Origin of the sequence: Dyella sp. RRB7 (assembly GCF_022761115.1) — a bacterium.
Lineage (GTDB): Bacteria > Pseudomonadota > Gammaproteobacteria > Xanthomonadales > Rhodanobacteraceae > Dyella.
In genome coordinates this window covers 57,672-112,760 of the sequence record NZ_JAKWJS010000001.1, presented here as the reverse complement: position 1 = coordinate 112,760, position 55,089 = coordinate 57,672, and the positions used below count along the sequence as shown (strand labels likewise).

Here is a 55,089-nt window from a genome sequence, read left to right as displayed (position 1 = left end):
CGCGATGCCGGCTATGGTCATGGCGATCGAGCCCACCAGGTGCATGAGCAGGTGTCCGCCGAACCACAGGTATTGCTGGCGCAGCAGCAGGGTGGTCGACTCGGCGGAAAACGTCGAGAAAGTGGTGAGGCCGCCGAGGAAGCCGGTGGCGGCGAATAGCCGCAGTTCCGGCGGCAGGGTCTGGAAGTGGTCGAACACGCCCAGCACCACGCCCATCAGCAGCCCGCCCAGCAGGTTGGCCGCCAGCGTACCCATCGGCAGGGTGGGGAAGATCGGGTTGAACAGCACGCCAAGGGTCCAGCGCAGCCAGCAGCCCAGCGCGCCTCCGATTCCCACGGCTACAAATCCGGTAAGCCCCACGTCGCGTCTCCTCAAGTCAGCTGGACTTCCCGGAAACAGGCACGCACCTGCGCCCCCGGAAGCTCCGGCAGTGCAGGCATCATCAACCCGAAGGTGGTTTGCCCCGTGCGTTTGGCCCGACGAAGGCGGCGTCGCAGGGGCGGGAGGCATGCCATCTCCCTGGCTCATGCTAGCCGATGGAAGGCCGATCGTCATGGCTCGGGGCCGTGCTTGGCCGCCGCTATACTCGGCCTCCTTTCCCGCCGTTCCCCTAGGTCATGAGCCCAATCCAGCGCCCCGTAAGGCGCAGCCTGCCATGGCTGCTGGCGGGTCTGTCGATGATCGGACCGTTCTCGATCGACGCCGTGTTCCCGGCGTTTCCGCTGATCGGTGCGCGCTTTGCCGTGGACAGTGCCGGACTGCAGCAGATGATCAGCGTGTACCTGATCACCTATGCGGCGATGAGCCTGTTTCATGGCGCCATCTCCGATGCGATCGGGCGCAAGCCAGTCATCGTGTCGGGCATGCTGGTGTATGCGCTAGCCTCGGCGGGGGCGGCCATGTCGACCTCCTACGCCATGCTGCTGACCTGTCGCGCGTTGCAGGGCACCTGCGCCGGCGCGGGCCTGGTGGTGGGGCGGGCGGTGGTGCGCGACAGCCTGGATGGCGCGGCGGCCCAGCAGCTGATGTCCCGCGTGATGATGATCTTCGGCGTGGCGCCGGTGATCGCGCCGATGGTGGGTGCGCAGCTGTTGTTCCTCAACGGCTGGCACGGCATCTTCTGGGTGTTGATGGGCTTCACCCTGATGCTGGCGGTGGCGTTGATCCTGTTCCTCGATGAGAGCCATCCCATCGCTGCCCGCACGCCGTTCCATCCCAACAGCTTGCTGCACAGCTATGTGAGCTTTGGCCAGGACCGGCATTTCTGGCCGTTGCTGATCGCCTGCTCGGTGAATTTCGCCGGCTTGTTTCTGTATATCTCCTCGGCACCGCACATCATCCGCGATCTGCTGCACCTCAGTGCGCAGGGCTTTCCCTGGCTGTTCCTGCCGGTGGTGACGGGACTGGTCGGCGGTGCATGGCTATCGGGTCGTCTGGCCAGCCGGCGCAGCGTGGCCTACACGGTGAACCTGGGCTATGCCTCCATGTTGCTGGCCTGCGGGCTGCATGTGCTGATCGCGCTGGTCACACCCGCGCCGGTGTTGCCGTGGTCGATGCTGCCGCTGGTGCTGCATGGCATCGGCGTGCAGCTGGCCTTTCCCACCTTGACCCTGTTGCTGCTCGATCGCTTCCCGCATCGTCGCGGCGGAGCATCGTCAGTGCAGGCCTTCGCCAGTTTGTTGCTGTGTGCCGTGGTGGCGGGCGTGATCTCGCCGCTGCTGTCGGGTCACATGCTGTATCTGGCGTTGGGGGCGAGTGTGCTCACCTTGATCGGCTGGTTCTCGTGGCGCTGGTATCGCCATGTGACGCGGCGGCCGCTGGGGGCGCAGCATTTGGGGCCGACGGTGGAGACGGAGTTGCAGACGGAGATCACGGAGCCGAGGTAGGTTTTTGCTTTCGCTTCGGTGCTTTTGCTGTCATCCCTGCGAAAGCGGGGGGCTGGGACTTTCGCTTTTCCTTGGGCGCTTCTGCGAGGTTGCCGCTTACGCAGCGGGCGCTTCGCCCTCCTGCCGGAGGCCGAGTCACTTCTCTTTGCTGGCCCACGCATGCGCAGGAGCGCATGCGAACGGCGAAGTCGGCCCGAAGGGCGAAGGGCAGGATGCCCGGAGTCAAGAGAAGTAACCCAGAGAAATGGCCTTCAAAGCCAAGGCTCGTAGCATTGCGTTGAATACAAGCCGGAACGGTCTCTGGGGCATCGTTGCGCAGCGTTATGGCCTAGCCGCTGTGTAGCGGCGGAGGTTGTCCCGCAGCGAAGTACCTCAAGCGCTCGGGCTTTTCCCAACGTTATGCTGCCAGCCCTTCAGGCCATTTTCTTTGGGTTACTTTTCTTTTGGGCCAGCAAAAGAAAAGTGACTCGAGCGTCGGCAGACGATCGAAACGCCCGCCGCGCAGGCGGCACCCTGGCGGAAGCGCCAAAGAAAAAGCAAAAGTCACCAGGTCCCTGCTTCCGCCGGGATGACGATCAAAAGCGACCCCATCCGCTCCAGGAAGAAAGACAAAAGCGCGGACGAATAATCAACGAAAAACCGCGCGCCCACCCTCATCCAACAGCCCCCGCGAGATCAACCACCGCCTCGCATTCCCCGCATCCTGCTCGAACCACGCCTGTGTCGACCCCAGCCGGAACGAATACCCCCAGGCATCCATGTCCGTCATCAGGCGTTGCCGACCCACCCCGGGCAACTCATCGGCAAGCACGATCTGCAGATAGCAGGTGGCGTCTTCCTCGTCGATGGAATCCGTGGCGTCTGTATGGACGGAGGCGCGGCGCTCATCCGGCAGCACGATCAGGTGGCCAGCCTCATGCAGCAGCGAGTGCACGGGCGTGTCGTCGCGCGCGTAAACCATGTGTCCGATGATGCCGGCCTCTTCGTCACCCCAGAAGCTGCCGGGAATGGCTTCGCCGGATGCGACGCGCGTCAGCTGCAGGCCATAGCGGGCCAGCAGTTTTGCCGGCGCGGCGAAGCCGAGCTCGCCCAGGCGCATGACGCCGGCTTCGGAAGGGGGAGTGAGATCGTCCACGTGTATGGCGTCGGTGGCCGCTGCATGCTGGCTGCAGCGAAACGGCGGAAGGCGGCGCGGGTGGGATGCCCGCGCCGCGCGGTCAGACGGTTTTGGCCGGCGTGTTTTCCGGCAGCGCTACCGAAAGCTCAAGGATTTCGTGTCCGCTGTCGCGCTCGACGTTGATGTTGATGGCGTCGAGGTCGACGTGGACGTATTTCTTGATCACTTCAAGCAGCTCGTTGCGCAGCAACGGCAGGTAGTCGGGAGCGCCGCGGGTGGAACGCTCCTGGGCCACGATGATGCGAAGACGCTCCTTGGCGACCGCAGCGGTGGGTTCCGGCTTGCGCTTCAGGAAATCAAGAATACCCATCGCGATCAACCTCCGAACACGCGCTGGAAGAAGCCCTTCTTCGGCACCTCGAGGAAGCGCAGGGCACGTTCCTCGCCGAGGATACGGGCGACGGTGTCGCCGTAGGCCTGGCCGGCGAGCGAGTTGTCGTCGAGGATCACCGGCACGCCCGCGTTGGACGCCGCCAGCACGTTCTCCGATTCGGGGATCACGCCGACCACGTTGATGCCGAGGATTTCCTCCACGTCCTTGACGCTGAGCATCTCGCCCACGGCCACGCGGGCCGGGTTGTAGCGGGTCAGCAGCAGGTGCTGCTTGATCGCGCCGTCACCGCGCTCGGCGCGGCGGGTCTTGCTGGCGAGCAGGCCGAGGATGCGATCCGAATCGCGCACCGAGGACACTTCCGGGTTGACCACCACTACGGCGTGATCGGCGAAGTACATGGCCAGGTGCGCGCCCTTCTCGATACCGGCGGGCGAGTCGCAGACGACGTAGTCGAAGCCTTCCTTGCCCAGCTCCTCGAGCACCTTTTCCACGCCTTCCTGGGTGAGGGCGTCCTTGTCGCGCGTCTGGCTGGCGGCCAGCACGTAGAGGTTCTCGTAGCGCTTGTCCTTGATCAGGGCCTGCTTGAGCGTGGCTTCGTTGTGCACGACGTTGACGAAGTCGTACACCACGCGCCGCTCGCAGCCCATGATCAGGTCGAGGTTGCGCAGGCCGACGTCGAAATCGATCACCGCGACTTTCTTGCCGGCCATGGCAAGGCCGGTGGCAAGCGAAGCACTGGTGGTGGTCTTGCCGACGCCGCCCTTGCCTGAGGTGACAACGATAATCTCAGCAGTCAAGGCTCATCTCCGCATGTATTTTTTTGATAGTAGTGTGAGCGATCGTCAAAGCTTGGCGATCAACAGTTTTTCACCTTCGAGCCAGCATCGCACAGACTGGCCTTCGAGGTCTTTGGGAATTTGTTCAAATACCCGGTAATGGCCGGCGATGGCTACCAGTTCGGCACGAAAATCGGAAACGAAGATGCGTGCTTTCTCATCGCCCTGTGCGCCGGCCATCGCGCGGCCGCGCAGCCCGCCATAGACGTGGATGCTGCCGTCGGCGATGACTTCGGCGCCATTGGCGATGGCGCCGGTGACTACCAGGTCGCGGTCGCGCGCATAGATCTGCTGGCCGGAGCGTACCGTGCCGTCGTAAAGCTGGGCGCCGAGCACGGGTCCGGCGGGTGGCGCCGGTTCGCTGCGCACCGGTTCTGCGCGGCGCACCGGCTCGGCCGGCGCAGCCGATGGTGCCGGCGGCGCGATGCTGCCGCCATCGGCGGGCTCATAGGCGGCGCGGAACTTGGCGATCAGCGGCAGGCCCATGCGTTGGGCCAGCGCTTCCACCTCGCTGGTGCCGTAGGCCAGGCCCACCGGCAGCATGCCGGCGCTGCGCACGGCTTCGAGCAGGGCATCGACGGTGCCGTCATCGGGCAGGTCGAGCAGATGGCTCAGGTCCAGCACCACGGCGGCGCGGGAGAACAGCTGGGGGGCGGAGCGCACGCGGCGTTCCAGTTCGTCGCAAAGTGCGGCGGCGTCGGCGCGGCGTACGCGCACATTGGCAATGCCGACCTGGCCGAAGCGCAGGTCGCAAGCGTCTTGAGTATCCATTCGTGCATTCATGGGCGCCGCTCTCCGGCGAGGCGGCGCTTAGGGGTATCGGGGTGGAAAGGGCGCTGGCGCTCGGCCAGCCAGGGCTCGTCGGGCAGGCCGTCGTGGTCCAGGTAGGTTTCGCGCACGAAGGCGTAGCTGGGTAGGTCCTTGGCCAGCAGGCTGACCTGCGGGCCGTCCGCGCCCATGCGTTGCTGGCCTACTTCCTGGAAGCCGTAGGTGCCGTGGAACAGCACCACCACGTCGTCGCGGGGTTCCAGGAACACTTCGCAGGTCAGCAGCGGCACGCGCACTTCCGCGTAACTGGTGACGTCGCAATAGAAGATGCGACCCAGGCCGTGGCGGCGGTAGGCGTTGGCAATGACGATGCGGTCGATATAGGCGAACTGCGGGTAGTGCTCGCCAAACCAGTGGTAGTTGGGGCTGTCGTAGCTGCTGCCTTCGCGCAGCGCGATCAGGAACCCGGCGAGGTGGCCGTCGATCTCGGCCACCCGGAAGTAGTCCGCGTGGTCGTAGAAGTAGCGCAGCTGTGCCGCATCGAGGGCGAGGATGGTGCGGCCGGCGGCGTTGTTGAGCGCCAGCACGGCATCCAGGTCGTGCTCTCGCACGTCGCGGATGGCAAGGGCCATTCGTTGCTCCGCAGTGTGTGGTTCGATGACAAGACCGACGATCGGCCCCGCGTGACAGCCGGCATTATGGCATGTGACCGCCGGTCACACATATCACGGCGCACCATGTAAAACCTTTGTAAAGCGGTGGAAGGCATGGCTTCCGGCAGGGGTGGGGCAGTGACTTCTCGCGCATTGCGCCACGCGGGCAGGTAGCGAATGATGAGCCCATGGCATGGTCCAACATCAATCACATACGGCTACTGCGGTATGCCGGTCTGTTCACGTACCTGTGCGTCGCGCTGCCGCTGCTGTCCGGCCCGGGCGGCCTGGCGCAGGTCAACGCCTGGTGGAGCAATCCCAATATTTCGGGCTGGATACTCTCCTACCTGATCTTCGGCGTGACCTATCTGCTGCTGACCCGGCGCTCGGGCATGACGCGGCAGACCGGCTACCCCTCCATCGGCCAGTTGCTGGGGCTGGTGGTGCTGACCGGTTCGGCCGTGGCCATGGGCTGGTTCAGCCAGAGCGGCCTGTCGGCCATGCTGATGCTGGTGATCGCCGTGGTGTTGCCATGGCAGTTGCCGGTGGGGGCTGGGCTGATGTGGATGCTGCTGCAGAACCTGATGCTGATCCCGATCATCGCCAGCTACATGGGCTGGACCATCGTGACGGCGTTCCTGCAGGTATGCATGTACCTGGGCATTTCCGCGCTGGTGTTCTTCACCTCGATGATCGCCAGCCTGCAGGCCGAGGAGCGCGAGAACCAGCGCCGGCTCAATTCGGAGCTGCGGGCGACCCGCGCGCTGCTTGCCGAATCGACCCGCATCGCCGAGCGCATGCGCATTGCGCGCGACCTGCACGACCTGGTGGGTCATCATCTCACCGCGCTCAGCCTCAACCTGGAGGTGGCCAGCCATCTGGTCAACCCGCAGGCGGCGGCACACGTGCAGAAGGCGCAGGTGACCGCCAAGCATCTGCTCTCGGATGTGCGCGAGGTGGTCAGCGAGTTGCGCCAGGACGACGCCATCGAGCTTACCCAGGCCTTGCGCAGCCTGATCGAGGGCGTGCCGGGCCTGCGCGTGCATGTGGAAACGCCGCCGCGCTTCGGCGTGGAAGACCCGCGCCGCGCCCAGGTGCTATTGCGCTGCGCGCAGGAGATCATCACCAATACGGCCCGCCATGCCGGCGCGCGCAACCTGTGGCTGCGCTTCGACTACGTCAATGCGAACCTGCTGGAACTGTTCGCCCGCGACGACGGCCGGGGCGCCTCGCATTTCCGGCCCGGCAACGGCCTGTCCGGCATGCGCGAGCGCCTGGCGGAGTTCGAGGGCAGTGTTACGGTAGACCAGGCGCAGGGCCAGGGGTTTGCGCTTACCGTGCGCCTGCCGCTGGGGGAGGTGCCCGAGTTGGCGCACACGCCGTCACGGTTCGAGCCGCCCGCGCTGGGCATGCTGAAGGAGCCGCTTGACCGTGAGCTGTAAGAATTCACGTCTGACCGATGGGTCGTGCCAAAATGTGTTGCTTGGATAGCCGCATCGTTCTTCCCCGTAGCCCATGGGCATCGCACATGGGCCACAACCGTTTCGAGGATCCGCGATGATTTCCGTCTGTCTCGTCGACGACCAGAACCTGGTGCGCCAGGGTGTCCGTTCACTGCTGGATCTGGCGGAGGATATCCGCGTGGTGGCCGAATGCGCCGATGGCGCCCAGGCCGTGCAGGACATCCCGAGAATCAAGCCCGACGTGGTGCTGCTGGACCTGCGCATGCCCAACATGAGCGGGCTGGAAGTGCTGCAGGCCTTGTCTGCGCGCAACGAGTTGCCGCCGACCATCATCCTCACCACCTTCGATGACGACCAGCTGGTATTGCAGGGCCTCAAGGCCGGTGCACGCGGCTACCTGCTCAAGGATGTCTCGCTGGAGCAATTGGTGGAAGCCGTGCGCACCGTGGCGGCCGGCGGCTCGCTGGTGGCGCCGATGGTCACCCAGCGCCTGCTGGCCGGCGTGGGCCGCATGCAGAACCAGTTCACCAGCCTGGAACAGCCCGATCCGCTGACCGAGCGCGAGACCGAGATCCTGCGCCTGCTATCGGGTGGCTACAGCAACAAGGAGATCGCCAACTCCCTGAAAGTGGCGGAGGGGACGGTGAAGAACCACGTCTCCAACATCCTCTCCAAGCTGGGCGTGCGCGACCGCACCCGGGCCGTGCTCAAGGCGCTGGAGCTGGGCATCGTCTGATCCCCCGCGGGGCCAGGCCGGACGCCATTCGCGGGCGTCTGGTCGGCCCCCGTCAGGCCGCCTTTACGGCCGGATAGCGTTCCTGCGCGCGAGCAAGTACCATCGGTGGCTTCGGCGCTGGCCGACCCCCTGTCACGATGCGATTCTTCGGGAATCTCCCGTGGCGGGCCGGTCTCCGGCGACTGTCTTGTGCCGTGTACAGAGAGACGTGCGGAGAACCCTGGAATGATGCGTGTTCTTGAATTCATTGTTGCCCTGATCATCGTCGCCGTGGTGGCGGTGGTGGTGGGCTTTGTTATGCCTGGCAGCGGCCATGTCGAACGGTCGCAGGTCGTCGGCAAGGACATGCGTCAGGTCTATGACGTGCTGAACAACTTCCGTCGCTTCCCGGAGTATTCCGTGCAGCGCGAGTACGACCGCAATGTGAAGTTCGACTTCTCCGGCAAGGACTATGGTCCGGGCGCCGAAGTGAGCTGGTCCAGTCAGGACGACAAGGTCGGCAGCGGCAAGCTGACCATCGCTTCGGCCGATCCGAGCTTCGACAAGATCGACTCGACCGCCAAGAAGGCTTCCATCGTCTGGAACCTGGACAACGACTGGCACGGCAACGACAAGCACTTCACGCTCGACCTCGAGCGTCAGGGCAGCCGTGGCCAGCTGACCAACATCACCTGGTCGTATGACGTCGACTACGGCTTCAACCTGATCAACCGCTATTCCAGCCTGTACATTCATGGCGACCCGGATGCCTTCATCCAGTTCACCCTGACCAACCTGCAGAACGTGCTGGCGGCGGTGCCGAACCTCGACTACACCAAGCTGATCCCGTACATCGAGCAGACCCAGCCGACGCCGGTGCTGCTGGTGTCCACCTCGATCGAGCGCAAGGGAGGCCTCGAGGCGCTGAACGATGCGACCGACAAGGCCGTGGCCCAGATCCAGGCTGCCGCGAAGAAGCTGGGCGTGACCACCACCGGTCCGCGCATCATCTACACCACCAACTACGGCGACCAGACCTACACCTTCGACGTGGCCCTGCCGATCAGCGCGACCAGCCTGAACGTGGGTGGCCAGTCGGTGGACCTGACTGCCGCCAAGGCGCCGGATCTGACGTCTGCGCCGGCTGATGCCAGCACCAGCGCAGGTGCCGCCGCCGGCAACGCCGACAGCAACACCCCGGGTGGTCATGACCGCTTCGGCCGCCTGATCATCGACAACGACGTGCGCGCCTTCCTGGCCTTCGGTGGCCCGGCCCTCAAGGCCGTGTGGAACGGTACCGCCGCCGGCGTGCCGCAGACCCGCGACCTGCTGAAGGCCTATGCACAGACCCACGGCTACAAGTTCGACGAAGTGGTCAACCGCTTCTACGACATCGAAGCCAAGCCGGAAGTGAAGCAGGGTGACGAGGTCAAGAGCTACGCCGAGTACGACGTGTACCTGCCGCTGAGCTGGGCCCCGGCGCAGACCCCGGAGCAGGAAGCCGGCATCAAGCCGCCGTCGCTCGACGACAACGGTGACCAGGCTCCGGCCTCGTCCGGCACCGCCGCCGCACCGGCCAGCGCTGCCACCACCGCGCAGTAAGCCCGACCAACGGCAAGCTCCTGAAAAGGCCCTTCCCCGCGAAGGGCCTTTTCATTTTCGCGTTGCCCATCGCCCGGTAAGGGCGAACTTTTCGGTTACATTGCGGGTCGACCTCGCTGGACCCACTGGCGGCGCGCCTGCGGCGACTGCCTGCCACCTGCCTCGACCGGACATGATCGAAACCGAACAGCTGACCCGACGCTACGGCACCCTGATCGCGGTGGATTCCCTGAGCATCCGGGCCGAGCCTGGACAGGTGCTGGGCCTGCTCGGTCCCAATGGCGCCGGCAAGACCACGGCGATGCGCATGATTGCCGGTTTCCTGGAGCCCAGCTCCGGCACGGCCCGTGTCTGCGGCTACGACGTGCGCAAGGAGCCGTTGAAGGCCAAGCGCGCGCTGGGCTACCTGCCGGAGGGCGCGCCGAGCTATGGCGAGCTGACCGTGCGCGAATTCCTCACCTTCATCATCCGCATGCGTGGCCTGCAGCGTGACGAAGGCTACCGCCGCTTCGAGCGGGTGGTGGGTGGCCTGCAACTGGAAGGCGTGCTCGACCAGTGCATCGACACGTTGTCGAAGGGCCTGCGCCGCCGCGTGGGGCTGGCCCAGGCGATCGTGCACAACCCGCAGGTGCTGATGCTGGACGAGCCGACCGACGGCCTCGATCCCAACCAGAAGCACACCGTGCGCCAGCTGATCGACGCCATGGCGCGCGATCGCACCATCCTGATCTCCACGCATCTGCTGGAAGAAGTCCATGCCCTGTGCAATCGCGTGGTGATCATCGCCAACGGCCGCCTGCTGGCGGATGCGACGCCGGCAGAGCTGGAGGCGCGCTCGCGCTATCACGGCGCGGTGTCGTTCAGCGCGCCGGGCAGCGGGGTATCACAGGAGATGCTCGGCCGCCTGCCGCAGGTGGCTTCGATCGAGGTGGACCCGCTGGACGGCCGCATCACCGTGTTCCCCCGGCCGGGCGAGCGCATCCTCGAACCGGTGGAAACCTTGCTGCGCCAGCAGGGCCTGGAAGTATCGGAGATCCAGCTGGAGCGCGGCCGCCTCGACGAGGTCTTCCGCCAGATCACCACTGGTGTGGAGGGCGGCGCATGAGTCCCATCGCGGCGGTGGTGCGGCGTGAGCTGCGCAGCTATTTCGTGACGCCGGTGGCTTATGTGTTCCTGGTGATCTTCCTGGTGCTGGCCGGCATCCTCACTTTCTACGCGGGCGATTTCTACGAGCGAGGCCAGGCCGATCTGCAGCCGTTCTTCGTGATGCATCCCTGGCTGTATCTGGTGCTGGTGCCGGCCGTATCCATGCGCATGTGGGCGGAGGAGGCCAAGGGCGGCACGCTGGAATTGCTGCTCAGCCTGCCGCTGACCTTGGCGCAGGCCATGCTGGGCAAGTTTCTCGCCGCCTGGCTGTTCATCGGGCTGGCGCTGCTGCTCACGTTCCCGATCTGGATCACGGTGAATTATCTCGGCTCGCCGGACAACGGCGTCATCATCGCAGGTTACCTCGGTAGCTGGCTGATGGCTGGCGCCTTCCTGGCCATTGGCGCGTGCCTGTCGGCGGTGACGCAGAGCCAGGTGGTGGCCTTCGTGCTGACCCTGGTGGTGTGTTTCCTGCTGATCCTGGTGGGACAGCCGCAGGTGATGGAGTTTTTCCAGGGTGCGTTGCCGCGCAAGCTGGTCAATGGCCTGGCGCACCTGAGCATGCTGCGGCACTTCGAAGCCATTTCGCGCGGCGTGCTGGATCTGCGCGACCTGCTGTATTTCCTGCTGAGCATGGCGGCGTGGTTGACCGCCGGCGTGCTGGTGCTTGACCTGAAGCGGACGCCCTGAACCATGACGCGCATCCATTTCAGCCGCCGCACCGTCCTGCTGGCCGCACTGGTCCTGCTGGCCATCGTCTTTGTCACCCTCGTGCTGGGCAGCAGCCGCTGGGTGCGGGTTGCCCGCGTGGACCTCACCGCGGACAAGCTGTACACGCTGACGCCGGGCACCATCCATATCGTCGATGGCATGCACGCGCCGCTCAAGCTGACGCTGTATTTCTCGGACCATGCCACGCGCGACCTGCCGCAGCTGCGCAGCTATGAGCAGCGCGTCAGCGAGATGCTGCAGGAGATGGTGGCCCGCGCGCATGGACGCCTGCGCCTGCAGATCGTCGACCCGGTGCCGTATTCCGATGACGAGGCCAGTGCCGAGGGCTACGGGCTGACGCCGATCAATGGCGGCACCAATGGCGAGCGTGTGTTCTTCGGCCTGGTGGGCAGCACCATGCCCGCCAACTCCGATGGCGACGATGGCGATGAGCGCGTGCCGGGCAAGACCCTCGCCATCCCGCTGTTCGACCCTTCGCGCGAAACGTTTCTTGAGTACGACATCGCCAAGTTGCTGTTCGAGCTGGACCAGCCGTCCAAACCGTCTATCGGGCTGATCAGCAGCCTGCCGGTGGAAGGCAATCCGGTGATCGGCGAGGAGCCGTGGACGGTGATGCGCCAGCTTGGCCAGCAGTTCGAGGTGAAGACGCTCGATGCGTCCAAGCTCAAGCGCATCGATGGCGACATCAAGGCGCTGCTGGTGATCCATCCCAAGCACCTGCCGGCCGATGCGCTCTATGCGATCGACCAGTACGTGCTGCGCGGCGGTCACCTGGTGGTGTTCGTCGATCCGGTGGCCGAGATGGACAACACGCCGTTCGTGGACAGCAACGGCATCACCGACGACCACAATTCGGACCTGTCGAAGTTGTTTGCCGCCTGGGGCGTGCTGTACGACCCGCAGAAGGTGGTGCTGGACCGCTCGCGCGGGTTGCGCATCGAACTGGCCGACAACAGCGCGATGAGCCATCCGGCCATGCTGGGGCTGGGGCAGCAGGAGCTCAATCGCGATGACGTGATCACCGCGAGCCTGCAGCGCATCAACGTCTCCAGCGCGGGCTACTTCGACCTGGCGCCCGGGACGTTGTCGCGGCTGCAGCCGCTGATGCAGACCACGCCCGATGCCGAGGTCGTGTCCAGCCAGCGCGTGCGCGAATCCATCAATAACCCTGGCGGTTTGCTCGACAACTATCGGCCGGACAACATTCGCTATGTCATTGCCGCGCGGCTGCGCGGGCAGTTCCCCAGCGCGTTCCCCGAGCGGGCGCAACAGCCGGGTTATGTCGCCAGGTCGGGCGATACCACCGAAGTGATCCTGGTGGCGGATACCGACCTGCTCAGCGACCGCCTGTGGGTGTCCTACACGCAAAGCCTGCTGGGACAGCCGCAGCTCAGCGCGATCGCCAACAACGGCGATCTCATGACCAATATCGCCGACAACCTTAGCGGTTCCTCGGCCCTGCTTTCCATCCATGGGCGGGTGAGTTCGCAGCGCCCGTTCACCCGCGTGCTGGCGTTGCAAAGCGCGGCCGACCAGAAGTACCTGGCCAAGAAACAGGAGCTGCAGCGCGAACTGGCCGTCACCCGCAATCGCCTCAGCGAACTGCAGCCGGCCAAGGCGGGTCGTGGCGACAGCGTCAGCGTGGAACAGCGCGCCGAGATCGAACAGTTCCTGCAGCGGCAGCTGGCCATCAACAAGGAGCTGCGCGACGTGCAGCATCAGTTCAATGCCGAGATCGATGCCTTGGGGCTGCGGCTGAAGTTCATCAATATCGTGCTGGTGCCGGCGCTGGTGGTGCTGGTCGGCCTGCTGTACGGCTGGCGACGCTCGCGTCGCAGCCGGCGTCAGTTCTGATCGGGGCGCAAGTTCCTGGGCGCCCGGCGCCACGCTGCATGCAGGCGGGGCGATCGCCTGGAGGGGCTATGATGGGCGGTCGCTGGTGAGTGGTTGCGGATCGGATCGATGATGGCAAGCGTGCTCAAGTGGATCGTGCCCTGGGAGTTTTCCTGGGTATTCCTGCTCATCTTCGTGACCTGCTGCGTGCTCTATGTGCGCGGCTGCCACCGCCAGCCGGTGAGCCTTGGCCGCCGGCTCGCGTTCTGGGTGGGCATGGTGATGATCTACGTATCGCTGCACACCTATCTGGATTATTTCTTCGAGCATGAGTTCTTCATGCACCGCATCCAGCAGGTGCTGCTGCATCACCTGGCGCCGCTGCTGATCATCGCTTCGTATCCCGGCCCGGTGTTGCGCAAGGGCTTGCCGTTGTCCTGGCGCGTGCATGGGCTCAAGCCGGTGTTGCGATCATGGCCATGGCGCATCGTTTATGCGGTGCTGTTGAATCCGGCGGTCGCGACGGTGCTGTTCGTCGTGTTCATCCTGGTCTGGCTGATACCGTCGATGCAGACGCTGGCCATGCTGGACTGGCGCATCTACCGCTTCATGAACTGGTCGATGCTGGTGAGCGGTTTCAGCTATTGGTGGCTGGTGCTCGATCATCGCCCGCGGCCGCCCGGCCGCATGACCCCGGGCGTGCGCGTGCTGTCGCCGGGCCTCACCATGACGCCGCAGATCCTGGCCGGCGCCATCGTCACCTTCTCCAAGACCGACCTCTATCCGATCTTCGAAATCTGCGGCCGGGCATTCACTTTCAACGTGCTCACCGCGCAGCTGGTGGGCGGCGTGATCATGTGGGTGCCGGCGGCGATCATCGAGTCGGTCGGCGGCCTGCTGGCCTTGCGCCAATGGCTGCGACTGTCGCGCAGCGGGCGTATCCGCCGCAAGCCGTGGCCGCGGCGCACGGTGCCGGCGCGGCCAGTGTCGGCCACCCAGGAATAAGCGGCGCGGTTCTTCGAGATGCGCTAGTGGCCGTGTTCCATGCCCGGCATCGCATCGCCGGCATCGGTGGCATTGGCCGGACGGGCCAGGAAATCGGTGTCCAGCGTGCTGCCATCGCCGAAGGTGAGGGTGAGCTTCACCTTGTCGCCGGGCTTCACTGGCGCGGCGGCCTTCATCAGCATCAGGTGATAGCCACCCGGTGTCAGCTCGGCCTTGCCGTGGGCGGGGATGGCCACGCTGTCGACCATCGCCATGCGGCTCGTGCCACCGTCGGCGCTGCTCTTGTGCAGGCCGATGCTGGCGTAGCTCGGGCTGTGCGCAGCACGCAGGCTGGTCGGCTGGTCGCCGGTGTTTTCCAGCGTGACATAGCCACCCGCCGGCAGATCGCCGGGCAGTATGCGGATCCATGCCTGGCTGGCGTGTACATGCTCGGCTTCACTGGCGTGCGCGCCGGCAGCCAGCAGGATGCCAGCCAGCAGCAAGGGCAGGGTGCGGGCGGTACGCAGGCTCATGCGGAGGCTCCCAGGCTGAGCAGCAGGTGCAGGTCGTGGACAAGATCGTCTTGTGAGCGATCCGGCGTCGACAGCAGGCGCGCCTTGCCGTCGCGATCGAAGATGTAGATGGCCGAGCTGTGGCTTACTTCGTACTGGCCGTTGCCCTGGTCCGGCTCGCGCGTGAAGGCCGAGCGGTAACGCTTGCTCAGCTCCTCGATATCGCGCGGCGCACCGGACAGGCCCACGGCACGAGGATCGAACGCATTGACGTAGGCATGCATCACTTCCGGCGTGTCGCGTGCCGGGTCCACGCTCACGAACAGGATGCGCGCGCCGTCAGCGAGCGGCCCCAGGCGCTGCATCACCACGTGCAATTGCGCCAGCGTCAGTGGACAGACGTCCGGGCAATGCGTGTAGCCGAAATACAGCAGCACCACCTTGCCGCGATAGTCCTGGCCGGTGACGGCCTTGCCGTGATCGTCGACCAGGCGGAAATCCAGGTCGGGCATGTGGCCGGTGACGTCGGTCAGTAGCCAGGGGATGGCGTCTTCCCGGTGGCAACCGGCTTGCAGCAGGGCAGCGAGGGCCAGCAGCGACAGCAGGGCGACGCGGCGGATGCGACAAAGCTTCATGCGAAAATCGATAGGAATCATTCCGCCAGCATACGACACTGATCCCCCGGCCGGCGTCCGGCGGCCCAAGGAGTGGAGCATCATGCGACAACCTGTCTCCGCCAGCGGCATGCTGGTTGGCCTGGCTGGCGCCAGTGCCGTTCTGCTCGGTGCATTCGGCGCGCATGCCTTGCGCGATGTACTGGATGCGCGCGGCAGCGAGCTGTGGCATACCGCCGTGAGCTATCACTTCTGGCATGCGCTGGCATTGGCGCTTGCCGTGGCCTTGGCACGGGGGCGCGCGCAAGGTGGCAGTGACGGCCTTTGCGGTGGGCATCGTGATTTTCTGCGGTAGCCTCTACGGGCTGGCGCTCGGCGCGCCGCGCTGGGCTGGTGCGATCACGCCAGTGGGTGGCGTGGCCTTCATCGTCGGCTGGCTCGCCCTGGGTATCGCCTTGGTGCCGATGGCGGCGCGCGACATCCGCTGAGCGCCCTCATGCACGATCCACGCGCGCCGCATAACAGCCGGGACGCGCCATGTGGATATGCAGGTAGGCGATGTCTTCATCGTTGAACAGCCGTTCGACCAGCGGTTCCAGCGCCGTGCCTGGTGCGACATCGGCATCGCGCAGCATGCCGTGTCGATCGAAGCCGCGCACCGAGAGCAGGCGCCGCCGCAGCTGGTCGGGTACGAGGTCGATTTCGTCGTATTGCTGCTCGCCTTCGCGGACATAGATCGCATGGCTGGCGCGGAAGGGTGAATCCGCCGGCTGATGCTCGTAGTTGAGCAGGATCACCGTCTGGCCGGGCTCGGCATCGGTGAGGCTGATGCGGCAGGGGTAGCCATGCTCGCGGTCCACCACCACACGCATGGCGCGTTGCGCGGCCAGCGCTTCGTCGGTGAGCGAAAACAGCTCCTTGAAGGGCTGCGCGGGCAGGCCGGTGATGCGGAAGCGCATGGCAAGACTCCATCGGAAGGAGTCTCCAGGTTGCCCGTCGCGCCCGCTTGCGGCCATCCGAATCTTGCGGCCAACGCGCGTCGATTCAGTCGACGCGGAATACCTCGATGCTTTCACACGAGGGGCAGCGGTAACTCTGCAGCTCGGTGTCTTCCTCCTTGGCCCACTCGACGGCTTCCATGGGAAGCTTGTCATGGGGCTGCATTTCCACCTTATGGCCGGTGCGGGCGCAGTTTTCGCATATCACCGGATCATCGGGCAGCGAGCGGTAGTCTTTGGCCATGGGGGTTCTCCGGATACACGATCGTGGACGGCGTCCAGTCCCGGCTGTGGCCGGGGCGCGCTGAGTGCAAACGCTAACGCCCGGGCCGTGCAGGCGATGTGGACACGGAATCCATGACCAGCTGCACGCGGCGTCGACTGCTATCCCCCACGCTTGGGCTAACGCCCTCCTTGGAGGAGCGGCATGAACACGTGCAGCACGATGTCCGCACTGAAGTGCGCAAGCATCGCGTGCTCCAGGCCCAGCTTCCAATAGAGGCCTCCGCATACGGCGCCCACGAGCGCATTGAGCAGTACGATGCAGCCCATGGCCAATACCGTATGCGACATGCCCATGGCGAACATCGCAGGGAGATGGCCCATGCCGAACAGCAGGGCTGCAAATGCAATCGCGACGATAAACATCCAAGGCTGGGCGCTACCGCGCCGCGGGTATGCCAGTAGCCACACGATCAGACTGACCAGGAATAGTCTGCAGTCGATTTCTTCCGCAATGCCTCCGTAGAACGAAGCCATGGCGCCGCGCCATGCCATGCCCCAGGCCCCAGTCGAGCCGAGGGAGGAACTGGGAAGAACGGTGGAATCGATAGCGCTGATCAGTGCAGCGGTAGCAATGCCCAGCATCACCGCAAACAGCCAGTGCGGACGCACTGTCGGGGCCGGCGTCTGGTATATCCATGCGTGCAGCCAGGGCGCGCCCAGGCCGTGCCGAGCGCCCAGATGCAGGCCGGCCCAGGCGAGCAACCCGCATATCACGCCGGTCTGCACGACCTGCATCAGGGCAACCGCCCACAGTGGCATGGGCAAGGCAACAAAGCGCTCAGGCATCGTGACCAGGATGTAGGGCAGCAGCGCGATTGCGGCGACCGCGGCGGCTGCACCCAGCCACAGGGCGAGTTTGAGCTGCGGGATTCGTGCGCCGGGCCGCACTGCGATGGGCATGATGGAGTCCTTCTGATGCATGGCGGCCAGGTCACCTGGGGAAAGATGCCTCAAGGCGTGTCGTCGTCGCTCACCGGCTCGCTTTGCGCAGGTTTGAGACGCCCGCTCTTGCGCAGTGCCTCGCGCAGGACGAACTCGATCTGCGCATTGACGCTGCGCAGATCGTCGTCGGCCCAGCGCTGCATGGCTTCGAGCACGGCAGCGCTGATGCGCAGGGGGTAGGCTTTTTTGTCAGCCGCCATAGAGCGTGCCGGCGTTGACCACCGGCTGGGTGGCGCGGTCGCCGCACAACACCACCAGCAGGTTGCTGACCATGGCGGCCTTGCGCTCCTCGTCCAGTTCCACCACGCCCTGCAGGCGCAGCTTGTCCAGCGCCATGGCGACCATGCCCACCGCGCCTTCGACGATGCGCTCGCGTGCCGCCACGATGGCGTTGGCCTGCTGGCGCTGCAGCATGGCCTGGGCGATTTCCTGGGCGTAGGCGAGGTGGCTGATGCGTGCCTCGATGACTTGTACGCCAGCCTTGTCCAGGCGGGCCTGGATTTCGTCGCGCAGATGGTTGTTGATCACCTCGCCATGACTGCGCAGCGAGGGCTTGCCATTGTCGTGCGCATCGTAAGGGTAGTTCTGCGCTATCTGGCGCAATGCCGACTCGCTCTGGATCTGCGCGAAGTTCTCGTAGTCGTCCACGCAGAACACCGCCTCGGCCGTATCGACCACCTGCCACACCACGATGGCGGCGATTTCGATGGGGTTGCCGTCGCTGTCGTTGACCTTGAGCTTGCTGCTCTCGAAATTGCGCACGCGCAGCGAGACGCGGCGGCGGGTATAGAACGGGTTGGTCCAGCGCAGGCCTTCCTGGCGCACGGTGCCGGCGTACTTGCCGAACAACTGCAACACCTGGCCCTCGTTCGGCGCGACCTGGAAAAAGCCCTTCAGCGTGAAAGCGACGATGACTTCCAGGCCGATGCCCAGCAGGCCATCCCGACCGAGCTGACCCGTGGCCACGCCCAGCAGCAGTGCCGCGCCGGCCAGCGCCAACAGCAGGCACACGACGATGGTGGGAATGCCGGCGACCGAAAAACCCTGACGTTCGTTCATGGTGGTTCCTCCCTAGATGAGAGGATTAGATATCAAAATGATATCTATCAACAAGTCCCGCCCTTACCTGCCCTCGCCGGCGGCGGCCGTAGGGCCGATGGCCGAGGTTGGGGGCAGGTTGCCCGCCAGCTCCCAGCTTGGGGTGATCTTCTCGATGTGGATCTGGCCGAGCAGGTTGGTGATGTTGAAGAAATGCCACGGATCGCCGTCACCCAGATCCAGCGCGATATGAGTGCTGTCGAACTGCCGCAATGCCGCGTCGAAGCTTTGCCAGCGGCCATTGATCCAGGACTGCACCCAGGCATGGGGTACGAACACGCGTGAACTGCTGCCGTAGCGATCTGCATAGACCATGCCGGTCACCACTCGCGTGGGAATCCCCTCCGCCCGGGCCAGGGCGGCCAGCAATACGGCGTATTCGGTGCAATCGCCCTGGCGGGTCTGCACCACCTCCAGCGCCGAGGCATACCCGACATCCAGCCCATGCTGGGTGATGTAGCCGCTGACGAAGCTGCGCAGACGGCGCATTTTCTGCAGGTCGCCGGCGGCATCACCGACGACCCTGGCGGCCAGCTCACGAATGACTGGCGCATCCGACTGCACCCAGGCATTGGGCTGCGTGTCCCCGGCATCCGGGGCAGCCTCGCCGCCCGGCTGGGGGTTGCCGATATCCACCAGCCAGTCACCGTGTCCCAGGCTGGAGATGTGTTGTTCGTCGGTGTCGATGGCGGGCGGTGGGCTGCCCTCGGGCATATGTATCCGGTAGCGCAGGAACGTGCTGCGCATGGCGGCGGGAAGCAGGCGCGGCGAATCCACCATGGCCGCCCGGAACATGTCGACATCCTGCACGGGCGCCATGGCACAACGCTGGCTGCAGGCGAGCATTTCCAGCTCATGTCCCAGCATGCCCAGGGTGCCTTTGCGCGCGTGGCCCTGGTCGTCCAGCCACAGGTCCATGGTCTGCACGCCACGGGGGGGCTGCAGCGTCTGGCGCTGGTGGTTGAGCACCATGCTGCCCTCTGGCAGCACCACCCGCTCATCGCCGATGACCTGCATGTCGACGTGGGCCACGGCCTGGCTGGCAGGGTCGAACATGCTCATGGCGTAGCTCTGGCCTGGATGCGCCGCGGCTTTAAGCATGGTCAGCCGCTGACCTTCGCTCAGCACCGCGCCCGGCGGCCAGCTCAGCGTGGCCTGGCGGGCGATGCCGCCCACCGTGGTGGTGACCGCGAAGTCGCCATCGGGCAGGCGCCTGCCATCGACCGTGCTGTCCGTAGTGGACAGGGTGCTGCGGGCATAGAAAGCCAGGGGTTGGCCCGTCGTGCTTTCGACGCTGCGTATCGTCACGCCAAGCGGGATGCTGCTGCCGTTGCGGTTGAGCTCGATCACCAGGGCTTGCGTGGTGGTGACGATGTCGCCGTCGCGCCGATGTTCGATCTGCAGGTGGCCGATCTTGCGGCCGCCCAGCAGCACCGTCATCCAGCGGGTATCGGCCGGCACGGTCTCGGCCCGGGCGGTCAACCCGGGGGCGGGACACAACGCCAGCAACAGCCATAGCAAGGCAGTCCGATTGCGCATGGTCGCTCCGCGGGGACGGTGACGATCACAGTCAATGCCGGTTCGATGCATCCGTCAATGGGTAGCGTGGCACGCAATGTTCATCGCTCGCGCGTTGCCCCGCCACGACGCTTACAATGGGCCTTTGTCATGTCTGGAGACGCCGATGAAGCCGTTTGGCACGCCTTATTCCGACCACGCCCTGCGCGTGCTTTTGCTCGGCTCCGGCGAGCTTGGCAAGGAGGTGGCGATCGAGCTGCAGCGCTACGCGGTGGAAGTCATCGCGGTGGATCGCTACGCCAACGCACCTGCCATGCAGGTGGCGCATCGCAGCCACGTGATCGACATGCTCGATGGCGCGGCGCTGCGCGCATTGATCGCACAGGAGAAGCCCGACCTGGTCGTGCCCGAGATCGAGGCGATCCACACGCCCACCTTGATCGAGCTGGAAAAGGAGGGCCTGCGCGTCATTCCGACCGCGCGCGCCGCCTGGCTCACCATGGATCGCGAAGGCATCCGTCGGTTGGCTGCCGAAGAGTTGCAATTGCCCACCTCGCGCTACCGCTTCTGCGACACCGAGGCGGAGTATCACGAGGCGGTCGCCGCCATCGGCCTGCCGTTCGTGATCAAGCCGGTGATGAGTTCGTCGGGCAAGGGCCAGAGCGTGGTGCGCCAGGAAAGCGAACTGCAGCATGCGTGGGATTACGCCCAGTCGGGCGGGCGCGCCGGCAAGGGCAGGGTAATCGTCGAGGGTTTCGTCGATTTCGATTACGAGATCACGCTGCTCACGGTGCGTCACAAGGACGGCGTGAGCTTCTGCGCGCCGATCGGTCATCGCCAGGAGGACGGCGACTATCGCGAGTCGTGGCAGCCGCAGCCGATGAGCGACGCGGCACTGGCCGAGGCGCAGCGACAGGCAGCCGCCATCACCGGCGCGCTCGGTGGCTGGGGTGTGTTTGGGGTGGAGTTTTTCGTCAAGGGCGACAAGGTGATCTTCTCCGAAGTGAGTCCGCGCCCCCACGACACCGGCCTGGTCACCTTGATCTCGCAGGATCTCTCCGAATTCGCGCTGCATGCACGCGCCATCCTGGGGCTGCCCATTCCAGCCATCCGCCAACTGGGGCCGGCGGCCTCGTGCGCGGTACTGGTGGAAGGCGAGGGCAATGCGCCGCGTTACTTCAACGTGGCCGAAGCGCTGGAGGAACCGGATACGCAGCTGCGCATCTTCGGCAAACCGACGGTGAAAGGACGCCGACGCATGGCGGTAACCTTGGCGCGCGATGAAAGCATCGAAGCGGCCAAGGTAAAGGCGGTACGCGCGGCGAAGATTCTGCGCGTGGAGCTTTAGGCGCTTTGCTTCCTCTCCCCCACTTGGGGGACTGAAGTGAGCGGCGGGTGCTTGCCGGATACTCTAAAAAAATACCGGCTTTGCCCGCTGCTTATCGCAAGATGAATCCCTTACCCCCAGTCCTCTCCCCATCGAGGGAGAGGAAGAACGACAGCAACCGGAGAAACTGATGGACTCGATGGGATTTGCGCATTGGCTGGTGGTCGTGGTGGAAACCTTTGCCGCCCTGTTCCTGCTTCTGCTCGTGTTGCTGGTCGTGGTGGTCATGGTGGTCTGGCTGGTGGATCGCAACCAGACGTCCAATTCGGTGCTGCGCAATTTTCCGGTCATCGGCCACTTCCGCTACTGGTTCCTGCACCTGGGTGAATTTTTTCGCCAGTACCTGTATTCCAGCGACCGCGAAGAGATGCCGTTCAACCGTGCCCAGCGCTTGTGGGTCTATCGCGCCGCCAAGAACGTGGACAACACCAACGCCTTCGGCTCCACCCGCGACCTGCGCGGCGAGGGCGTACCGTTTTTCGTCAATGCGCCATTCCCCGCGTTGGGCGACAGGCACATCAAGCCGCTGCCGGTGACGCTTGGGCCGTACTCGCGCGAGCCCTACCAGCACGCGGCGTTCTTCAACATTTCAGCGATGAGCTTTGGTGCCTTGTCTGCACCGGCGGTGCGCGCGCTGTCGCACGGTGCGGCCAAGGCCGGCATCTGGATGGATACCGGCGAAGGTGGCTTGGCCCCGTATCACCTGGAAGGCGGCTGCGACATCATCTTCGAGATCGGCACCGCCAAGTACGGCGTGCGCACGCCTGATGGCAAGCTCGACGACCAGAAGCTGTTGGCCATCTGCGCGCACAAGCAGGTGAAGATGGTGAGCATCAAGCTCGGCCAAGGCGCCAAGCCCGGCATGGGCGGCCTGTTGCCGGGCGTGAAGGTAACGCCGGAAATTGCCGCGATTCGCGGCATTCCGGTAGGCGAGGATTCGCAAAGCCCCAATCGCCATCTCGACATCGGCAACGTGCAGGAGCTGATGGATGCCATTCGCCATATCCGCGATCTCACCGGCAAGCCGGTGGGCTTCAAGGCCGTGTTCGGTGGCGTGGACTGGATCGACGAACTATGCGACGAAGTGCATAAGCGCGGTATCGAGAGCGCACCGGATTTCATCATCGTCGACGGTTCGGAAGGCGGCACCGGCGCCGCGCCGCAGACCCTGATGGAAGGCGTGGGCCTGCCGCTGCACGAATCCTTGCCGGCGCTGGTGAACCTGCTTATCGCCAAGGGACTGCGCGAGCGCATCAAGGTGATTTGTTCCGGCAAATGCGTCACCGCGTATGACGTGGCCTGGGCGCTGTCGATGGGCGCCGACTTCGTCAATTCCGCGCGCGGCTTCATGCTGGCGCTGGGCTGCATCCAGTCGCTGCAATGCAATCGCAATACGTGCCCCACCGGCATCACCACGCAAAACACCAAATTGCAGCGTGGCCTGGTGGTCACCGACAAGAGCGAACGCGTGGCCCACTACGCCACCAACGTCATGCACGAAGTCGGCATCATCGCCCACAGCTGCGGCGTCGAAGAACCACGCCAGCTCGATCGCACCCACTGCCGCGTCGTCGGCGACGACGGCATTTCGGTGCCGCTGATCAAGCTGTATCCCTACCCGTCGGCACCCGCTTCACAGGCGTAGCGGCTTCGTTGTTTCCTGAGTCCAGGTTGCCCGCCCGTCATTCGATGGGCGGCATCTTCATGCGGACTATATGGTTTGAGATTCCTTGTCCGTGTGAGAGAGATCGATGGCGCCCGGATACGATGAAGGCCGCTATGGCGTCCCGTTTCGGCGACCCGTGCGCATCATTGAGGAAGTACCCGTTCCCACTCGCGGTGACGCGCTGGTGAAGAGTGCCTACAGTGGCGTATCCGCGGAGACAATGGGCGTTTCGTGCGAAATGGCGTTTGTTATCGCTGGATCTAGCCTCACAGGTTTGATGGACGATGTCTTACGAAATCCCCGCTTCAGCCCATTGTGGTCGGGTCAAAATTTCGCGTAACTTTTTGCGAGTCAACTTGGGGCGCTGATATCAGGGGAGTTTCAGTTCTGAGGGAGGATGTCTCGCCAAGGCTGTTGGCGACGCGTCTTTTCTCAACGTTCCCTGGGCCCGCTCGTTCTCTGCTTCTTCCAATGCCATTGCAATGTCCGCCGTTCTTCAGTCGCGCGGCGTCAGGTGTCTGTGCGTCAGTGTTCACCCTTTTGCTAAGGCGATGCTCTTATGTCCCTTGTTCTGCGGTCACGCATAAGTGTTGCAGTACTGACAGCGCTGCTTTCTACAGGTGTTGCCGCGCAGGTCGACGGGTTTCATACGGCCAAGCAAATCAATGGCCCGGTGCCTGCGCCCCCGAAAAATTTGCCAGGGCCCAGTGTGCAAGGGTTCTATGCAGCGAGCCACTGGGGGAGTGGTTCTTTGCTGGCTCCCACGGGGAATGTAACCGCCTATCTTGGGCGCGCCTACGCAACCGCCAATCGCACACCCGCTGCCGTTCCATCGAACAATCCCAACCCCTGCGATAGCGATGGTGATCCCATCCTGCCGGCCACGGGTACCAAGGTGGAAAACTACCCCCTGTTCGCCCTGCCTGGCGAGATGGGGTTGACCTATGTGCTGTATTACAACGGCGGAAGCTGGACGGACAATATCTTCTACAGCCTCGACACCAACTGCAACGCAAATCCGCCTGAAATCGGTGCTTGCAAGCAGACAACACTTCATAGGCCGGATGGCTCGTCGCTTGTCTTCGCTGGTGGACCCGGCGCCACTTCCTATACCAGCAAGGGCGTATCCACACTCACGCGTGACTCGGTTACCGGTGATTACACGTTGCAGGATGAGGACGCAACAACCCAGGTCTATTCCTCCAGCGGCAGTCTGCGATCCATCAAGAACGCGTCCGGCATTGGCTGGTTGATTGAGACGAATTCGGACAAGACATCCAAGACAGTCACGCATACCAGCGGAAAGTCGTTCTCCATCCGTTATGAATCGAAGAGTGTTTCGCCGTTTCTTGAGGTTGCCAGCGTCATCGATCCCGGCGGCAACGTTTACATGATTGAAAACCCCCGGGCGCCGACCCTTTCTTCCATTGCGTACCCGGGCTCACCTGCCACCGTGGTGACGTTCAAATATCTCAGCTTCGCCTCCCCACCCTATGGGTCGCGCTTATCGGAGGTCCAATACAACGGCGTTCCCTACGCTTACACCACCTACGACACCAATGCGAAGATAACGGGTACCGCATTTGACAATGCGCGTTATCGCTGGGCTACAGGTACTTACCTGGGCGATGGCTCGGAGAAGGTAAGCATCTCTTATTACGCGGACAATGCAGGTAAGCAGTCGGCAACCATCACTAATCCGCTGGGTCATCAGTTCACCAAAAACTACGACATCAACGGCAACCTAACGCTGATCAGCAATAACGCCGTGCAGACCTGTGGCGCGACGGTCAGCGGTCGTACCTATGACATTAGCGGTCATCTCTCTGCCGAAGTCGACAACAACGGCAATACGCATAGTTATATGTATGCAACAAACGGCCAGCTACAAACGGAAACGGAAGCTTATGGCACAGCTGTGGCGCGCACGACAGACTACGTATGGGATACTGATCGGCGGCTCAATCGCCTTTTCAGCGTAACGATCCGGGGCTGGAAGAAAACCGCCTATACCTATAATGCCCAAAATCGCCTCGCATCAGTGGCGACTACCAATCTTTCGGAAACGGGCAACGCTAACCAGACGTTGACGACGACGTACAGCTATACCTTGTACGGCAATGGCATGGTGCAAACCATGACGGTGACTCGTCCATCGTCCAACGGCGGTGACAAGGACATATACACATACGATGCATTCGGCAATCTTGCCTCGCTGTCCAATGGACTTGGTCAGGCCACGATTTACAGCAACTACAACGGTCTTGGCGAAGCGGGTCGTGTCGTAGGCCCCAATGGCGACGTTACGGATTACACCTATGATGCGCGTGGCCGTATCCAAACCAGAACGACCTACCCTAACGGGGTGGCGACAACCTGGCGTTACACCTATGACGGCTTTGGGTTGCTCTACACGTTGACTAGCCCGGATGGCCAGGTCACCACCTGGAATCGCAACCCATCCACCAAGCGGGTGAGCACGATTACACATAATGACAAGGATGGCACGTCCACGGAGCGTTTCGAATACAACCTCAATGGCGATGTGACTAAACGTACTGTGATGCGAGGAAGCGTCGTCGGCCTGGTGGAAACGACCAGTTACGACAATCTTGGCCGGGTTTATCAGAAGATCGGACAGAACGGCCAAAGCCTGACCTATGCCTATGACGGCAATGGCAACCCGTTGTCCATTACTAATGCTGCAGGGCATGCGACAGGATATCAGTACGACGCGCTCAATCGCGTCACGCAGAGCACGGAGCATGGTGGCGCGAGTCCCGCCATGCCCGCGGTGGCGCCAACCATAAGCGTGCCGCCAAACAGTACGAGCGGCGCCTATTCCATCAGTTGGAACAGCATCTCCGGGGCTGCTACGTATCTCCTGCAGGAGCAGGTCAACGGCAGCAACTGGACGACGCTGCAGAACGGCGCCTCGATCAATTGGACAGCCAACAACAAAACCAGCAATGCCTACGGTTACCGCGTGCAGGCTTGCAATGTGACTGGCTGCGGCCCGTGGAGCAACGTGGGCTCGATCAAGGTGGCGATCCCCACCGCGCCAACGAGTGTGCCCGTGCTGGCAGTGCCCTCCAGCAATGTGCTAGGTGCCTATACCGTGAGCTGGACTGCCGTAGCCGATACGAGCAGCTACATCCTGCAGGAGCAGATCAATGGCGGCGGTTGGGTCGCACTGCAGAACAGCGCCTCGCTTAGCTGGAGCACCAGCAGCAAAGGCAGTGCCACTTATGGTTACCGTGCCCAAGCCTGCAACGCCGTTGGTTGTGGGCCGTGGAGCAACGTCAGTGCGGTAGTCGTGACTCTTCCTTCCATTCCGGCTGTCCCGGCGGCCCCCGCTACCCCTGCCAACAATGCCACGGGAAACTACACGGTAAGCTGGTTGCCCGTTGGCGGGGCCACGACCTACGCGCTCCTTGGTGTACTTAACGGAAACTGGGTTGGGCTCCAGAACAGCGCAGCCACAAGCTGGAATGCTGTCAGTCAGACTAATGGCAACTACGGCTATGCCGTGGCGGCTTGCAATGTTAGCGGATGCAGTGCGTACAGCCCGGGATCATCCACGGTCGTCACTATACCCGTGCCCATTGCGATCAATGGCAACACGTACACGTCTGCTCGGCGCCTGACTTCTGGCTCCGGCAATCAGGCTATTGGCTTCGATATCACCAATGGCAATACCTGGGCACTTTACAAGACCAAGCCCGGGGATTCCCACGTTGTCATCGTCAGTGGTGCTGTCCCAGCAGGCGCAGCGACCGTGAAGTACACCTGGATGGATGCAGGTACACCCGCAGGAGTTGCTGATGCAATGGGGAGTGTTGTCAATCCAGCAGGGTCGCCTGTCGCCGTTGGCAGCAATCCACGGAGCCAGTACACCACGGGCACGTTCAACTGGAACACCACTGACCGAGGCCATCAATACTACTTGCGCGTGGACTTCTACAACGCATCGGGTATCAGCGTGTCCTCCTCAAGCGCACTTTTGGTCACCCAAGTGCTGGGAGGCCAGTGATGTCATACGTCACCTCAATACAGTGCCCTCCGAAAGGCTTGCATCTTGATGCGTTGAAACTTGGGAATCGCAGGGAGGAGTCCCGCGTGGACCTCGCCGTTTGCCGTGTCAAACCCCTGGGCATGAAACTCGCAACGATCCTTGCGGGAGGTCTGCTGGCAGGGCATTCTTCCCACGCATTCAGTCAGGCGGTTACGAAGTACAGTTACGACCGTGGCGACCATGTCAGTACAGTGATCGATCCGCGCGGACTGGTCACGTCCTACGCCTATGATGGGTTGGGGCAGAAGTGGCAACAGGTTAGCCCGGATACCGGTACCACCACGTATGGTTACGACGCCTCCGGCCATGCCACCGGCATGACACGAGCCGGCGGCATCCTGGTCACCTATGGTTATGACGCCGTGGGCCGTACGACGAGGATTAGTGCGGGCAGTGCCAGCCAGACATTCACTTATGACACCTGTACCTACGGCGTAGGCCGGTTGTGCTCCGTGGCCGATGCCTCTGGCACCACGTCCTATAGCTATACACGAGAAGGATGGCTGGCCGGGCGCGGCTTCTCCATCGGTGGTGCATCCTATGCGCTGGGCTACGGTTATAGCCCGTTGGGACAGGTTACCGCCGTGATCTATCCCGATGGCAACCAGGCGCTATATGCCTATACCAACGGTGTGGTGTCTGCGGTGCAGGTGAAGATTGGCAACACGACTTCTTATGCTGCAACCGGCATCAATTACCGACCCAACGATCTGGCTATGGTGCAATGGACATCCAGCAATGGCTTGGTCAATGCCTTGGGCTACGACACCGATGGTCGTTTGACTGGTGTCGCGGTGCAGGGCGTGCAGAGCCTAGGGTTGTCTTACGATGTGGCTGATCGCATCAATGGCATCACCAACGGCATCGATGGTGCGATGACTCAGAATTTCGGCTACGACGCCATGTCGCGATTGACGTCAGTCTATGCGGTGGCGGATAACCAGTCCTTCCAATACGACGCCAACGGTAACCGCACGCGCCAAGTGTTGAATGGTGGTACGGTCACCGTGGCGCCAAGCCCGACGAGCAACCAGATCGTGAATCTGTCCGGCGCCAGCAATGCTAGCTACGGCTACGACGCCCGAGGTAACCTGACCACGGTCTCCGGCGTGCTTACCTTTACCTATGATGCCTTCAACCGGATGAGCGCCGCCGGTGGTGCCACGTATTACATCAATGCGGAAGGGCAGCGCCTGCGCAAGACGGTTGGTGGCGCGTCAACCTACTTCGCTCCAGATGCTGCCGGTCCACTTCTGGCCGAAAGCCAGGGCAGTGGCTGGACCGACTACATATGGCTCAATGGGCGCTTGATCGGGCGCATCAATAGCGGGCAACTGCTGGCGGTTCACGATGATCAAGTGGGGCGACCGGAAGCGATGACTGATGCAAACAAGGCTATCGTCTGGCGCGCCAGGAATTTTGCTTTCGATCGCATCGTGACAGTGACGAACTCGGTGCCGCTGAATCTGGGCTTCCCGGGGCAGTACTACGATGCGGAGTCAGGGTTGTGGAACAATGGCTTTCGCGACTACAGCCCGAATCTGGGGCGATATGTGCAGAGTGACCCGGTTGGGTTAGTGGGAGGCATTAATACTTATGCCTATGTGGGTGGGAACCCGCTGAGCGGCGTCGATCCTTATGGGCTGGCTAATCTCATGCTTGGCGGCAACGTAAGCGCTATTGTTGTTGGTGGATTCACGCTATCTGGTGGCATCTACGTCAGCTGGGGCGAGGGATTTGACATCGGGGTATACGGGGCCGCAGGGGCGGGCGTTGGTGTGAATGTTGGTGCTGGCGTTTCAGCGGGCTACGTTCCTGGGTCTTCCAAGAACATTGCTGGACAGACCCTCGACGTTCAAGGCTCAGGTGGTCCCATTACAGGCAGTGCTAGCGTTTCTACAACAACTGATGGCTGTCACAAATTGACTGGCAGCGGATCACTAGGAGTAGGTTTGGGGCTGCCAGTGGGAGCTGCTTTAACTACGACTAATACTGCGACATTTGGCTTGAGCAACATCATGAGCTGGATGCATGGAAATTGATTGGGTATCTCGATATGACATTATCAATAGTAAATCATTTGCTTGTGGTCGCTTTTGTCGTCGCCTGTGTCGTGGGGATCATTTGCTTTCTTTGGACAGCATTTTTCTTGATTCGCATGGGATTCCAGTTCTCCGACTCAAGGGACGCGTTCTCTGCACGAACGCTTTGGAATCCGCTCAATGCGCTTTTTTCTCCCGCTCTACTAAGTCCTGAGGGGCGGCATTCACGACGACTCCTCTTCATGGGCGCATTGGGATTTGCCTTGTCGATAGCATTCGCTCTTGGTGTTGGAGGGTTGGTCTGGATTGCAAATAGAGCGTGAATGTATGCCTATGTGGGGGGCAACCCGCTGAGCCGTACCGACCCGCTGGGACTGTGGGCGTTTAGCGTGCAGGCGTATTTGGGTGCCGGGGGTGGAGTGAATGTGTCTTGGGCGAACGGCACGCTCGAAATCACAGGCCAGATCGGCGTGGGAATTGGCGCCGGCTTGTCTTGGGATCCAAATGGCTCGCCTTCGCCGCATGCGAAGGAATGCGGGTCGGGGCTGATCGCCCGGACCACCTTCAATGCCAGTGCTGGATTGGGTTTCGGCCCATTGTCGACCGGAGCGTCGTACGTGAACGCCGGTGAGAATGTTTTTGATCCATCTCCAAAGTCGGATGTTATGGACTGGGGTACCGGTGGCTACAGCTCTCTTTCGCTAACGCCTATTGGTGTCGACAACACGCCTACGACTTCTGGTTTTGGCTTTCGCTACGGTGTCTCATTGAGCGCAGAAGCTGGTAGCTACTCGAACTGGTGACGAATCGACCTATGACGAAGTTATCGAAATATATCTTTTGGGCCATTGTTGTGAGCGTGCTCGCGGGCCTGGGAGCACGCATATTCCAGGGCACTAACCCCACCGCACGCGAAGTCATCGCGACCGTCGAGAACGACGATTCCGTAACAAAGAGCGTGGGTCACGTTGAACGTGCGGACATCAACAAGATCACCAAGTACCGCGACCCATCAGGGGAGTTTAATCGCGAAGAGTACATGGTCAGTATTCGCGGGGAGCGCGCGGCCGGGCGAGCAACTGTTCTTATAAAGAAGTCTCTCGCGGATGACCAAATGATTGCCCATCCGACCGTCGTCAAGCTTCAGATAGACAGCCGGTGAGGCCGAGCGCGATCTCGCGGATTTGCTGAGCGGAGTTCTTATGCCTATGTGGGTGGCAACCCTCTGAGCAACGTTGATCTGCTGGGATTAAAGACATGCCCTCTGAAGCCTGGGCAAATTCCTAGAACAGATGAGGCTCTCGAGAATAGCTATCCCGATCTGGCCGTCTTAGGCATTGGGCGCCTCTTATACGCAGGGGCAGCCGCCGCCATCCCGAGTGTCGCTGCGGCAACAACCGAAACAGGACTTGGAGAAGCTGCGGCAGCTGTTGGGGCCCGGAACGCTTTAAAAACGACATTCAGGCTTGGGTTTTTTCCGAATTTCAGGATGTATTCTGTGAATCAGGTGCTAGCACGTTACGGTGGCGACGCTGCAGAGGCCGCGGCAGCCGCCGGCCGTACTAATGCAGCACTCAATTCGGCGGCTGCTGCGGCAGCGGCCACCGCGACGGTAGGAAGCGATCAAATCGCATCTAACAGCAATTGTGAGTGCCCGTGACCATGAAGCCAGTCGTCAAAAGTTTAATTCCCTGGATCATCGTCGCCCTCATCTGGTTGATCGGCTACTTCGTGACGGGCAGCGTAGCGATTGCTAGTACGATTGCTGGGGCCATTTTATTTATTGCGTTGATGGGTCTTCTCTACACATAGACATATATGCCTATGTGGGTGGGAATTCGCTGAACTACACCGACCCGCTGGGTCTCTGGTCCGCCGGCGGCAGCCTTTACCTTGGTGTTGGTGGAGGGGTGACTTTTGGCCGGGATCCAAATGACGGAGGCTTCTTTGTAACGTTGAGTTTCGGCTTCGGTGCAGGAGCAAGTGCGACTCTTTATAACCCTGCTGGCGCGCGACCCGGCTCGAAGCCAGGTGACTGTTCTCATGCGCGCATTGGCGTTGATCTGTTTGCTACAGGGAGCCTAAATGCTGGGCCGGTGGGCGCAGGCATTAATGGAAATGTTGGGCGCACGTTCACCCCGGGGATAGAGCAAGACTCAGAATTGTTTGGAGGAATCAGCCCCCAGGGAACCCTTGAAGCAGCAAAAGGCTTTAGTGGGCAGGTGGCCGTGGGTGGCGAGATCACGTTTGGATACCTCAAGAGGTGAGTTACGTGGCTAGCTCGTTCAATACGAAGCGCTTGGCTATTTTGTGCGCTGTAATTGTGGTTGTTTTGCTCTGTGCTTGGGTTGGAGGATTCATCTTCTTCACGAGGTCAGACACTTGGTCCGAAGCAAAGTCACTCGTTTTGGCAAACAAGCAATATTCCATTACTTCCGGAAGTGAGGTCAGTCCGGAATTGAAGGGCTTTTCATATCGGTTCTCCGGCGACTACGAGGCTTTTCAGCTGAATGTGCACGTCAAGAGTTCGACAGATGACCGACACTTTCATGTCGAGTTCGAGCGAACAAGTGAAGGTCTGCGATTGGTTCGCATGACACGTGACTGACGCTCTCGATAATAGCGCGCACCTCATGCATGACGTGGATCGCCCTACCGAGCAGCTCACGCCTCCGAAGGGGCGTGAGCTGGCTCTGGAGGAGTGGCTGCGCGAGGAAGTGTTGCCGGCCTATCGGCAGCTGAAAGCAGCTCCTGCTTCAGGCCTATCGATCGACGCCCTTCGTGCGGCCTTGGCACAGCGGCGTCAAAAGCCGCTCTAGCGCTACCGTTCCAGCGGCTTGGCCAGCACGGCTTGGATCGCTGCCTCGTCGTGCAGCGACAGCGTCTCTTCGTCGTGCTGGGCATCGATATAAGCCTGACGTAGCCACGCGATCTCTTCCTCGCTGCTGTTGTTCTTCTTGGCTTCGCGGTATTGCCGGAACCACTTGCCGGCGATGTAGCTCAGGCGTTCCTTGGCGCGCTCGAAATCCACCCCGTAGTTGATGTCGACGTCATTGCGCATGGTCGTTCTCCGTGTCGTTGGGTGAGCTTGCTTCGACAGCTTGCCGGCCCCGTGTCGCACCGCTTGCTACTGGCATTTGCTCGGGCATGTTCGCGGACGTTGCTTCCGATCATTGCCGCTTACTGCAAAAGCCAGATCAACGTCTTTGGACAGGGTATGGGTTTGTTATACCAAGCCTGGTCTTTAGAAATAAAAACACCCACCTCCCAGGCCGCTGACGCGGCCCGTGAGGTGGGTGCTATGCGACCGGCGATTGTGCCGATCGTTCTTTTTTAGCCGCTTAGCGGTTGGCCTGAGCCAGCATCGAATCGAGCACTTCGGTGATGAAACGCTGCTTGGCCTTTGGCAGCTACCAGCGGCCGATCCGCCGCACGACGCATCGCGGCCGTGAGATCGAATACATCGAGGTGACGCTGGCCGACATCGCACAGGCCAATGCGCTCGCCCACGACATGCTGGGCCGCAGCCTGGACGAGCTGCCGCCACAGACACGCAACCTGTTGCGTGCGCTGTGCGCGATGGTGGCCGAGTGCATGGCCACGCAAGCCGTGGCACGCAGCGACGTGCGCTTCAGCCGGCGCGAGGTGCGCGAGGCTACCGCGTGGGGCGACACGCAGCTGCGCGTACACCTGGATCGCCTCGTGGCGATGGAATACCTGCTCGTGCATCGCGGCAGCCGTGGCCAGAGCTTCGTCTACGAACTGCTGTACGACGGCGACGGCAGCGCTGCGCCGTACCTCTCCGGGCTGATCGACGTGGCTACGATGGCCATCTCGCGGGGTAGCGAGAGTGAGAACGCGGGGTCATCGCGGCCCGCTCGCGGTAGCCATGCGGCCACCTCGCACACGGTAGAAACCGCCCACAGCGCAGGCGTGGCAACGCTTGCCGGAAATGCCCCGCACACGCCGCGCCAAACGCACACCCTGAGCGTCGCGGTGGCATCGCCGTCGTACGTCGCAGCCTCACGTATCGCCTGACATGCCGCGCAAGGGTCAACGCATCAAGCATCGCAAACCCACGGCGGTGAAGCCGCCGAAGCCGGCCGTGGTGCACGTCGATCCGCTGGCCGCGCACCCGCTGACGAGGTACATGCACGCGCACCTCGAATGGATGCTCACGCACGGCTACAGCGCCGACACAGCACGGGCGCGCCGCATCGCGCTGCGACGCTTCATCGCGTGGTGCGACGAGCGACACCTGGACGATCCGCGCGCGATTACCCAGCCGATCCTGGAGCGCTACCAGAAGGCCCTTTTTTACTACCGTAAACCCAGCGGCGAGCCGATGACGCTGGGCAGCCAGCACGGCTACCTGGCGCCGCTGAAGACGTTTTTTAAGTGGCTGGTCCGCGAGCACCACATCCTCTGCAACCCGGCCTCCGAGCTGGTGTTGCCCAAGCAGCCCAAGCGCCTGCCACGCATCCTGCTCTCGGTGGACGACATCGAGGCGATCCTGCGCGAAGCGGAACCGACCAGTGCGCAGGGCCTGCGTGATCGGGCGATGCTGGAACTGCTGTACTCCACCGGGCTGCGCCGCATGGAGGTGCCGTCGCTGGCCCTCTACGATGCCGATCTGACCCGCCGATTGCTCTTCGTACGCGAGGGCAAGGGCCGCAAGGATCGCGTGGTGCCGCTGGGTGAGCGGGCCGTGGCGTGGCTGGCCAAGTACCTGATCGAGGCACGGCCGTCGCTCTTAGCCGCCGACACCAACGCGCTGTTTATCACCGACTACGGCGAGCCGATCACGCCCGAATACCTGGCTGACAAGGTGAAGCGCTACATGGCCTTCGCCGGCATCGACAAGCCCGGTGCCACGCACCTGTTTAGGCACGCCTGCGCCACGCACATGCTGGAGAATGGGGCGGACATCCGCTACATCCAGGCGCTGCTCGGCCACGCCAACCTGGCCACCACCGAGATCTACACGCACGTCTCCATCGAGAAGCTGCAGAAGATCCACGCGGCCACGCATCCGGCCCGGCTGACCCGCACCGAGCAGGCGGACGACGACACCCTCTGAACCGTGCCACAGCGCACCGCGCTGCCGCTTGCGCGCGCGTCGCGCGCGGCTGAAACTCGCGTCTAGGGAAAAATGCACGAAACAGGGAGAGGGTGTCTTCGTCAGCGGCTTGCCAACCCGCATCACGCCTAGGGAAAACCGGCCTCGGTACGACGAACTCGCGTCGGGGGCAACTGTTTATGCCTATGTAAGCAGCAACCCGCTATCACTTTTTGACATGTGGGGCCTTACACAAGCGGATATCAATTGCATGCTTGCTCTAGCAAAGAAAACGGAGACAGACCTGAAATTCCCTAAGGCAGCTCCAATAGTCCAGGACATGGCTACGCACACCGATTCGTTCGGTAACCAGATCATGGATGTCGGTGAGTACAACGCACTTAACGGCAAGATGTATTTGTCGAGCTACTACTTGCAGCCGTTGTCTGGAGATCAGTTGGTCGACCTGTACGACACAATAGTTCATGAGGCACTGCACAAAACCAGGGGCCCCTTCAGTGGTATCGGCGCAGCACATCAGGCTGTGTACCAAGATGCAAACAGACGGTCTAACGCGCAGGCAGATAACATCAAATCGGGGAGCGCAAATTGTGACTGTGGTAACTAAGTTGATCTCATTCGTCATCCTTTGCTGGGTTCCCATTTCGTGGGCACAGGAGGCCAACTTTGCAGTTGATAAGGTAGCGATCGATATTTCTGGCTGCCAGAAAGTTACGGCTAAGGAGGCGCAGTTTGCCTGCCATCGGCTTGGGCCTGGACAGGGATTTGTAGTTGCTGAAAGGCGCTATTGGCCGCCGAAACAAACAGACGATGATGCGTTTGAAAAAGTCACCGTGTACTTCCCTTCGAAGCCCACGTCAGGTCACGTCACCGACATACCCAGCGATGAGGTTCTAGTTTTCTTTAGCTCTGGCCCAAGCTCCTTTCCTGGAAAGCACGGCTGTTACGGAGCAGCTAAGGGAGGAAAAGTCGAGGTTACCGACATTTCGGAAAAGAGGGTGGCCGTAACAATTGACGTCTCAATTGATCTTAAAAGTCCGCTCGGATGGCAGGGTGAGTGCAAACAAGTGCGCCTTCGCAAGGATATCACTGCGCAAACGATTGCGATCAATGAGCTGAATGCCTGGGACGGGCTAGTAGCGCCAAGCTACGACTTATGGAAAGAGTCGCATCCGTGACTATCGATCGCGTCGCACGTTTATGCCTATGTGGGTGGGAATCCGCTGAGCTACGTCGATCCGCTTGGGTTGTGGGCTCTTACGCCTGACCAGCAGGCTGCTGTCGCGGCGGCAGCAAAGGATTGGTCCAATTCAAATGTGCCCTATGTCTTCGGTGGCTCATCGAAGAAGGGCGCAGATTGTTCTGGCTCCGTATCGTCCATTTTCGATCAAGCAGGCATTCCGCTTGGCAGAAAACAATCGCAGCAATTTAAGCAATCACCGTTTGAGCCAGTTCCTGCGGGTGCGCTGTTGGAGGTTGGCGACGTTGGTGTTTATCCTGGGCATGTTGTCATTTACGGTGGCGACACCGGGGTGGGCAAGGATGTATGGAGTGCCTCCCACACCAACGGTCCGGCGTTCGGCCCAGCAAATAGTGCTTGGTACGGAACTCCTGTTTGGTATCGCTACAACGGCCCGTAAATTCCGAGGCGATCAAAAATGCGTCAATTTATCTTTGCCATGCTGATATTCGCTGCACTCCCGGTGTGTGCGTCTGAGCCTCCTTGCACGAGCGTGAGCCGTAGTCTCACTGTTGAACGAAAAGAAGCTCTATCGTCCGCAATTGCCAAGCAGCTCGGAATGCCCAGCGTCGATGTGCTTCAGTCTTTTAAGTTTGGGGACTGGAGCATCATTTATGTCGATACGCATCAGTCGGATGAGGTGTTCCTGTTCTACGCACATGATCCCTTGACCTCTCACTACGTCACCATGTGGAGTGGCGGGGCGGCACGTGATGAGGAAGAGAGCATTCGGTCTTGGGCAGTACAGAATGCTCCGGGGATACCAGCGCAACTTGCCAGTTGTTTTGCTTGGCATGTAACCAAAGATCGTGATTTGTGATCTTCAGTAGAGTCGACCCTGGGGAACGATCATGAGTGAATCGGATCGCTCCGACAAACCGCTCACGCTCCTCTCGCATGGACGTGAGCAGGCTCTGGATCAGTGGCTGCGCGGAGAAGTGGTGTTGGTTTATCGGCAGCTGAAAGCAGCTCCTGCTTCAGGTCTATCGATCGACGCCCTTCGTGCAGCCTTGGCGCAGCGGCGTCAAAAGCCCCTCTAGCATTACGGCGAGACCGGCTTAGCCAGCACGGCCTGGATCGCCACCTCATTGTGCCGCGACGGCGCCTCTTCTTCGTCCTGGGCATCGATATAGGCCTGACTTAGCTGCGCGATCTCTTGATCGCCGAAGGCGGCGCCGACGATGTGATCCGCTACCTCCAATCCTTCGAATCCGGCTACGTCGGACGAGCATCACGAGCACGTGACATCGGTAGGCAGCTGAGCGGTGGGCGCTACCGAGGTCACGTGCTAGGCGAACGATTGGTGAGCTACATCGCCGAAATGTTTCGCGTCCGCGAAATCCTATCCATGTGCTGGAGCAGGATTGTGGCGAAGACTAGGCAAGGGGAGGCTCGCATCCAGGCGCTGACCACGCGGACCCCGTTCGGCGCCGCGCGCCTAATCCCCCTGCATCTCCACCCACCCCTCACTGGTGCGGATCTGCAGCGGACGGAAGCGTCGCTTGTAGTCCATCTTGGGATGGCCGGCGATCCAGAAGCCCAGGTAGATCCAGGGCAGGCCGCGGCGTTGGGCCAGGGCGACCTGCTGCAGGATGGCGTAGGTGCCGAGGCTGCGGGAGGTCTCTTCCGGGTCGTAGAAGGTGTAGACGGCCGATAGGCCTTGTAGGCAAATGTCCGTCACTGCCACGCCGAGCAGGCGCGAGCCTTCGCGGAATTCCAGGAACAGGGTGGGGCTCCAGGGGGCGGTCAGGAAGCGTCGAAAATCGCTGGCATCCGCTTCGTCCATGCCGCCACCGGGATGTCGCTGGCGCAGGTAGCGCTCGTACAGTGCATGCCGCTCGGCGTTGTAGCCGGCCATCGATTCGACCACCTGCAGGTCGGCGTTGCGCTTGAGGCAGCGGCGCTGGGAACGATCGGGGACGAAGTTCGCCACGTCGATGCGGCAGGGTGTGCAGGCCCGGCAGTTGGTGCAATAGGGGTAATACAGGTGACCGCCGGCGCGGCGGAAGCCGCGTTCCAGGGCGGGGCCGTACAGCTGGTCCAGCTGCGGGGCCGCCGGGTCGATCACCAGGTTCTGTGCCGTGCGCTCGGCAAAATAGCCGCAGGTGTGCGGCAGGGTTTGGAAGAGGCGGACACGATCGGAGCGCATGGGCCGATTCTATGTCCGCATTGCGTCGACGTGTGAGTAGGAAAAAGCCTATGTGTAGCGTCAGATCATCCGGCGAAGGCCGTCAGTTCAGCCTGGGGGCCGGTTAGATGATGCCCAGGTAACGCAGCATCAGCACCAGGATGGCGCCCGCCACGGCCAGCATGACGATGCGGCGGAAGCGGGTGGCGATGCTCTTGCGGCGTAGTTCCGGCGTGGGATTGCGGGCCAGGGCCAGTTCCTCGCCGTGGCGCACCACCGGTTCGATGCCCAATTCCTTCAGCACGGCGCGGGCCTCGGTGTAGTCGTCGGCCTTGTTGACCCAGACCTGGGGCCAGCTGTCACGGTCTTCCTGGCGCTGGGAATAGCTGAAGCGCTGATAGCTGGGCTTGTTCCAGCTGGAGCGGTTCATGATGGTGCATTCGATGCCTTTCTCACCCAGCAGGGCGGCCACGCGATCAATGTTTTCCTGCCGGGGTGAGGTGTAGAGCTGACGCATGGGGAATGCCTGTGTTCGTCGCCGGGGCGGGACGGAGGGGGTGTCCTGGCCCGACGGGACCTGCCGGGGCGGCACGGTCGCCGCCCCATGGCGCGGAGGGTGATTTTACTACGGTGCCCAATCGCTCAGCTGCGCAGGCGGATCAACCCTTCCTGCGCGGTCGAGGCCACCAGGCGGCCATCGCGGGTGAAGATCTGGCCCCGGGCCAGGCCCCGGGCGCCCTGGGCGGTGGGGCTGTCGAACGAGTACAGCAGCCATTCGTCCGCGCGGAACGGGCGGTGGAACCACAGCGCGTGGTCCAGGCTGGCCATCTGCACATTGTGCGTGTAGTAGGAAATGCCGTGCGGCAGGGTGGCGGTGCCGATCAGATTGAAGTCCGAGGCGTAGGCCAGCAGGGCGCGATGCAAGGCCGGCGAGTCGCCCACCGGCGCGGTCAGCCGGAACCAGATGTGCTGGAACGGCGGGCGCTTGGTCGGGTGCAGCTTGTTCTGCGGCCACACGTGGCGGAATTCGAACGGGGCATCCACGCCCAGCCAGCGCTGCAGCTTCTCCGGCAGCTTGGCCAGTTCCTCGGGCGGAAGCGGGTGCATCGGCTCGATGTCCTCGGGCATCGGCACCTCCGGCATCGACGACTGGTGCTCGAAGCCCGTCTCCGGCACCTGGAACGAGATCGAGCCGTTCAGGATCGGCTGGCCGTGCTGGATGGCTACCACCCGGCGGGACGAGAAGGTACCGCCGTCGCGCGTGCGCTCGACGCTGTACACGATCGGTGCGTTGATGTCGCCCGCGCGCAGGAAGTAGGCGTGCAGCGAATGGGCTTCGCGCAGCGGGTCAACGGTGCGCTGGGCCGCCGACAGGGCCTGACCCAGCACTTGCCCGCCAAACACGAACTGGGTGCCGATGTCGCGGCTCTGGCCACGGAACAGGTTGTCTTCCAGACGTTCGAGTTCGAGCAGGTCGACCAGCTCGCGGACGTGGTTTTCCGTCATGGATGGGGCTCGGCATGGCAATGGCCGGCGATTATAGCGACTGTCGGTGGGTGACTTGGTTTCCCGGTGCCTACAGACAGCCAGTCGCCGTCCCGTCATCCATCCACGGTCGTCACTGGGAGAACGGGCACATGGATGGTTTCACGTCGTCGGAGCGGTTGCTGGCGCTTAAGGGCGCCGGTCCCACGGTGGTCGCTCGGTTGGAGCAAATCGGCATCCATTCCCTGGCTCAACTGGCCGACACCGAGCCCGATGACCTGCTGTTGCAGATCAGCGCGATGCTGGGCGCCTCATGCTGGCGCAACAGCCCGCAGGCGCGCGCCGCCGTGACGGCCATGGTCCACATGGCCGGGCGGGCCGCCGTTAGCGGCCTGGGGCGGTGACCCGCTCCAGCCCGCTTCCCTGCAGCACTTCGGCCCAGGGAAACAGCGGGCCCGGATCGAGCTTGCGCGGCACCGCTTTGGCCGGGTCGTCGCTGGCCGGCACGCGGGCGGTATCCAGGTCCTCGTGGCCGGCAATCAGGTGCAGCTTGGGATAGTCCTGGCGCAGCTGGGCCAGCAGGGCCCGAAGGGCGGCGATCTGTTCGGCCGTGTACGGCTCGGTCATGGTCTGCCGCCGGGAGTCGTACCAGTCCGGGTAGCGGCCCAGGTTCACCAGTTCGATGCCGATGGTGTTGGCGTTATGCCCGCGCACATGGTTGGCCACCCGAGTGCCGGGCACATAGCGGTAAATCGCCCCGTCGCGGTCGATGTAGTAATGGCCGCTGGCGCCGGTACCGCTCTCGTACAGCACGCGCTCCCCGTATTCACGGGCGGTCGCCAGGTCGGGCAGCTCGGTGCAATGGATGACGACCATCTCCACGGCGCTGGCCGGGCGCTCGGGCAGCAGGGCAACGTAGGGCAGGGGCTGGTCGTGGATGGTGATCGGCATCGGGGCAGTCTCGCATGGGCCACGGCCCCGTGGAACGGCGCCTGTTACGATGCGCGGCCTGATGGATGCCGTTTTGGAGACCGCTATGCGCGGCCAGATTATTCTTTCGCATGGCTCGGACTCCGGTCCGGACGCCACCAAGGTCAGCGTGCTGGCCGCTTTTGCCGAATCGCTCGGCTGGCAGACCCATCGGCCTGACTACCGCGAGGACGATGCCAACGGCTTTGCCGACTCGGTGGCGCCCCGCGTGGCGCGGCTGCTGGCCGCCATCGACGCGGCGGAGGCACCACCGGTGCTGGTGGGGTCGAGCATGGGTTCGTTCGTCTCCGGGCTGGCCGCGCTGGAGCGCCCGGTGGCGGGCCTGTTCCTGCTGGCCACGCCCAGCGAGATTCCCGGCTACCCGGGTCCCTTCAATGTGCCCGGCGAAGTGCCGACGCTGCTGCTGCACGGCTGGCAGGACGACGTATGCCCGCCGGAAGGCGTGCTGGCCTTCGCCGCCCGTCGCCGCCTTCCACTATTGATGGTGGATGACGATCACCGGCTTAGTGCCAGTGTGGATCGCATCGTCGACGAGTTCGGCCTGTTCCTCGCCCAGTGGGGCGCGGCGGCATGAGCGCCTTCTTCGCCACCTGCCCCAAGGGTCTGGAATACCTGTTGCGCGACGAACTAGTTGCGCTCGGTGCCGACGATGTACGCGAATCGCTGGCCGGCGTGCATTTTGCGGGCACGTTGGAGGCCGCCTACCGCGCCTGCCTGTGGTCGCGCCTGGCCAGCCGCATCCTGATGCCGCTGGCCGAGTTCGATGCGGCCACCGACGATGCGCTCTACAGCGGCGTGCAGGCCATCGATTGGTCCACGCACCTGGCCGCCCATGCCACCCTGGCGGTGGATGCCAACTCGGCGCTGAGCAAGCTCACCCATAGCCAGTTCATCGCCCAGCGCGTGAAGGACGCGGTGGTCGACCAGTTCCGCCAGCGCGATGGTTCGCGCCCGGGCGTGGATACGGAAGAGCCCGACGTACGCATCAACCTGCGCCTGCGCCGTGATCGTGCCACGCTGTCGCTGGACCTGGCCGGCTCGCCGCTGCATCGCCGCGGCTGGCGCGAACTGCAAGGCGAGGCGCCGCTGAAGGAAAACCTGGCTGCCGCCATGCTGTTGCGCGCGCGCTGGCCGGAGATCTATGCCGAGGGCGGCGCGCTGCTCGATCCCATGTGCGGCTCGGGCACCTTGCTGATCGAAGGCGCCTGGATGGCCGCCGACGTGGCGCCGGGCCTGCACCGCGAGTACTACGGTTTCCTGGGCTGGCAGCAACACGACATTGCACTGTGGCGAAAGCTGCTGGACGAGGCGCGCGAGCGGGCCGATGCCGGCCTGCGCGCGCTGCGCGGCTGCTTCTTCGGCAGCGATGCCGATCCGCGCATGGTGCAGACGGCCAAGCGCAATGCGCAGGAGGCCGGCGTGGCGGGTTTCCTGACCCTGGACAAGCACGAGGTCACCCACGTATCGCCGCCGCCCGGCTACAGCCGTGGCTTGGTCATCACCAACCCGCCCTATGGTGAACGCCTGGGCGATCGGGCCGAGATGCCGCGCCTGTACCGGGCCATCGGCGAAACCCTGCGCGAACGCTTTGCCGGCTGGCGTGCCGCCGTGCTGGCGGGCGACGCGGAGCTGGGCCAGGCCATCCCGCTGCGGGCGGAAAAGAAATACGCGCTCTACAACGGTGCGCTGGAAACCGTGCTGCTGGTGTATGAACTGCACGCGCGGGCCGAGACCCCGCGCGAGGCCAAGCCGCTGTCCGAAGGCGCGCAGATGCTGCGCAACCGGCTGGAGAAGAACCTGCGCCACCTGCGCAAGCGGCTGGAGCGTGAGGGCATCCATTGCTGGCGTGCTTATGACCAGGACCTGCCCGAGTACGCGGCCGCCATCGACGTCTATGCCGATGACGGCGGCGCGCCCTACCTGCATATCCAGGAATACCGCGCCCCCGCCGATATCCCGGTGGAGACCGCACGGCACCGCCTGCGCGAGATCGTGCGCGTGGCCGGCGAGGTATTCGGCGTGCCGCGCGACCGCATCGCGTTGAAGACGCGCGAGCGGGGCAAGGGCGGCTCCAAGTACGGCCAGTTCGACCAGCGCGGCGAGTTCATCGAGGTGGCCGAGGGTGGGCTGAAGTTCCTGGTCAATCTCGCCGACTACCTGGACACCGGCCTGTTCATCGACCACCGTCTGGTGCGCGCCAAGTTGCGCGAGCTGGCCGAAGGCCGGCGCTTCCTCAACCTGTTCGCCTATACCGCCACGGCCAGCGTCTATGCCGCGGCGGGCGGCGCACGCGATACCACCAGCGTGGACCTGTCGGCCACCTATCTGGACTGGGCATCGCGCAACCTGGCGCTTAACGGGTTCAGCGGCGCGCGCCATCGCCTGATGCAGGCGGATGCACTGAGCTTCCTGGAAAGCGATCGCGATCGCTACGGGCTGATCTACGTCGATCCGCCGACGTTCTCCAACTCCAAGCGCGCCGAGGATTTCGACGTTCAGCGCGATCACGTGCGCCTGCTGCTGGCCTGCGCCGAACGCCTCACGGCCGACGGCGTACTGGTGTTCTCCAACAATTTCCGGCGCTTCAAGCTGGATCATGAAGCCCTGAATGAACGGTTCATCATTGAGGACTGGAGCGCGCCCAGCATCCCGTTCGACTTCACCCGGCGGGCGGACATCCACGGCTGCTGGCTGCTGCGCCTGCACCCGCAGGAATCGCCCTGGAACAGCAGTGTGAACCACGTCCGTAAACAAGGCAGGCGCTAGGCGGCCAGACGCGGTTTGCTCAGTGCCGATTCAGCGCGAAAGTCACAGCATTGATCCCGGCAAAGAGCGATAGAAGGCAGTCTCGAATCCTTCTGTCGGAATCAAGCCTCCCTTGGGAGACAAACTCATGAACAAGACTAAGCTTTCCACCGTCAAGCGCGTTGCACTGGCTGTTGCCATGTTGGTCGGCTGTGCCGCCGTTGCTCCTGCCTTCGCCGGCCATGTGAGCTTGAACGTGGGTATCGGTCTGCCGGTGGTGGGCGTGGGTTACGCGCCGGCCCCGGTGGTCTACGCACCGCCGCCGCCGGTCTACTACGCGCCGGCTCCGGTGGTCTACGCGCCCGCTCCGGTTTATTACGGTCCTGCCGTCGGCGCAGCGGTCGTGGTGGGTGGCCATCCGGGCTACTACCACCGCGGCGGTTACTACTACCGTGGCGGCTACCGTTACTACGGTCACTGATCGCAGCGATAGCGTTGCCCAGACAAGGCCCGGCTCACGCCGGGCCTTTGTCGTTCAGGGAGGCTACGGAGGATTGCCATGCTTGATCGCCGTGGTGCTGAGCTGCTCGAACTGTGCCTTGTCGATCTTGGCGACCGACTGGACACCACAGGGAGGCTGGTCCCGTGAGGTGACAGTCTCACCAGCCTCGCCGCATAGGGCACCCATGCCCGCCGCCTTGTTGGAGGGATTGGGGCGGAAACGTAGGCTCTGCTCGATGCCCAAGTGAGGGCAAATGGCCTGGAGTTTTACCAGGTAATGGTCCGGGCCAGTACGGGCGATCACGGTGCGGCTATCGACCACGTACCATTCGTTGATGCGGTCTGGGCGCAGACACTGGCTGGTCGGACGCAAGGGCGTATATGCGGGCGCTTGATCGGCGGCAATGGCTGATGTGCCGATGGTGGCCAGGGTGCCCGCCAGCAGGAGGGAAACAGGACTTTTCATAGGTCACCTCGCGAAGGGAAAGGACACATCTTTCAAGCGCAGACGTGGCGTCGTAGCGCACACCTGTCAAGCCTGCGCCATCGGCGCATCACAAGATGTGAACGCTCGCTGCGGCATGGTGCGCGAATGTTTGGGTGCGATGCCAGCTGTCAGAGAGTCCCGCAAGCGAATCGCGATCGCGGGTATGCCGGGTTTACCAGCCGGAGGCGCCGATGACCCTGGCGCAATCGGCCGCGGAAGCCGAGGCGCTGTTACGGCGATTTCGGCGAATCCGCACCCGTAGCGTTGCCTTGTGCGCATCACTGAGCGCCGAGGACATGATGGTGCAATCGATGCCCGACGCCAGCCCGGCCAAGTGGCATCTTGCCCATACCACGTGGTTCTTCGAGCAGTTCGTGCTGGAGCGCGCAGGCGATTACCGATCGCCCCATCCCGAGTGGCACTACCTGTTCAACTCCTACTACCAAACGGTGGGGCCGATGCACGCGCGGCCCCACCGCGGCCTGCTGTCGCGTCCCGGCATGGCGCAGATCCATGACTATCGCGAGCGCGTGGATGCGGCGGTGAGCGAGCGCTTGTCGCGTGGCGTCGATGCCGCCACCCTGGCGGTTATCGAGCTAGGGCTGGAGCACGAGCAACAGCATCAGGAGTTGCTGCTCACCGACATCAAGCACGCCTTTGCGAGCAATCCGCTAAGGCCGGCCTATACCGCGCGGCTCGCGGCAGGCACGGTAACCAGTGCGGCGCCACTGGAATTCATCACCGGGGCCGAAGGCGTGGTGGAGATCGGTCACGACGGCGATGGTTTTGCCTTCGACAACGAATCCCCGCGCCATCGCACCCTGTTGCATCCGCATGCGCTGGCGAACCGGCTGGTGACGAATGCGGAGTACGCCGCCTTTGTGCACGACGGCGGCTACCGCGAAGCATCGCTGTGGCTGTCCGATGGATGGGACACCGTACGTCGCGAGCAATGGCAGCGCCCGCTGTATTGGCAGGAGGATATGGCCAGCGAGTTCACGCTGGCCGGCGTGCAAGCGATCGACCCCCATGCGCCGGTATGCCACGTCAGCTACTACGAAGCCGATGCCTTTGCGCGCTGGGCCGGCGTGCGCCTGCCCACCGAGGCGGAGTGGGAGCACGCGGCGGCGGCCCTGCCGGTGCGCGGCAACCTGCTCGACGAAGAGCGTTTCCATCCGCGGGCGGCGACGCCTGGACCAGGCTTGCTGCAGATGTATGGCGACGTGTGGGAATGGACCGCTTCGCCCTATGTCAGCTATCCCGGCTTCCGGCCGTTGGCCGGCGCGCTGGGCGAATACAACGGCAAGTTCATGTGCGGGCAATGGGTGCTGCGCGGCGGCTCCTGTGCGACGCCGCGCGAGCATGTCCGTGCGAGCTACCGGAATTTCTTTCCACCTCATGCGCGTTGGCAGTTCATGGGGATACGACTGGGGCAAGACCGATGAGTGTGCAAGCCTTCGACCTTCGCGACGACGACCGTCGTCCGCCAGCCGATGACCTGATAGAGGTGGTGCAGCGTGGCTTGCGTGCGCGGCCCAAGCGCCTGCCGTCGTGGCTGTTCTATGACGAACGTGGCTCGCAATTGTTCGAGGCGATCTGTGAGCAGCCCGAGTACTACCTGACGCGTTGCGAGGTCGCCTTGATGGCGGCGCACGCCGCGGAGATGGCCGATGTGCTGGGCGAGGACGTGCGCCTGGTGGAATACGGCAGCGGCAATGCCTTGAAGACCCATATGTTGCTTGAGCATATGCATGCTCCGGTGTCCTATGTGCCGGTGGAGATATCGCCGGAACCGCTGCGTCGAAGCGTGCAGGGATTGTCCGAACGCTTTCCGGCTCTGTCGGTGCAGCCGTTGCCCGGGGATTTCACGCGGGCGCTGCGCTTGCCGATTCCGCCGCGAGCGCCGCGTCGGACGGTGCTGTATTTCCCCGGTTCGACCATCGGCAACTTCGAGGTCCGCGAGGCATCGAACCTGCTGCGCAAGATGCGCAACGAGATGGGTGATGGCGGCGGCATTCTCATCGGTGCCGACCTGAAGAAGGACGCCGCGACCATCGAAGCCGCCTACAACGATCGCGCCGGCATCACCGCCGAGTTCACGCTGAACATGCTGGTACGGCTCAATCGCGAGGTCGGCAGCGATTTCGATATCGGTGCGTTCCGCCACCACGCGCACTACAACGCCATGGCCGGTCGCATCGAAACCTTTCTGGTCAGCACGCGCGACCAGAAGGTACGCGTAGGCAAGCAGCAGGTATCGTTCACCGCCGAGGAAGCCATGCAGGTCGAATACAGCTGCAAGTATTCGCACGCGGACTTTGCCGCGCTGGCCGCCAAGGCGGGCCTGGAAGTAGCGCAGGGGTGGATGGACCCGCTCGGCATGTTCGCCGTGTACTACCTGGTACGCGCCGGGTCGCGGGTTCGCGACGCGGCGCCTCCCTTGCGCTAAGGGCTGAACACCAGCACCAGGAACACCGCGAACATCGACAGGTGCACCGCGCCTTCGAGCATGGTGGTTCGCCAGCCGGAAAAAGTCAGGCTGCTCAGCACCAGGGTGGAGGCCAGCAACACGATGCTTGCCGGCGGCAGGCCCAGTACCACCGTCTTGCCGGTAAACAGGCCGATGGCAAGCACGGCCGGCACGGTAAGGCCCACCGTGGACGCCGCGCCGCCCAGGCAAAGGTTGATCGCGCGGGTGAGTTCATCGCGGCGAATGGCCACCAGTGCGGAAATGCCTTCCGGGGTGAACACCAGCATGGCGATGATGATGCCCCCCAGCGCATGCGGCGCCCCGGTGGCGGCAATGCCGTAGTCGAGGATCTTGGCCAGGCTCTTGGACAGGATCACGATCGGCAGGATGTTGATCAGCAGCAGCGCCAAGTGCAGCGCTATTTCGCTCTTGCGCGCCTTGCGTGGCGGCGGGGGCGGCGTTTCCGGTTCGTTGGCATCGGAGGTGGCCTTGGGCGCCACGAAGTAGCCCTTGTGCCGTCCGGTCTGCAGCCACAGGAACATGCCATAGAGCGCGATGGTCAGGATCGAGAAACTGATGGCCTGGATGGGGGTGAGCGTGCCGTCGGGGGTGGACGAGGTGAAGCTGGGCAGCATCAGGGCAATCGTGGCCAGCGGAATGATCACCGCCAGATAAGCCGACGCGCCGTGCAGGTTGAACGCCTGTTCGTGATGGCGGATGCCGCCGATCAACAGGCCCAGGCCAACCACGCCATTGAGCACGATCATCAACACCGCGAACATGGTGTCGCGAGCAAGCGTGGCGGTGTCGCCCGCGCCCAGCATCACGGCGGAAATCAGCACCACCTCGATGATCACGATGGACAGCGTGAGCACCAGGGTGCCCACGGGCTCGCCGAACATGCCGGCCAGTTCCTCTGCCTCGTGCACGACGCCGAACGCGACCCATACGATCACGAAGAACAGCCATGCGAACAGGGCAAGCCCGATTTCGTGCCGGCTCAGTTGCGCCATCCAGTCGGAGCCGAAGACCAGGAACAGTGTCACCGTGATCCAGGCGATGGCCGGGCGAATGAGCATCTTGGGCCGGAACGGTGGCTGTGTTGCAGCCGTAGGCGATGCATCGAGGGTCATGGCAGGTAGATTTCCAGAAGCCGGCGGTTTGGACGGTCATGCCGGCATCGGCCGGCATGACGGGCAAAGCGTGTAGCGCGCAGGGTTTCCTACCCTTGCGATGACGAAAGCAAGTTACCACCCCAGTCTGCCGGATCCACGTCCGCAATCGATTGCGAGAAAATCCAGCGGTGCCCACCGATATCTTCGGCAGTGTATTGGCGCTCGCCGTAAGGGTGATCCGCCGGTGCCGCGACGATCTTCGCGCCGCATTCGACCGACCGGGCGTAATGGCCATCCACATCGTGCACATGCACCATCACGGCATGCGCATGGTTCGTTGTCTTTTGCGCATCATGGCTTTGGGTGACGACGATCGATGCGCCTTCGAATACCAGCTGCACGCGGTGGTCGCCGATGCGTAGCCGTTCGCGGAAGCCGAAGGCGCGGCATAGCCACTCGGCCGCGACGGAGACGTCGGCATAGGCCAGCTCGGGAATGATGATGCCCGGTGGCATGGAGCGGTTGATGAGCATGAACGCAGCTTCCTTTCGCGTTGGCGGCGGACCTGTCTTGCCGTGATGGTACGGCAATGCGTATGGCGCCGCCCCTGAGCCACAGGCGGCCCAGGTATCGGGCTTCGGCGAGGCGCGCCCTGGCGATCAGCCGGGCCGGCGCGCGCCCAGCGACAGCAGCACGTCCTGCGCCGCGCGGATTCGCTCGGTGGCGCCCGGCAGTTCCAGGTTCACCTTCAGCTTGTCCTGGCCATCGAGCTTGTATACGCGCGGCTGGCTCTGGATCAGCCGGATGATCGCCATGGGGTCGACCTCGGGCTTGTCGCGGAAAGTGATGCGTCCGCCATTGGCGCCGAAGTCGAGCTTGCGAATGCCCAGCGGGGTGGCCATCAGCTTGAGCTGGGCCACCGCAAACAGCTGCTTGGCCGGGTCCGGCAACAGGCCGAAGCGATCGATCATCTCCACTTGCAGGTCGCGCAGATGATCCTCGCTGCGCGCGCTGGCGATGCGCTTGTACAGCGTCAGGCGCGTGTGCACGTCGGGCAGGTAGTCGTCCGGAATCAGCGCCGGAAGGTGCAGCTCGACTTCCGTTTCGTGCTCGCTGCTGAGATCGAAGTCGGGCAGCTTGCCGGACTTCAGCGCGCGTACCGCGCGCTCCAGCAACTCGGTGTAGAGGCCGAAGCCGATTTCCTGGATCTGGCCCGACTGCTCGTCGCCCAGCAGTTCGCCCGCGCCACGGATCTCCAGGTCGTGCGTGGCCAGGGTGAAGCCGGCGCCCAGTTCTTCCAGCGAGGCCAGCGCTTCCAGGCGCTTTTCCGCATCGGCAGTCATCGCCTTGCGATCGGGCACGACCAGATAGGCGTAGGCGCGATGGTGCGAACGTCCCACGCGTCCGCGCAGCTGGTGCAACTGCGCCAGGCCGAAGCGGTCGGCGCGGTTGATGATGATGGTGTTGGCGGTGGGAATGTCGATGCCGGTTTCGATGATGGTGGTGCACACCAGCACGTTGAAGCGTTGCCGGTGGAAATCCGCCATCACGCGCTCCAGCTCGCGCTCGGGCATCTGGCCGTGGGCCACGCCGATGCGCGCTTCGGGAATCAGTTCCTGCAGCTCGCGCGTGGTGCGTTCGATGGTGTCCACTTCGTTGTGCAGGAAGTACACCTGGCCGCCGCGCGCCAGCTCGCGCTGGAACGCCTCGCGGATCAGCGCCGGCTCCCACGCCGCGATGAACGTGCGCACCGCCATGCGATGCGCCGGTGGCGTGGCGATCAGCGACAGGTCGCGCAGGCCGCTCATGGCCATGTTGAGCGTGCGCGGAATCGGCGTGGCCGTCATGGTGAGCAGGTCGACCTCGGCGCGCAGCTTCTTCAGCTGTTCTTTCTGGCGCACGCCGAAACGCTGTTCCTCATCCACCACCACCAGGCCGAGATTCTTGAACTTGATCTCCGGCTGCAGCAGCTTGTGCGTGCCGATGATCACGTCGATCTGGCCGTCGGCGAGGCGCTTGAGTGCCTCGTTCACTTCCTTGGACGACTTGAAGCGCGACAGCACGTCCACGCGCACCGGCCAGTCGGCGAAGCGGTCGGCGAAGTTGCGGTAGTGCTGCTGGGCGAGCAGGGTGGTCGGCACCAGCACGGCAACCTGGCGGCCGGCGGTGGCGGCGGCGAACGCCGCGCGCAATGCCACCTCGGTCTTGCCGAAACCCACGTCGCCGCAGATCACGCGATCCATCGCGCGCGGCGCGGCCAGGTCGCCGAGCACCGCGTCGATCGCCTGCAACTGGTCGGGCGTTTCCTCGAATGGGAAGCTGGCGCCGAACTCTTCCACCAACTGGCGATCGATCGGCAACGACTCGCCGCCGCGCGCCTCGCGCTGGGCATAGATGGCGAGCAGCTCGGCTGCCACGTCGCGCACTTTTTCGGCGGCCTTCCTGCGCGCGCGTTCCCAGGCGTCGCCGCCCAGCGAATGCAGTGGCGCCAGCTCCGGCGCGGTACCGGTGTAGCGGCTCACCAGCCCCAGCTGCGCCACCGGCACGTAGAGCTTGTCGCCCTTGGCGTATTCGATGGTGAGGAACTCGCCCTCCATGCCGCCCAGCTCCATCGACACCAGGCCCTGGTAGCGGCCCACGCCATGGTCGACGTGCACGATCGGTGCGCCGATGGTCAGCTCGGTGAGATCGCGGATGATGCTTTCGGGATCGCGCGCCGCGCCACGGCGGCGCTTGCGTTCCGTGCGCACGCGCTCGCCGAACAGTTCGCGTTCGGTGAGCACGGTGATGGCGGGGGCGGTGAGCGCGAAGCCTTGTTCAAGCGCCGCGATGGTGATTGCCAGGCGCAGCTTGTCGCCACCGGACAGGAAGCCCTGCCAGCCTTCCACGGTATCCGGCTTGAGGCCGGTGCCGGCGAGCTGCTCGATCAGCGCCTCGCGTCGTCCGGCCGAATCGGAGGCGATCAGCACGCGCCCCGGATAGTTGGCGAGGAAATGGCGCAGCGAGGTGCCCGGTTCCTCGCCCTTGCGGTTGAGCGGCAGCTCCGGCGCCGGTTGCGTGCCGCTGGGCAGCGCATGCTCGTGGCCGCTTTCGACCAGCTCCACGCGCAGGCGCTTGTTGAGCTGTTCGCGCAGCAGTTCCGGCGGCAGGTACAGCTCGGCCGGCGGCAACACCGGGCGCTCGATGTCGTGTGCGCGCTGGTCGTAGCGCTCGCCGGTCTGCGTCCAGAACTGTTCGGCCGCATCTAGCGCGCCTTCGCCCAGCAGGAACACGGCGCTGTCGGCGAGGTAGTCGAACAGGGTGGCGGTCTGTTCGAAGAACATCGGCAGGTAATACTCGATGCCGCCGGGCGTCACGCCTTCCTTCATGTCCTGGTAGAGCGGGCAGCGGCGCACGTCGATGGGGAAGCGCTCGCGCAGGCGCGTGCGGAAATCCTTGGCGGCGTTCTCGGTCAGCGGGAATTCGCGGCCGGGCAGCAGCTCGATGCGCTCCACCTGTTGTTGCGAGCGCTGCGTTTCCGGATCGAAGCTGCGGATGGATTCCACCTCGTCATCGAACAGCTCGATGCGATAAGGCTCGGCCGCGCCCATCGGGAAGATGTCGATCAGTGCACCGCGCACGGCAAAGTCGCCCGGTTCGGCCACCTGGTGCACGTTGCGGTAGCCGGCCGCTTCCAGCCGGCGTTGCTCGGCGGCCAGGTCCAGCTTCTGGGCCTTCTTCACCATCAGGCCGGCGCCGGTGATATGGCTGCGCGGGGCGATGCGCTGCATCAGCGTGGCGATGGGCACCACCAGCACGCCGCGCTGGGTGCTGGGCAACTGGTAAAGCGTGGCGATGCGCTGCGAGACGATGTCCGGATGTGGACTGAACACGTCGTAGGGCAGGGTTTCCCAGTCCGGGAAATGCAGCACCGGCAGGTTGCCCGCGAACACGCGCAGCTCGTCTTCCAGCGCGTGGGCGCGCTGGGTGTCGCGCGTGACGGCGACCAGCAAGCCCTCGTGCGAGCGGGCGGCTTCCGCCACCAGCAGGGCGCGTGAGGAGCCGTGCGGCGACGTCCAGTAGCGACGCTGCTTGGGGCTGGTGGGCAGGGGCGGGTGAGGGATCGTATGGGCCATGCGGACGCTGCACTCAGGAGCGCAGCCATCGGGCCGCGCCGGGAAAGCGGGCAAGTGTAACGCGACCGCCCCGGCAAGCCGGGGCGGTGGTTCACATCGGGGAGCCTGGGTAGGGAGTCAGAGCTGCAGCGAGATCTGCGCGGTGCCCGGTTCGTCCGGAATCAGCCGGCGGGTAAAGCCCAGCTCCTTGCACAGCTGCAGCATGGGACGGTTTTCCAGCAGCACATAGCCCCAGATTTCGCCCAGGCCACGGCGGCGGCAGTCATCCACCAGCCGTTGCATCAGCAACGCGCCCAGGCCCACCCGCGTCCAGTCGTGCTCCACCAGCACGGAGAACTCGGCGCTGTTGGCGGCCAGGTCCACGTAGATGCGGCCCACGCCACGCATTTCGGCGGGCTTGACCGTTTCGTCCATCAGCACGAAGGCGGTTTCGATCTCCGGATCGAGCCGGCACAACCGCTGAGCCATCGGCTCCGGCAGTTCACCCATGGCGTGCAGGAAGCGGCGACGGATGTCTTCCGGCGAAAGGCGGCGAAACTGGCGCTTGAGCGCGTCCACATCGCCCGGCTCGATGCTGCGCAGGCGCAGCTCGCGCCCATCATGGGTCTGCACCAGCTCGCCCTTGGGCAGGCGCACCAGATGGGGGCGGGCAAAACGCTCGTTGCTGCGCGGGGGCACGGCAGCGTGACGGAATGCGGAGAGATCGATGGCGGGAGTCATGTCCATACTTTAGCGTATTGTGTGCACTGCAACATGAACAAAAAGCCTTTCAGGGCGCGTTTCCGTATGACTCTATGTCGCACTGCATTGCCTGCAGGGCCGGCTGCCGGTGGGCGCTGCGACCAGCCCGGCCCAGAATGCGCTATCGCGCCGACCCGGGCGTCGAAGGAGAGTGAAAACCATGGCAGCGAGCAAGGGCATGACCGCCGCCCAGCTGGAAGCCCTGTGCGGCCATTGGCCGGGTGTGACGCGGGACATCAAATGGGGCCACGAACTCGTCTTCAGCGTCGGCGGCAAGATGTTCGTGCTCACGCCGATGGATAGCAGCGAAAACGGTCGCTTGTTTTTCAAAGTGGAAGACGACCGCTTTCTGGAACTGACCGACCAGCCCGGTATCATTCCGGCCCCTTACCTGGCGCGGTCGCACTGGATTTCGGTGACCGAGCCGCAACGTTTTCCCACCGCCGAACTGGAAGCCCTGATTCGCACCGCCTATGCACTGGTGCGGGCGAAGCTCACCAAGAAGTTGCAGGCGGAACTGGGGCCCTGGCCCATGGAGCAGAACAAGTGAAGCAACACCTTGGAAGCGTCGCCCTGGTGGTGGCCGACTACGACGAAGCCATCGCCTGGTACACCCAGGTACTGGGGTTCACCCTGCTGGAAGATACCGACATGGGGGCCGGCAAGCGTTGGGTGGTGGTGGCGCCGCCGGGCGCCAGCGAGACGCGCCTGTTGCTGGCGAAGGCCAGCACACCCGAGCAACGTGCGCGCGTGGGCGATCAGACCGGTGGCCGGGTCTTCCTGCTGCTGCACACCGATGATTTCTGGCGCGACTACCGGCGCATGCAAGCCGCCGGCGCGGTGTTCTGCGAAGAGCCGCGCGAGGAAGCCTATGGCACCGTGGTGGTGTTCCAGGACCTCTACGGCAACAAGTGGGATCTGCTGCAGCTCAGTCGGTGACGTCCGGCTCGAAGAAGCTCCAGCGGATATCCGGAAATTGCCCCTTCATGGCGCGTTCCACGCTGTTGATCGCTTCGATCAGGGCGGACTGGTCCGGTGCCGGCGCCATGCGCGCCTTGACGGCGACCATCACGTCGGGGCCCATCTGCAGGGTGATGAGGTTGAGCACCACATCCACTTCCGGACGGGCATTGATGAAGTCGATCAGGGCCTCGCGCTTTTTCGGCTCGATGCCCTGGCCGATCAGCAGCGCCTTCACCTCGTTGGCCACGGCCACCGCCACGATCACCAGCAACACGCCGATGACGATGGTGCCTATCGCGTCGTACAGATGATTGCCGGTGATCATGGTGGCCAGCACCGCCACCAGCGCCACGCTGAGGCCGAACAGGGCGGCAAGGTCCTCGCCGAAGATCACCAGCAATTCGCTGGAACGCGTCTCGTGGAACCAGCGCCACAGGCTGCGGCCATCGCGCGCCTTGTTCACTTCCTTCAGGCAGCCGTGCATCGAGATGGATTCGGCCACCGCGCCGAAGCCCAGCACGCCGATGGCCAGCCACGGCCACTTCAAGGGCTCGGGGTGGTTGAGCTTGTGGATGCCTTCGTAGATGGAAAACATGCCGCCGACGCTGAACAGCAGCATGGCCACCAGGAACGACCAGAAATACAGCGCGCGGCCCCAGCCGAGCGGGTACTCATTCGACGGCGGCCGTTTCGCCTGGCGCATGCCCAGCAGCAACAGGCCCTGGTTGCCGCAGTCGGCCAGCGAGTGCACCGCTTCGGCCAGCATGGCGCCGGAGCCGGTGAGCAGGGCGGCCACCAGCTTGCTCAGGAAAATCGCGAAATTGGCGCCGAGGGCGAGCAGGATCGCCTTCAGCGAATTGGCGTGACCGGACATCGTGCCTTCCCATGGACGAAGGCTGCAGTGTAGTCGGCGTACGCGATCAACGGATGCCTACGCCGACGCCCAGGCCAAAGCTCACGTTGGACTTGCCGCTCTGCATCTCCGCCGCCGTCCACACGTGCGACTGCGCCACGTTGACCAGGGGGAACACGTAGTTGGCCTGGCCCACGTTGCCGGCACGGCTGCCGGTGATGCGGCCGGCGAGGGTGATCAGCGAGCCGGTCGGATAGTCGAACGATTCGACGTAGCCGGGCATCACCGCGATAAAGCGACCCCAGCCACCGTTGCCGTCCGCCTTGGGACGCTGCGAGCTGTCCAGCGGGTAGCCGACGATTTCGATTTCGCTGCGATCGGCGAGGTTGCGCACCTCGACGATGCGGCCGCCCCAGATGACGTCGGCGTTGGCGTAACGCTCCGGTGCCTGCGCCACCATGTTGGGCGCGGTGGCCACGGTGTTGGCCGTGGGCTTGTAGATGGGCGCCGGGGCGCAGGCGGCCAGCGCCAGCAGGCTGGCCGGCAGGGCGCTGCGCATCAGGACAACGGCAAGGCGGTGGGACATGGCTGAACTCCGGTGTCGCAAGCGTGAACGCTGCGAGCTTAGCGGGCGCGCCACGACGGCGGTAGGCGGCATGGCTGGACGCCGCCCGGCATTCAGCTGGCGGTTTCTTCCACCAGCCAGTCGAGCCGCCATTGCGCAGGACGTTCTTGCGACAGCAGGCGGGCCATGGCGTGCAGCGGCTCGCGCAAGGTGTCGTCGAGTTTCCAGGGCGCATTGAGAATGACCATGCCCGAGCCGTTGAGGCGCAGCGGCGAATCGTCGGGATGCACCAGCAGCTCCGCGCGCAGTACGCGCCGTGCGCCGCAACGCTGCAACCAGCGATGG

57 protein-coding genes, 1 pseudogene and 1 riboswitch (2 of these 59 running past the window's edge) are annotated in these 55,089 nt (G+C 63.5%); of the genes and pseudogenes, 30 read left to right on the top strand and 28 right to left on the bottom strand.

Annotated features, from left to right (window positions below; all coding sequences use genetic code 11):
- A protein-coding gene (gene crcB, locus MJ606_RS00510; protein ID WP_243047406.1) for a fluoride efflux transporter CrcB crosses the window boundary here: on the bottom strand, positions 1-360 show its 5' portion. 27 nt of this gene lie to the left of the window's left edge; 360 of the gene's 387 nt are visible here — the first part of the coding sequence; the start codon lies at positions 358-360; its stop codon lies beyond the left edge, outside the window.
- 66 nt (positions 361-426) lie between these two features.
- A riboswitch (Fluoride riboswitch) is annotated at positions 427-528 on the bottom strand.
- 89 nt (positions 529-617) lie between these two features.
- Between crcB and MJ606_RS00505 the strand changes: the two genes are divergently transcribed.
- Positions 618-1,886, top strand: a complete 1,269-nt coding sequence (locus tag MJ606_RS00505) for a multidrug effflux MFS transporter (RefSeq protein ID WP_243047405.1) — start codon at positions 618-620, stop codon at positions 1,884-1,886.
- 628 nt (positions 1,887-2,514) lie between these two features.
- On the opposite strand, the gene MJ606_RS00500 is transcribed toward MJ606_RS00505, so the two are convergent.
- From MJ606_RS00500 to MJ606_RS00480, 5 genes are all read right to left on the bottom strand, one after another.
- Entirely contained in the window at positions 2,515-2,985 is a 471-nt protein-coding gene (locus MJ606_RS00500) for a hypothetical protein (RefSeq protein ID WP_243047404.1), read from the bottom strand.
- 118 nt (positions 2,986-3,103) lie between these two features.
- Positions 3,104-3,373 carry a cell division topological specificity factor MinE gene (gene minE, locus MJ606_RS00495; RefSeq protein ID WP_243047403.1) on the bottom strand — a complete coding sequence of 90 codons (270 nt, stop codon included), beginning with the start codon at positions 3,371-3,373 and terminating at the stop codon, positions 3,104-3,106.
- A 5-nt stretch (positions 3,374-3,378) separates the two neighbouring features.
- Positions 3,379-4,194 carry a septum site-determining protein MinD gene (minD, locus tag MJ606_RS00490; protein ID WP_243047402.1) on the bottom strand — a complete coding sequence of 272 codons (816 nt, stop codon included), beginning with the start codon at positions 4,192-4,194 and terminating at the stop codon, positions 3,379-3,381.
- Between the two features lie 45 nt (positions 4,195-4,239).
- The gene (minC, locus tag MJ606_RS00485; RefSeq protein ID WP_243047401.1) at positions 4,240-5,016 is read right to left on the bottom strand and encodes a septum site-determining protein MinC; all 777 of its coding nucleotides are present in this window, start codon (positions 5,014-5,016) and stop codon (positions 4,240-4,242) included.
- Positions 5,013-5,633, bottom strand: a complete 621-nt coding sequence (locus MJ606_RS00480; protein WP_243047399.1) for a GNAT family N-acetyltransferase — start codon at positions 5,631-5,633, stop codon at positions 5,013-5,015. The genes minC and MJ606_RS00480 overlap by 4 nt, the downstream gene beginning before the upstream one ends.
- Before the next feature lie 209 nt (positions 5,634-5,842).
- Between MJ606_RS00480 and MJ606_RS00475 the strand changes: the two genes are divergently transcribed.
- The 7 genes from MJ606_RS00475 (at position 5,843) to MJ606_RS00445 (ending at position 14,150) form a co-directional block, all read left to right on the top strand.
- Positions 5,843-7,096, top strand: a complete 1,254-nt coding sequence (locus MJ606_RS00475) for a sensor histidine kinase (protein ID WP_243047398.1) — start codon at positions 5,843-5,845, stop codon at positions 7,094-7,096.
- Between the two features lie 115 nt (positions 7,097-7,211).
- Positions 7,212-7,853 carry a response regulator transcription factor gene (locus MJ606_RS00470; protein ID WP_026635939.1) on the top strand — a complete coding sequence of 214 codons (642 nt, stop codon included), beginning with the start codon at positions 7,212-7,214 and terminating at the stop codon, positions 7,851-7,853.
- 225 nt (positions 7,854-8,078) lie between these two features.
- Positions 8,079-9,434 carry a polyketide cyclase gene (locus tag MJ606_RS00465; RefSeq protein ID WP_243047397.1) on the top strand — a complete coding sequence of 452 codons (1,356 nt, stop codon included), beginning with the start codon at positions 8,079-8,081 and terminating at the stop codon, positions 9,432-9,434.
- Positions 9,435-9,606: 172 nt separating this feature from the next.
- Positions 9,607-10,539: an ABC transporter ATP-binding protein gene (locus MJ606_RS00460; RefSeq protein ID WP_243047395.1), complete on the top strand. Its 933-nt coding sequence runs from the start codon at positions 9,607-9,609 to the stop codon at positions 10,537-10,539.
- Positions 10,536-11,270 carry an ABC transporter permease subunit gene (locus MJ606_RS00455; protein ID WP_243047393.1) on the top strand — a complete coding sequence of 245 codons (735 nt, stop codon included), beginning with the start codon at positions 10,536-10,538 and terminating at the stop codon, positions 11,268-11,270. Before MJ606_RS00460 ends, MJ606_RS00455 begins: the two co-directional genes overlap by 4 nt.
- Positions 11,271-11,273: 3 nt before the next feature.
- On the top strand, positions 11,274-13,166 hold the full coding sequence (locus MJ606_RS00450; RefSeq protein ID WP_243047392.1) for a Gldg family protein: 1,893 nt from the start codon (positions 11,274-11,276) through the stop codon (positions 13,164-13,166).
- 108 nt (positions 13,167-13,274) lie between these two features.
- Positions 13,275-14,150, top strand: coding sequence for a cytochrome c oxidase assembly protein (locus MJ606_RS00445; protein ID WP_243047391.1), 876 nt, complete (start codon positions 13,275-13,277; stop codon positions 14,148-14,150).
- A 23-nt stretch (positions 14,151-14,173) separates the two neighbouring features.
- Here MJ606_RS00445 and MJ606_RS00440 read toward each other — a convergent pair whose 3' ends face one another.
- Entirely contained in the window at positions 14,174-14,662 is a 489-nt protein-coding gene (locus tag MJ606_RS00440) for a copper chaperone PCu(A)C (RefSeq protein WP_243047390.1), read from the bottom strand.
- Positions 14,659-15,276 (bottom strand): SCO family protein, encoded by a 618-nt coding sequence (locus MJ606_RS00435; RefSeq protein WP_243047389.1) that lies wholly within the window; start codon positions 15,274-15,276, stop codon positions 14,659-14,661. Before MJ606_RS00435 ends, MJ606_RS00440 begins: the two co-directional genes overlap by 4 nt.
- A gap of 82 nt (positions 15,277-15,358) precedes the next feature.
- On the opposite strand from MJ606_RS00435, the pseudogene MJ606_RS00430 reads away from it, so the two are divergent.
- Positions 15,359-15,743, top strand: a pseudogene (locus MJ606_RS00430) (DUF423 domain-containing protein).
- A gap of 6 nt (positions 15,744-15,749) precedes the next feature.
- Here MJ606_RS00430 and MJ606_RS00425 read toward each other — a convergent pair.
- The 6 genes from MJ606_RS00425 to MJ606_RS00400 all read right to left on the bottom strand — a co-directional run bounded on the left by MJ606_RS00425 (position 15,750) and on the right by MJ606_RS00400 (position 20,117).
- Positions 15,750-16,214, bottom strand: a complete 465-nt coding sequence (locus tag MJ606_RS00425; protein WP_243047388.1) for a DUF1203 domain-containing protein — start codon at positions 16,212-16,214, stop codon at positions 15,750-15,752.
- An 85-nt stretch (positions 16,215-16,299) separates the two neighbouring features.
- Positions 16,300-16,497, bottom strand: coding sequence for a hypothetical protein (locus MJ606_RS00420; protein WP_243047387.1), 198 nt, complete (start codon positions 16,495-16,497; stop codon positions 16,300-16,302).
- 158 nt (positions 16,498-16,655) lie between these two features.
- Positions 16,656-17,459: a CPBP family glutamic-type intramembrane protease gene (locus MJ606_RS00415; protein WP_243047385.1), complete on the bottom strand. Its 804-nt coding sequence runs from the start codon at positions 17,457-17,459 to the stop codon at positions 16,656-16,658.
- Positions 17,460-17,488: 29 nt separating this feature from the next.
- Positions 17,489-17,680 carry an Arc family DNA-binding protein gene (locus tag MJ606_RS00410; protein ID WP_243047384.1) on the bottom strand — a complete coding sequence of 64 codons (192 nt, stop codon included), beginning with the start codon at positions 17,678-17,680 and terminating at the stop codon, positions 17,489-17,491.
- Positions 17,670-18,539, bottom strand: a complete 870-nt coding sequence (locus MJ606_RS00405; RefSeq protein ID WP_243047383.1) for an SPFH domain-containing protein — start codon at positions 18,537-18,539, stop codon at positions 17,670-17,672. Before MJ606_RS00405 ends, MJ606_RS00410 begins: the two co-directional genes overlap by 11 nt.
- Before the next feature lie 63 nt (positions 18,540-18,602).
- Entirely contained in the window at positions 18,603-20,117 is a 1,515-nt protein-coding gene (locus MJ606_RS00400; RefSeq protein WP_243047382.1) for a transglutaminase-like domain-containing protein, read from the bottom strand.
- A 145-nt stretch (positions 20,118-20,262) separates the two neighbouring features.
- On the opposite strand from MJ606_RS00400, the gene purT reads away from it, so the two are divergent.
- The 7 genes from purT to MJ606_RS00365 all read left to right on the top strand — a co-directional run bounded on the left by purT (position 20,263) and on the right by MJ606_RS00365 (position 31,078).
- On the top strand, positions 20,263-21,444 hold the full coding sequence (gene purT, locus MJ606_RS00395; protein ID WP_243047381.1) for a formate-dependent phosphoribosylglycinamide formyltransferase: 1,182 nt from the start codon (positions 20,263-20,265) through the stop codon (positions 21,442-21,444).
- A 169-nt stretch (positions 21,445-21,613) separates the two neighbouring features.
- Positions 21,614-23,128: an FMN-binding glutamate synthase family protein gene (locus MJ606_RS00390; RefSeq protein WP_243047380.1), complete on the top strand. Its 1,515-nt coding sequence runs from the start codon at positions 21,614-21,616 to the stop codon at positions 23,126-23,128.
- Between the two features lie 580 nt (positions 23,129-23,708).
- Positions 23,709-27,182, top strand: coding sequence for a hypothetical protein (locus MJ606_RS00385; RefSeq protein ID WP_243047379.1), 3,474 nt, complete (start codon positions 23,709-23,711; stop codon positions 27,180-27,182).
- Positions 27,183-27,268: 86 nt separating this feature from the next.
- Entirely contained in the window at positions 27,269-29,266 is a 1,998-nt protein-coding gene (locus MJ606_RS18360; protein WP_243047378.1) for an RHS repeat-associated core domain-containing protein, read from the top strand.
- A 323-nt stretch (positions 29,267-29,589) separates the two neighbouring features.
- A complete protein-coding gene (locus tag MJ606_RS00375) occupies positions 29,590-30,069 on the top strand; it encodes a hypothetical protein (protein WP_243047377.1) in 480 nt (159 codons plus the stop codon).
- 11 nt (positions 30,070-30,080) lie between these two features.
- Positions 30,081-30,428: a hypothetical protein gene (locus MJ606_RS00370; RefSeq protein WP_243047376.1), complete on the top strand. Its 348-nt coding sequence runs from the start codon at positions 30,081-30,083 to the stop codon at positions 30,426-30,428.
- 500 nt (positions 30,429-30,928) lie between these two features.
- Positions 30,929-31,078, top strand: coding sequence for a hypothetical protein (locus MJ606_RS00365; protein ID WP_243047375.1), 150 nt, complete (start codon positions 30,929-30,931; stop codon positions 31,076-31,078).
- A gap of 1,009 nt (positions 31,079-32,087) precedes the next feature.
- Here MJ606_RS00365 and MJ606_RS00360 read toward each other — a convergent pair.
- Positions 32,088-32,327 (bottom strand): hypothetical protein, encoded by a 240-nt coding sequence (locus MJ606_RS00360; RefSeq protein WP_243047374.1) that lies wholly within the window; start codon positions 32,325-32,327, stop codon positions 32,088-32,090.
- Positions 32,328-32,650: 323 nt separating this feature from the next.
- On the opposite strand from MJ606_RS00360, the gene MJ606_RS00355 reads away from it, so the two are divergent.
- The 6 genes from MJ606_RS00355 (at position 32,651) to MJ606_RS00330 (ending at position 36,626) form a co-directional block, all read left to right on the top strand.
- Positions 32,651-33,304 carry a hypothetical protein gene (locus MJ606_RS00355; protein WP_243047372.1) on the top strand — a complete coding sequence of 218 codons (654 nt, stop codon included), beginning with the start codon at positions 32,651-32,653 and terminating at the stop codon, positions 33,302-33,304.
- Between the two features lies 1 nt (position 33,305).
- Entirely contained in the window at positions 33,306-34,346 is a 1,041-nt protein-coding gene (gene xerC / locus MJ606_RS00350) for a site-specific tyrosine recombinase XerC (RefSeq protein WP_243047371.1), read from the top strand.
- A 608-nt stretch (positions 34,347-34,954) separates the two neighbouring features.
- Positions 34,955-35,524 (top strand): hypothetical protein, encoded by a 570-nt coding sequence (locus MJ606_RS00345; protein WP_243047370.1) that lies wholly within the window; start codon positions 34,955-34,957, stop codon positions 35,522-35,524.
- A gap of 30 nt (positions 35,525-35,554) precedes the next feature.
- Positions 35,555-35,986, top strand: a complete 432-nt coding sequence (locus MJ606_RS00340; protein ID WP_243047368.1) for an NlpC/P60 family protein — start codon at positions 35,555-35,557, stop codon at positions 35,984-35,986.
- A gap of 18 nt (positions 35,987-36,004) precedes the next feature.
- Positions 36,005-36,406 carry a hypothetical protein gene (locus tag MJ606_RS00335; protein ID WP_243047367.1) on the top strand — a complete coding sequence of 134 codons (402 nt, stop codon included), beginning with the start codon at positions 36,005-36,007 and terminating at the stop codon, positions 36,404-36,406.
- Positions 36,407-36,437: 31 nt separating this feature from the next.
- Entirely contained in the window at positions 36,438-36,626 is a 189-nt protein-coding gene (locus MJ606_RS00330) for a hypothetical protein (protein WP_243047366.1), read from the top strand.
- Positions 36,627-36,628: 2 nt separating this feature from the next.
- Here MJ606_RS00330 and MJ606_RS00325 read toward each other — a convergent pair whose 3' ends face one another.
- From MJ606_RS00325 to tesB, 4 genes are all read right to left on the bottom strand, one after another.
- A complete protein-coding gene (locus MJ606_RS00325) occupies positions 36,629-36,787 on the bottom strand; it encodes a hypothetical protein (protein WP_243047365.1) in 159 nt (52 codons plus the stop codon).
- 237 nt (positions 36,788-37,024) lie between these two features.
- Positions 37,025-37,735, bottom strand: a complete 711-nt coding sequence (locus MJ606_RS00320; protein ID WP_243047363.1) for an arginyltransferase — start codon at positions 37,733-37,735, stop codon at positions 37,025-37,027.
- A 103-nt stretch (positions 37,736-37,838) separates the two neighbouring features.
- Complete coding sequence (locus MJ606_RS00315) at positions 37,839-38,231, bottom strand: DUF2007 domain-containing protein (RefSeq protein ID WP_243047361.1); 393 nt, start codon at positions 38,229-38,231, stop codon at positions 37,839-37,841.
- A gap of 125 nt (positions 38,232-38,356) precedes the next feature.
- Positions 38,357-39,220 (bottom strand): acyl-CoA thioesterase II, encoded by an 864-nt coding sequence (gene tesB / locus MJ606_RS00310; RefSeq protein ID WP_243047360.1) that lies wholly within the window; start codon positions 39,218-39,220, stop codon positions 38,357-38,359.
- Positions 39,221-39,351: 131 nt separating this feature from the next.
- Here tesB and MJ606_RS00305 point away from each other — a divergent pair, with 131 nt between their 5' ends.
- The gene (locus tag MJ606_RS00305) at positions 39,352-39,603 is read left to right on the top strand and encodes a helix-hairpin-helix domain-containing protein (protein ID WP_243047359.1); all 252 of its coding nucleotides are present in this window, start codon (positions 39,352-39,354) and stop codon (positions 39,601-39,603) included.
- Here MJ606_RS00305 and MJ606_RS00300 read toward each other — a convergent pair.
- Positions 39,584-40,150, bottom strand: a complete 567-nt coding sequence (locus MJ606_RS00300; RefSeq protein WP_243047358.1) for an N-acetylmuramoyl-L-alanine amidase — start codon at positions 40,148-40,150, stop codon at positions 39,584-39,586. The genes MJ606_RS00305 and MJ606_RS00300 overlap by 20 nt on opposite strands.
- An 85-nt stretch (positions 40,151-40,235) precedes the next feature.
- Here MJ606_RS00300 and MJ606_RS00295 point away from each other — a divergent pair, with 85 nt between their 5' ends.
- The 3 genes from MJ606_RS00295 to MJ606_RS00285 all read left to right on the top strand — a co-directional run bounded on the left by MJ606_RS00295 (position 40,236) and on the right by MJ606_RS00285 (position 43,415).
- Positions 40,236-40,763: an alpha/beta fold hydrolase gene (locus MJ606_RS00295; protein ID WP_243047357.1), complete on the top strand. Its 528-nt coding sequence runs from the start codon at positions 40,236-40,238 to the stop codon at positions 40,761-40,763.
- On the top strand, positions 40,760-42,955 hold the full coding sequence (rlmKL, locus tag MJ606_RS00290) for a bifunctional 23S rRNA (guanine(2069)-N(7))-methyltransferase RlmK/23S rRNA (guanine(2445)-N(2))-methyltransferase RlmL (protein WP_243047355.1): 2,196 nt from the start codon (positions 40,760-40,762) through the stop codon (positions 42,953-42,955). The genes MJ606_RS00295 and rlmKL overlap by 4 nt, the downstream gene beginning before the upstream one ends.
- Before the next feature lie 127 nt (positions 42,956-43,082).
- Positions 43,083-43,415 carry a hypothetical protein gene (locus MJ606_RS00285; RefSeq protein ID WP_243047354.1) on the top strand — a complete coding sequence of 111 codons (333 nt, stop codon included), beginning with the start codon at positions 43,083-43,085 and terminating at the stop codon, positions 43,413-43,415.
- 63 nt (positions 43,416-43,478) lie between these two features.
- Here the strand turns inward: MJ606_RS00285 and MJ606_RS00280 are convergent, their stop codons facing one another.
- Positions 43,479-43,901 carry a DUF6491 family protein gene (locus MJ606_RS00280; protein ID WP_243047353.1) on the bottom strand — a complete coding sequence of 141 codons (423 nt, stop codon included), beginning with the start codon at positions 43,899-43,901 and terminating at the stop codon, positions 43,479-43,481.
- A 212-nt stretch (positions 43,902-44,113) separates the two neighbouring features.
- On the opposite strand from MJ606_RS00280, the gene egtB reads away from it, so the two are divergent.
- Both egtB and egtD read left to right on the top strand, forming a co-directional pair.
- Positions 44,114-45,367: an ergothioneine biosynthesis protein EgtB gene (gene egtB, locus MJ606_RS00275; protein WP_243047352.1), complete on the top strand. Its 1,254-nt coding sequence runs from the start codon at positions 44,114-44,116 to the stop codon at positions 45,365-45,367.
- Positions 45,364-46,371, top strand: a complete 1,008-nt coding sequence (egtD, locus tag MJ606_RS00270; RefSeq protein WP_243047351.1) for an L-histidine N(alpha)-methyltransferase — start codon at positions 45,364-45,366, stop codon at positions 46,369-46,371. Before egtB ends, egtD begins: the two co-directional genes overlap by 4 nt.
- On the opposite strand, the gene MJ606_RS00265 is transcribed toward egtD, so the two are convergent.
- The 4 genes from MJ606_RS00265 to MJ606_RS00250 all read right to left on the bottom strand — a co-directional run bounded on the left by MJ606_RS00265 (position 46,368) and on the right by MJ606_RS00250 (position 52,342).
- A complete protein-coding gene (locus tag MJ606_RS00265; RefSeq protein WP_243047350.1) occupies positions 46,368-47,525 on the bottom strand; it encodes a calcium:proton antiporter in 1,158 nt (385 codons plus the stop codon). The genes egtD and MJ606_RS00265 overlap by 4 nt on opposite strands.
- Before the next feature lie 89 nt (positions 47,526-47,614).
- A complete protein-coding gene (locus MJ606_RS00260; protein ID WP_243047348.1) occupies positions 47,615-48,040 on the bottom strand; it encodes a VOC family protein in 426 nt (141 codons plus the stop codon).
- A gap of 126 nt (positions 48,041-48,166) precedes the next feature.
- Entirely contained in the window at positions 48,167-51,622 is a 3,456-nt protein-coding gene (gene mfd / locus MJ606_RS00255; protein WP_243047347.1) for a transcription-repair coupling factor, read from the bottom strand.
- 117 nt (positions 51,623-51,739) lie between these two features.
- Positions 51,740-52,342 (bottom strand): GNAT family N-acetyltransferase, encoded by a 603-nt coding sequence (locus MJ606_RS00250; protein ID WP_243047345.1) that lies wholly within the window; start codon positions 52,340-52,342, stop codon positions 51,740-51,742.
- Positions 52,343-52,523: 181 nt separating this feature from the next.
- On the opposite strand from MJ606_RS00250, the gene MJ606_RS00245 reads away from it, so the two are divergent.
- Together MJ606_RS00245 and MJ606_RS00240 are read left to right on the top strand one after the other, a co-directional pair.
- A complete protein-coding gene (locus MJ606_RS00245; protein WP_243047343.1) occupies positions 52,524-52,913 on the top strand; it encodes an MmcQ/YjbR family DNA-binding protein in 390 nt (129 codons plus the stop codon).
- Entirely contained in the window at positions 52,910-53,302 is a 393-nt protein-coding gene (locus tag MJ606_RS00240) for a VOC family protein (protein ID WP_243047342.1), read from the top strand. The genes MJ606_RS00245 and MJ606_RS00240 overlap by 4 nt, the downstream gene beginning before the upstream one ends.
- On the opposite strand, the gene MJ606_RS00235 is transcribed toward MJ606_RS00240, so the two are convergent.
- From MJ606_RS00235 to rlmJ, 3 genes are all read right to left on the bottom strand, one after another.
- A complete protein-coding gene (locus MJ606_RS00235; protein ID WP_243047341.1) occupies positions 53,292-54,200 on the bottom strand; it encodes a cation diffusion facilitator family transporter in 909 nt (302 codons plus the stop codon). The two genes, MJ606_RS00240 and MJ606_RS00235, sit on opposite strands and share 11 nt — an antisense overlap.
- A 46-nt stretch (positions 54,201-54,246) precedes the next feature.
- A complete protein-coding gene (locus MJ606_RS00230; protein WP_243047340.1) occupies positions 54,247-54,765 on the bottom strand; it encodes a Slp family lipoprotein in 519 nt (172 codons plus the stop codon).
- A gap of 92 nt (positions 54,766-54,857) precedes the next feature.
- Positions 54,858-55,089 carry the end of a 23S rRNA (adenine(2030)-N(6))-methyltransferase RlmJ gene (gene rlmJ, locus MJ606_RS00225; protein ID WP_243047338.1) on the bottom strand. It continues 650 nt past the right edge of the window, so only the last 232 of its 882 coding nucleotides appear in the window; its start codon lies off the right edge, out of view — the gene reads right to left on this strand; it ends in the stop codon at positions 54,858-54,860.

What these genes read in the sequence shown, in the direction of transcription:
- MJ606_RS00505 (WP_243047405.1), top strand. Translation starts at nt 618, where the DNA reads ATGAGCCCAATCCAGCGCCCCGTAAGGCGCAGCCTGCCATGGCTGCTG.
- MJ606_RS00500 (WP_243047404.1), bottom strand. Translation starts at nt 2,985, where the DNA reads ATGCGCCTGGGCGAGCTCGGCTTCGCCGCGCCGGCAAAACTGCTGGCC.
- minE (WP_243047403.1), bottom strand. Translation starts at nt 3,373, where the DNA reads ATGGGTATTCTTGATTTCCTGAAGCGCAAGCCGGAACCCACCGCTGCG.
- minC (WP_243047401.1), bottom strand. Translation starts at nt 5,016, where the DNA reads ATGAATGCACGAATGGATACTCAAGACGCTTGCGACCTGCGCTTCGGC.
- MJ606_RS00480 (WP_243047399.1), bottom strand. Translation starts at nt 5,633, where the DNA reads ATGGCCCTTGCCATCCGCGACGTGCGAGAGCACGACCTGGATGCCGTG.
- MJ606_RS00475 (WP_243047398.1), top strand. Translation starts at nt 5,843, where the DNA reads ATGGCATGGTCCAACATCAATCACATACGGCTACTGCGGTATGCCGGT.
- MJ606_RS00470 (WP_026635939.1), top strand. Translation starts at nt 7,212, where the DNA reads ATGATTTCCGTCTGTCTCGTCGACGACCAGAACCTGGTGCGCCAGGGT.
- MJ606_RS00465 (WP_243047397.1), top strand. Translation starts at nt 8,079, where the DNA reads ATGATGCGTGTTCTTGAATTCATTGTTGCCCTGATCATCGTCGCCGTG.
- MJ606_RS00460 (WP_243047395.1), top strand. Translation starts at nt 9,607, where the DNA reads ATGATCGAAACCGAACAGCTGACCCGACGCTACGGCACCCTGATCGCG.
- MJ606_RS00455 (WP_243047393.1), top strand. Translation starts at nt 10,536, where the DNA reads ATGAGTCCCATCGCGGCGGTGGTGCGGCGTGAGCTGCGCAGCTATTTC.
- MJ606_RS00450 (WP_243047392.1), top strand. Translation starts at nt 11,274, where the DNA reads ATGACGCGCATCCATTTCAGCCGCCGCACCGTCCTGCTGGCCGCACTG.
- MJ606_RS00445 (WP_243047391.1), top strand. Translation starts at nt 13,275, where the DNA reads ATGATGGCAAGCGTGCTCAAGTGGATCGTGCCCTGGGAGTTTTCCTGG.
- MJ606_RS00440 (WP_243047390.1), bottom strand. Translation starts at nt 14,662, where the DNA reads ATGAGCCTGCGTACCGCCCGCACCCTGCCCTTGCTGCTGGCTGGCATC.
- MJ606_RS00435 (WP_243047389.1), bottom strand. Translation starts at nt 15,276, where the DNA reads ATGAAGCTTTGTCGCATCCGCCGCGTCGCCCTGCTGTCGCTGCTGGCC.
- MJ606_RS00425 (WP_243047388.1), bottom strand. Translation starts at nt 16,214, where the DNA reads ATGCGCTTCCGCATCACCGGCCTGCCCGCGCAGCCCTTCAAGGAGCTG.
- MJ606_RS00420 (WP_243047387.1), bottom strand. Translation starts at nt 16,497, where the DNA reads ATGGCCAAAGACTACCGCTCGCTGCCCGATGATCCGGTGATATGCGAA.
- MJ606_RS00415 (WP_243047385.1), bottom strand. Translation starts at nt 17,459, where the DNA reads ATGCATCAGAAGGACTCCATCATGCCCATCGCAGTGCGGCCCGGCGCA.
- MJ606_RS00410 (WP_243047384.1), bottom strand. Translation starts at nt 17,680, where the DNA reads ATGGCGGCTGACAAAAAAGCCTACCCCCTGCGCATCAGCGCTGCCGTG.
- MJ606_RS00405 (WP_243047383.1), bottom strand. Translation starts at nt 18,539, where the DNA reads ATGAACGAACGTCAGGGTTTTTCGGTCGCCGGCATTCCCACCATCGTC.
- MJ606_RS00400 (WP_243047382.1), bottom strand. Translation starts at nt 20,117, where the DNA reads ATGCGCAATCGGACTGCCTTGCTATGGCTGTTGCTGGCGTTGTGTCCC.
- purT (WP_243047381.1), top strand. Translation starts at nt 20,263, where the DNA reads ATGAAGCCGTTTGGCACGCCTTATTCCGACCACGCCCTGCGCGTGCTT.
- MJ606_RS00390 (WP_243047380.1), top strand. Translation starts at nt 21,614, where the DNA reads ATGGACTCGATGGGATTTGCGCATTGGCTGGTGGTCGTGGTGGAAACC.
- MJ606_RS00385 (WP_243047379.1), top strand. Translation starts at nt 23,709, where the DNA reads ATGTCCCTTGTTCTGCGGTCACGCATAAGTGTTGCAGTACTGACAGCG.
- MJ606_RS00375 (WP_243047377.1), top strand. Translation starts at nt 29,590, where the DNA reads ATGTATGCCTATGTGGGGGGCAACCCGCTGAGCCGTACCGACCCGCTG.
- MJ606_RS00370 (WP_243047376.1), top strand. Translation starts at nt 30,081, where the DNA reads ATGACGAAGTTATCGAAATATATCTTTTGGGCCATTGTTGTGAGCGTG.
- MJ606_RS00365 (WP_243047375.1), top strand. Translation starts at nt 30,929, where the DNA reads ATGAAGCCAGTCGTCAAAAGTTTAATTCCCTGGATCATCGTCGCCCTC.
- MJ606_RS00360 (WP_243047374.1), bottom strand. Translation starts at nt 32,327, where the DNA reads ATGCGCAATGACGTCGACATCAACTACGGGGTGGATTTCGAGCGCGCC.
- MJ606_RS00355 (WP_243047372.1), top strand. Translation starts at nt 32,651, where the DNA reads ATGAAACGCTGCTTGGCCTTTGGCAGCTACCAGCGGCCGATCCGCCGC.
- xerC (WP_243047371.1), top strand. Translation starts at nt 33,306, where the DNA reads ATGCCGCGCAAGGGTCAACGCATCAAGCATCGCAAACCCACGGCGGTG.
- MJ606_RS00335 (WP_243047367.1), top strand. Translation starts at nt 36,005, where the DNA reads ATGCGTCAATTTATCTTTGCCATGCTGATATTCGCTGCACTCCCGGTG.
- MJ606_RS00330 (WP_243047366.1), top strand. Translation starts at nt 36,438, where the DNA reads ATGAGTGAATCGGATCGCTCCGACAAACCGCTCACGCTCCTCTCGCAT.
- MJ606_RS00320 (WP_243047363.1), bottom strand. Translation starts at nt 37,735, where the DNA reads ATGCGCTCCGATCGTGTCCGCCTCTTCCAAACCCTGCCGCACACCTGC.
- MJ606_RS00315 (WP_243047361.1), bottom strand. Translation starts at nt 38,231, where the DNA reads ATGCGTCAGCTCTACACCTCACCCCGGCAGGAAAACATTGATCGCGTG.
- tesB (WP_243047360.1), bottom strand. Translation starts at nt 39,220, where the DNA reads ATGACGGAAAACCACGTCCGCGAGCTGGTCGACCTGCTCGAACTCGAA.
- MJ606_RS00305 (WP_243047359.1), top strand. Translation starts at nt 39,352, where the DNA reads ATGGATGGTTTCACGTCGTCGGAGCGGTTGCTGGCGCTTAAGGGCGCC.
- MJ606_RS00300 (WP_243047358.1), bottom strand. Translation starts at nt 40,150, where the DNA reads ATGCCGATCACCATCCACGACCAGCCCCTGCCCTACGTTGCCCTGCTG.
- MJ606_RS00295 (WP_243047357.1), top strand. Translation starts at nt 40,236, where the DNA reads ATGCGCGGCCAGATTATTCTTTCGCATGGCTCGGACTCCGGTCCGGAC.
- rlmKL (WP_243047355.1), top strand. Translation starts at nt 40,760, where the DNA reads ATGAGCGCCTTCTTCGCCACCTGCCCCAAGGGTCTGGAATACCTGTTG.
- MJ606_RS00285 (WP_243047354.1), top strand. Translation starts at nt 43,083, where the DNA reads ATGAACAAGACTAAGCTTTCCACCGTCAAGCGCGTTGCACTGGCTGTT.
- MJ606_RS00280 (WP_243047353.1), bottom strand. Translation starts at nt 43,901, where the DNA reads ATGAAAAGTCCTGTTTCCCTCCTGCTGGCGGGCACCCTGGCCACCATC.
- egtB (WP_243047352.1), top strand. Translation starts at nt 44,114, where the DNA reads ATGACCCTGGCGCAATCGGCCGCGGAAGCCGAGGCGCTGTTACGGCGA.
- egtD (WP_243047351.1), top strand. Translation starts at nt 45,364, where the DNA reads ATGAGTGTGCAAGCCTTCGACCTTCGCGACGACGACCGTCGTCCGCCA.
- MJ606_RS00265 (WP_243047350.1), bottom strand. Translation starts at nt 47,525, where the DNA reads ATGACCCTCGATGCATCGCCTACGGCTGCAACACAGCCACCGTTCCGG.
- MJ606_RS00260 (WP_243047348.1), bottom strand. Translation starts at nt 48,040, where the DNA reads ATGCTCATCAACCGCTCCATGCCACCGGGCATCATCATTCCCGAGCTG.
- mfd (WP_243047347.1), bottom strand. Translation starts at nt 51,622, where the DNA reads ATGGCCCATACGATCCCTCACCCGCCCCTGCCCACCAGCCCCAAGCAG.
- MJ606_RS00250 (WP_243047345.1), bottom strand. Translation starts at nt 52,342, where the DNA reads ATGACTCCCGCCATCGATCTCTCCGCATTCCGTCACGCTGCCGTGCCC.
- MJ606_RS00245 (WP_243047343.1), top strand. Translation starts at nt 52,524, where the DNA reads ATGGCAGCGAGCAAGGGCATGACCGCCGCCCAGCTGGAAGCCCTGTGC.
- MJ606_RS00235 (WP_243047341.1), bottom strand. Translation starts at nt 54,200, where the DNA reads ATGTCCGGTCACGCCAATTCGCTGAAGGCGATCCTGCTCGCCCTCGGC.
- MJ606_RS00230 (WP_243047340.1), bottom strand. Translation starts at nt 54,765, where the DNA reads ATGTCCCACCGCCTTGCCGTTGTCCTGATGCGCAGCGCCCTGCCGGCC.